This is a genomic window from Pantoea alhagi, assembly GCF_002101395.1.
Lineage (GTDB): Bacteria > Pseudomonadota > Gammaproteobacteria > Enterobacterales > Enterobacteriaceae > Mixta > Mixta alhagi.
In genome coordinates, this window is sequence record NZ_CP019706.1 from 1665791 (window position 1) to 1723180 (window position 57390).

Here is a 57390-nt window from a genome sequence, read left to right on the forward strand (position 1 = left end):
TTAGCGGTTTCTGGCGTAGAGGCTGACGATGTTATCGGCACGCTGGCCCTTCAGGCAGAGAAGCAGGGACGTGCGGTGTTAATCAGCACCGGCGATAAAGATATGGCGCAGCTGGTTACGCCGAATATCACTCTGATTAATACCATGAATAACGCCATCCTCGGACCGGATGAAGTAAAAGAAAAGTTCGGTGTTCCGCCTGAGCTGATTATTGATTTTCTGGCTCTGATGGGTGACGCATCCGATAACATTCCGGGCGTCCCGGGCGTGGGTGAAAAAACCGCACAGGCGCTGTTGCAGGGTCTGGGCAGCATTACGACGCTTTATGACAATCTGGATAAAATTGCTGATCTTAGCTTCCGTGGCGCGAAAACCATGGCGGCTAAGCTGGAGCAGAATAAAGAGGTTGCGCTGCTCTCCTATCAGTTAGCAACGATCAAAACGGATGTAGAGCTTGATATCGGCTGCGAGCAACTCACCGTTAACGAGCCGGACGTAGAAACGCTGCTTGGCTTGTTCCGCCATTATGAATTCCGCCGCTGGATTACCGATCTGCAAGAAGGGAAATGGTTGCAGGGGCGGAAAAGTAACAGCGGCGCACAGAAGGCGTTAGAGGAAACAGCAGCGCCACAGCCGGAAAGCGTCAGCGTGCTCTCTTCGGATGGCTACGTAACGATCCTTGATCAGGACACATTCGATAGCTGGCTGGATAAGCTAAAACAAAGTTCGCTGTTTGCCTTTGATCTGGAAACAGACTCGCTGGATACCTTAACCGCCAATATTATCGGTCTATCCTTTGCCGTAGCGCCAGGCGAAGCCGCCTATTTGCCTGTGGCCCATGATTATCTGGATGCGCCGGATCAGCTGGATCGGGATGCGGTGCTGGCACAGCTTAAGCCGCTGCTGGAAGATAAAAGCGCATTGAAAGTCGGTCAAAACCTGAAGTTCGATCGTAGCGTCTTAAAGAACTATGACATCGAGCTGGCCGGGATTAAATTCGATACCATGCTTGAGTCCTATATGCTGAATACCGTAGTCGGTAAGCATGATATGGATAGTCTGGCAGCGCGCTGGCTCAACCATAAAACGGTGACCTTTACCGAGATCGCCGGAAAAGGCAAAAATCAGCTCACCTTCAACCAGATCGCTCTGGAGCAGGCGGCACATTATGCGGCAGAAGATGCAGACGTTACGCTGCAGCTGCATTTAAAAATGTGGCCGGAACTGGAAAAAGAGGCGGGCCCAAGAAAAGTTTTTGAAGAGATCGAAATGCCGCTGCTGACAGTGATCTCGCGTATTGAGCGTAACGGCGTATTGATCGATCAGCATATCCTGGCTAAGCACTCACAGGAGCTGACCGCTCGCCTTAAAGAGCTGGAAGAGAAAGCACATGAACTGGCAGGCGAGCCGTTCAATCTCTCTTCCACTAAACAGCTGCAAACCATTCTGTTTGAAAAACAGGGTATCAAACCCACCAAAAAAACGCCGGGCGGCGCGCCATCGACCAGTGAAGAGGTCCTTGCAGAGCTGGCGCTGGATTATCCATTGCCTAAAGTGATTCTGGAGCATCGTGGGCTCTCTAAGCTGAAATCAACCTATACCGATAAACTGCCGCAGATGATTAATCCACGGTCAGGGCGGGTGCATACCTCTTATCAACAGGCGGTAACGGCAACAGGGCGTCTTTCTTCGACCGATCCAAACCTGCAAAACATTCCGGTGCGTAATGAAGAAGGGCGACGTATCCGTCAGGCCTTTATCGCACCAGAAGGTTGCCGCATCGTAGCGGCTGACTATTCGCAGATCGAGCTGCGTATCATGGCGCATTTGTCACAGGATAAAGGACTACTGACCGCTTTTGCGGAAGGTCAGGATATTCACCGGGCTACGGCGGCAGAAGTCTTTGGCGTCAGCGTTGATAAAGTGACCAACGAGCAACGTCGCAGCGCCAAGGCAATTAACTTCGGTTTGATCTATGGTATGAGCGCGTTTGGCTTATCCCGTCAGCTGAATATTAATGCGGGCGAGGCCAGGCTGTATATGGATCGCTATTTTGAACGCTATCCGGGCGTGCTGAAGTATATGGAAAATACGCGCCAGCAGGCTTCTGAACAGGGCTACGTATCGACGCTGGATGGACGTCGGCTGTGGCTGCCGGATATCAAATCCGCCAATGCGATTCGTCGTAAAGCGGCTGAGCGTGCAGCGATTAACGCGCCGATGCAGGGCACGGCGGCAGATATCATCAAGCGGGCCATGATTGACGTGGATGCCTGGTTGCAGGAGCCCGATGCGCCGCAGGTTACGATGATTATGCAGGTTCACGATGAACTGGTATTTGAAATCAGGGAGCAGGACGTGGAAAAGGCCAGCGCCAAAATTCGTCAGCTCATGGAAAACAGCATGAAACTGGATGTTCCGCTGCGCGTAGATATTGGTGTCGGTGATAACTGGGATCAGGCGCACTGATCCGTACCAGACCATGCTGGTGTTGCGGCGTAATTAGCGCGCCGCGCACCCGGCCCGAGTGCGCCATGCCGTTACTTAAATGCTAACGTTATGGCGCTTAAACACTTTTTTGGTAATTAAGCTACATTCATGCGCTGTTTATGTGACGCCTGTTAAGAAAAAACGGCGGTTTTATGAAAATTAACTACAAAAAATTCTTTGTCGACCAGAAAAAATCAGGTAAAGTTTACGGCGTAGGGTACAGAGGTAAGATGTTCTATCTTTCAGACCTTTTACTTCACGTAATCGGATTTGGCTGAATATTAGCCGCCCCAGTCATTTTGTGACTGGGGCGTTTTTTATTGGGCGTTCGGTAAAAATGGATGCGTAATCCGCTGCGCATCCCGAAGGGTTATTGCCCCTCTTCTGAAGACGGCGCTTCTTCCTGCGCGCTAAACCAGCTATCCAGCTTAAGCCGCAGTTTATCCACGCCAATTTTCTTCAGAGAAGAGAAAAGCTCTACCTGCACATCGCCCATAAAGGCCAGTGAGGCTTCGCGCACCACATTCAGCTGACTCTTACGAGCGCCGGATGCCAGCTTATCAGCTTTGGTTAACAGCACCAGTACCGGTATTTGGCTTTGCACTGCCCATTCAATCATTTGTTGATCGAGATCTTTAAGCGGATGACGGATGTCCATCAATACCACCAGACCTTTCAGGCACTCGCGTTTCTGCAAATATTCGCCCAGGGCGCGCTGCCATTTACGCTTCATCTCTTCCGGGACTTCAGCATATCCGTAACCAGGTAAATCGACCAGACGTATGCCGTCAGCGACCTGAAACAGGTTGATGAGCTGGGTACGGCCAGGCGTTTTACTGGTACGCGCCAGGCTTTTTTGGTTAGTCAGCGTATTAAGAGCGCTGGATTTACCCGCATTAGAACGGCCTGCAAATGCCACTTCAATACCCACATCAGCCGGAAGGTGACGAATATCGGGGGCGCTGGTAACAAAATGGGTGACGTGATAATTCCAGCCAGACAAAATAGTGACTCCTGAAGAGTTCATTGGGTTTAATGGCGTGATTATACCCTTAAAGCACGTAAAGCGCTTCCTGGTACGGTTGACTAATAAAATTGTAAGATATTTGCCATAATTATTGCCAGTTATTGGCGCTTTTAAACGCCATTCAAATAAACATTTTAAATAAATTCAAAAAGTTAATTGGATTACTGTAAAAAAGAGTCCAGGAAATCCCTCAGGTACCTTGTTAGTTTTACTTATTCGTCTAAAGTAATTCACAGAGTTTGGATGGCTCACTTCAGGATGAAGCGCTCACGGAGTAGTCAGGAAAACAGAGAGCAGGGAACAGGACAAGGTGCGTTAGAATGCGCCGTCAGGGAAAAGGAAACGCTCAGGACGAGAGCGTAATGCACATGGAAAAACCGGGATGTTGACTGCACCAGGGATGTAAAGGAAGGTTGTCCTTCTACGGAAGGTACGAAAAAAGGCGACAGGGTACCTGCCGCCTTTTTTCTTTGTGCGCTTTCTGCTAGATTCCGCCGCAATTCTATACTAAAGAAAAACCCCGGATAAACGATCATGAAACCTGCACGTAAGCCACAAAGTAGCGCTGCGCCAAAAGTAAAACGCAAATCGCACGAAGATAAAAATCAGGAAGCGCGCGATCGGAAGCGCGATAAAAAGCGCCGCGGCCATGCAGCAGGTAGCCGCGCGAACCCTGTTATGTCTCAGAGTGACAAAAACAGCGCGGCCAAAGAGAAAGATCCACGTATTGGCAGTAAAAAACCGGTGCCGTTATTAAAAGAAGGCGTTGCGGTCACGGCAGCGAAACCGATCAAGAAGGCGCCCGTTGAGCAGAAGCCCTTAATGGAGCCGGCAGATGAACTGGCGATGCTGGAAAATGATGAGCGCCTTGACGGGCTGCTGGATCGTCTGGAGAACGGCGAAGTCTTATCAGCAGAAGATCAGGCCTGGCTCGATCAGACGCTGGATCGTATTGATGTGCTGATGGAACAGCTCGGTATCGGTCTGGACGATGATGAAGAAGATGAGGCAGATGAAGATATGTATCGTCTGCTGAAAGGCGAGAAATAAGCTCGCTGACCTAAATTGACGGGAACGGGCGCTGGCTTTGCTCCCGTCAGTCAGGTATTCGACTATGTTTTGGCCTGGATCAATTATCGCCATTCTATTGGCATGTTATCTGTTTTGGCTGTTTGTTAAACTACGCCGCCTGACGCAGCTGAAATCACGGTTGCGCCGTGCTACCGCTAACCGGCAGCGCCAGGCCTCCTTGCCCTTGACGCGGCCCGTAAGGCGTCGTAAATGGAAGGAGTGAACATGCCAATGCCGTTAACCGAGTGGGATCAGGCCCTGATCGAGAAGTACAACTATGCCGGGCCGCGCTATACCTCTTATCCCACCGCGCTGGAGTTTAGCGAAGGCTGGAGCGAAGCGGCATTTCAGCAGGCGGCCCAGCGTTATCCCACGCGACCGCTTTCCCTTTATATCCATATTCCTTTCTGTCACCGCCTTTGTTATTTCTGCGGCTGCAACAAGCAGGTAACGCGCCATTCGCATAAAGGCGATCGTTATCTGGATGTCCTTGAACTGGAAATCCGCCAGCGTGCTGCGCTATTCAGCAACAGAACCGTTACCCAAATGCACTGGGGCGGCGGAACGCCAACCTGGTTAAGCAAGGCACAGCTGAGTCGCCTGATGGCGGTATTGCGGGAATGTTTTCATTTCAACAGCGAAGCAGAAATCTCCATTGAAGTTGACCCACGCGAGCTGGAATTAGATGTGCTCGATCATCTGCGGGCGCTGGGCTTTAACCGTCTGAGCATGGGGGTGCAGGATTTTAATAAAGCAGTGCAGGAGCGTGTCAATCGTGTTCAGGACGAAGGCTTTATTTTTGCGTTGATCGAACGCGCGCGCGAACTGGGTTTTACCTCCAGTAATATCGATCTGATTTACGGCTTGCCGATGCAAACGCCGGAAAGCTTCGATTATACGCTGCAAAAAGTGGCCACGTTACGGCCCGATCGCCTAAGCGTTTTCAACTATGCGCACTTGCCAACGCTGTTTGCCGCTCAGCGTAAAATTAAAGATGAAGAGCTGCCCACCCCGGCGCAAAAGCTGGTCATCCTGCAGCAAACTATCGCTACCCTGACCGCGCAGGGTTATCACTACATTGGCATGGATCATTTTGCCCGGCCGGACGATGAACTGGCTATCGCCCAGCGCGAGGGAAAACTTCATCGCAATTTCCAGGGTTATACCACCCAGGGCGAGACCGATTTGCTGGGAATGGGTGTCTCGGCGATCAGTATGCTGGGAGACTGTTATGCTCAAAATCAAAAAGAGCTGAAGGCATACTATGCCAGCGTGGAAAAGCAGGGCAACGCGTTATGGCGTGGCCTGACGCTAAGCCAGGATGACTGCCTGCGTCGTGACGTTATCAAGTCGCTTATCTGCAACTTTTCGCTTTCTTTTCGCGACATTGAAGCGGTTAATGGCATAACCTTTACCGACTATTTTGCTGCGGATCTGGCTTTGCTTGCGCCTCTGGCCGCCGATGGGCTGGTGGAGATTCAGAAGAGCGGGATACAGGTTACGCCGAAAGGGCGATTGCTGATTCGTAATATCTGCATGTGTTTTGATGTCTATATGCGGCAGAAGGCGCGACAGCAGCAGTTTTCCCGCGTGATCTAACGATGCAGCGCAGCAAAAAGGCCGGTATGCGCCGGCCTTTTTAATTAGCTGAAAAAACTAACCATTACGGCACACAGCACCGCCGCTAAAGCGGTTTGCGGTGGATGGCCGACAGCTGCATCGCCTGCAGCGCTCAATGAAACCAATAGCGATTCGAGCATGATAAGCCTCCCGATAACCGCTCAAAATGATACTGAACGGCATCGGGGTGTAAAGAGCAAAGCATAAAAAATTGTGCAAAAAATATGCTTTTCTTGCTTACTCCATTCCCAGTTCTTTCAGTTTACGCGTCAGGGTATTGCGTCCCCAACCGAGTAAGCGCGCCGCTTCCTGCTTGTGTCCTTGCGTATGGCGTAGTGCCGTGGTCAGCAAAGTACGCTCCATCTCCGGTTGCGCCTCAGACAGCAAATTTTGATGACCGGAACGCAACGCCCGATCGGCCCACTGCGCTAACAGCGTGGCCCAGCTATCGGGCAATGATTGTACTGCCGTATCGCTGGTGGTGCTTTCAAACAGTTCCGGCGGCAGATCCTGGATCAATACCTCCTGACCGGCAGCCATCACCGTCAGCCAGCGGCAGGTATTCTCCAGCTGTCGTACATTACCTGACCAGTGCAAACGCGTCAGTGCCGCTTCAGTCTCAGGATGCAGGATCTTGGCCTCCACACCCAGTTCACGCGCGGCAACCTGTAAAAAATAACGCGCCAGCCGGGGAATATCTTCACGTCGCTCACGCAGCGGCGGCAGATGTACGCGGATCACGTTCAGACGATGGAACAGGTCCTCCCTGAATTTCCCTTCCTGTACGCGCAGCTCCAGATTCTGGTGCGTGGCTGCAATAATACGCACGTCAACTTTTACCGGCGCATAGCCACCAACACGATAAAATTGCCCGTCCGCCAGCACACGCAGCAGACGTGTTTGCACATCCAGCGGCATATCGCCGATCTCATCCAGAAACAGCGTACCGCCGTCCGCCTGTTCAAAACGGCCCTGACGGATCTGATTTGCGCCGGTAAACGCGCCTTTTTCATGGCCAAACAGCTCAGACTCAATCAGGTCTTTAGGGATCGCCGCCATGTTCAGGGCGATAAAGGGAGCCTTAGCACGTGGGCTGTGGCGATGCAGGGCATGCGCTACCAGTTCCTTGCCGGTCCCCGACTCGCCATTAATCAACACGCTAATCGACGAGCGTGAAAGCCTGCCGATAATACGAAACACATCCTGCATCGCTGGCGCTTCGCCAATAATATCGGTTGTCGGGCCACTGACCGGTCGGTCTCGTGGCTGCTGCTGCTCCTGATAATGGCTAATTGCGCGTTCAACCAGGGCGACAGCCTCATCAATATCAAACGGCTTGGGCAAATAATCGAAAGCGCCCTGCTGATAGGCGCTCACCGCCGCATCCAGATCGGAATGGGCGGTCATAATGATGACCGGCAGCATCGGATGCCGCTGTTTAATTTGTTTTAGTAACGCCAGGCCATCCATTCCGGGCATACGAATATCTGACAATAAAACATCTGGGGTTTTGCTTGCGAGTGCTTCCAGCACGTCATTGCCACTCTCAAAAGTGGCACAGCTTAAACCAGCTCCTGTAAGTGCGCGTTCAAGTACCCAGCGGATGGAGCTATCGTCATCGACGATCCAAACTATCCCTCGTTGCATAGAAACCTCTACTTACGAATCGGCAGGTAAATCGAAAATTCGGTATGGCCTGGCCAACTGCTAAATTCTATTTTTCCGGAATGTTGATCGATCAGGCTGCGGGCAATGGAAAGCCCTAATCCGGTGCCGCCCTCTCTGCCGCTGACCATGGGGTAAAACAGCGTATCCTGCAGCCTCCCCGGGATGCCTGGTCCGTCATCTTCCACATCGATGCGTGCCACCAGCCGGTAACGGGTACCGTGCAAAGTAAGCTGGAAAGCGGTGCGGGTGCGTAAGGTAATGGTGCCGCCTTCCTCGCCCAGCGCCTGTAACGCATTACGGACTATATTCAGTAAAACCTGTTCTATCTGATCGGGATCGTGGGGCAGTTCTGGCAGGCTGGGATCGTAATCGCGTACCAAAGAGATGTTGTCCGGCAGCTCCATATTGACCAGGTTAACCACGCGCTCCGCCACCTGATGAATGCTTTGCGTGACGTGCATACCGGGCTGCTGCGGCCCTAACAGACGGTCTACCAGATTACGCAGCCGATCTGCCTGCTCAATAATGACTTTGGTATATTCCGTCAGCGACGGATCGGGCAATGCTTTAGCCAGTAGCTGTGCGGCACCACGCAGCCCGCCCAGCGGATTTTTAATCTCATGGGCCAGGCCCCGAACCAGATCGCGGGCGGCAACCTGCTGCGCATGCTGGATCTGTTCCTGGCTGAGGCGGCGTTGATTATCCATCGGCGCCATTTCCAGCAGGATAAGGCCATCCGGCAGTCGCTGCGCCGTTAATGACATGATATGGGCGCGCCCATCCACTACCAGCGTTACCTCGCTGTCGGTAAACCCCTGGCCAGCGGCAAGGCTTTCCTGCATAACAGCGATATTTAAAGAGAAATAGCCAATCAGTTCAGGCAACGGCGTGCCAAAAAGCTTACGGGAACTTTGTGCTAACAGCTGCTGTGCCGCTGGATTGGCATAATGAATAACCAGCTCGTTATCGATCAGCAGGATACTGTTAATCAGGGAATTGAGAATCTGCCCGGCATCGGGCAACAGGCCAGTTGCCATACAGCGTTCTCCTGCACCAAATCAGTGCATTATAGCTTCAGGTTCGATAACGCGATATTCCGACCGTTGATAAGGTGGAGAAAAAAGCCCATCCGAAGATGGGCTGAAAGTTTCCACGGCAACAAAAAACGCAAACCAATTAAACGCTGTAGTAAAGCTCGAACTCTACCGGATGCGGCGTCATACGCACGCGATCCATTTCAGCCTTACGCAGCTCGATGTAAGCATCGATAGCATCATCGGTAAACACGCCGCCACGGGTCAGGAACTCGCGGTCTTCGTTCAGCGCGTTCAGCGCTTCTTCCAGCGAACCGGCCACTTTTGGAATTTCAGCTTCTTCTTCCGGCGGCAGGTCATACAGGTTTTTATCCATGGCGTCGCCAGGATGGATCTTGTTGATGATACCGTCCAGGCCTGCCATCAGCAGCGCAGCGAACGCCAGGTACGGGTTAGCTGCCGGATCCGGGAAGCGAGCTTCGATACGGCGTGCTTTCGGGCTGGCGACCACCGGAATACGGATAGATGCTGAGCGGTTACGCGCTGAGTAGGCCAGCATAACCGGCGCTTCGTAACCCGGAACCAGACGCTTATAGGAGTTGGTGGTTGGGTTAGCCAGGGCATTAATGGCTTTCGCGTGTTTGATTACGCCGCCGATATAGAACAGCGCCATTTCAGACAGGCCGCCGTATTTATCGCCTGCGAACAGGTTTGTGCCGCCTTTTGACAGGGACATATGGCAGTGCATGCCAGAACCGTTATCGCCAAACATCGGCTTCGGCATAAAGGTCGCGGTTTTGCCGTAGGCGTGCGCCACGTTATGCACGACATATTTGTAGATCTGAATTTCGTCGGCTTTTTTCACCATGGTATTGAAGCGGGTTGCCACTTCGTTCTGACCTGCGGTGGCCACTTCATGGTGGTGTGCTTCAACAACCAGGCCCATCTGCTCCATGGTCAGACACATGGCAGAACGGATGTCCTGTGCGGAGTCAACCGGCGGTACCGGGAAATAGCCGCCTTTCAGACCCGGACGGTGACCTTTGTTGCCGCCTTCATATTCTTTGCCGGTGTTCCAGGCCGCTTCGATATCATCGATAGCAACGTGAGAACCGGATGTGCTGCTGCCAAAGCGGATATCGTCGAACAGGAAGAACTCAGGTTCAGGGCCAAACAGTACGGTATCGGCAATGCCGGAAGAGCGCAGGAAATCTTCAGCGCGCTTGGCGATTGAACGTGGGTCGCGATCGTAGCCCTGCATGGTGCCAGGCTCCAGAATGTCACAACGGATGATCAGCGTGGAGTCTTCGAAGAAAGGATCCAGTACTGCTGTGGACGCGTCCGGCATCAGCACCATGTCTGACTCGTTAATACCTTTCCAGCCGCCGATGGAGGAACCATCGAACATTTTGCCTTCTTCGAAGAAGTCTGCGTTAACCTGATGTGCCGGAATGGTCACATGTTGTTCTTTACCTTTGGTATCGGTAAAACGCAGGTCAACAAACTTCACTTCGTGTTCGTTCATCATCGAGAGAACGTGTTCAGCAGACATACTCAACTCTCCTGGTAATTGTCATTGTCGTCGTGGAAAGAGAACTTCACCCTGCCAGACGCGTAAAGATCAGCGTACAGTAGGCGATAAAGATCTCAGACAAGCTATCAACCGTTGTGGAAACTGTCGTTTTGGCTTGAACTGATTAAAGCGAATTTTGTGCCAACTTTATTATTTTGGCTAAAAAGCGCTATTATAAGCGCTCTCGTCAAACGAGGGATGCACCATGATGGATATCGCGCACCATTGTAGTGCAATTGAGTAGAGTTTGGGCACTGTTATGGTGCAGTTGATCAATCAGGTGCATTTTTTGCACTGAAAGTGGTGTTTAAGGCAAGCCTTGCAGCATTCTTTCTTTGATATTTGTGATCCTGTTCAGTCCTTCGATTAATCCGTGTACAATAGCGCGCTATTTCTAATGCCTGAGGCAAAGCTGTGATCGAAAATTTGCGTAACATCGCCATTATTGCGCACGTTGACCATGGGAAAACCACCCTGGTTGATAAACTGTTGCAACAGTCTGGTACTTTTGATGCCCGTACTGAAGCAACTGAGCGTGTAATGGACTCCAACGATTTGGAGAAAGAGCGTGGGATTACCATCCTCGCGAAAAATACCGCCATCAAATGGAACGACTATCGTATCAACATCGTTGATACCCCGGGACACGCCGACTTCGGTGGTGAAGTTGAGCGCGTGATGTCCATGGTTGATTCAGTGCTGCTGGTTGTCGACGCGATGGATGGCCCAATGCCGCAGACGCGTTTCGTGACCAAAAAAGCCTTTGCGCATGGCCTGAAGCCGATTGTGGTTATCAACAAAATCGACCGTCCGGGCGCACGTCCTGACTGGGTTGTTGATCAGGTGTTTGACCTGTTCGTAAACCTGGATGCCACCGACGAGCAGCTCGATTTCCCGATTATTTATGCTTCAGCGCTGCAGGGTATTGCTGGCGTTGAGCACAGCGATATGGCTGACGACATGACCCCGCTGTATGAGGCGATTGTTAAGCACGTTCCGGCTCCGAATGTTGACCTGGACGGCCCGCTGCAGATGCAGATCTCTCAGCTGGACTACAACAACTACCTGGGCGTTATCGGTATCGGTCGTATCAAGCGTGGTAAGGTGAAACCGAACCAGCAGGTAACGATTATCGACAGCACCGGCAAAACGCGTAACGCGAAAGTCGGCAAAGTGCTGGGTCACCTTGGTCTGGAGCGTATCGATACCGATCTGGCTGAAGCGGGCGACATTATCGCTATCACCGGTCTGGGCGAACTGAACATCTCTGATACGATCTGCGACACGCAGAACGTAGAAGCGCTGCCGCCGCTGAGCGTGGATGAGCCGACCGTAACCATGTTCTTTAACGTCAACACCTCTCCGTTCTGCGGTAAAGAAGGTAAATACGTTACTTCACGTCAGATCCTGGATCGTCTGAAGAAAGAGCTGGTACATAACGTTGCGCTGCGCGTTGAAGAGACCGAAGATGCGGATGCTTTCCGTGTTTCTGGTCGTGGCGAGCTGCACCTCTCCGTACTGATCGAAAACATGCGTCGTGAAGGCTTTGAGCTGGCGGTATCCCGTCCGAAAGTTATCTTCCGCGAAGTTGACGGTCGCAAGCAAGAACCGTTTGAAAACGTGACGCTGGATATCGAAGAACAGCATCAGGGCGCGGTCATGCAGGCGATGGGCGAACGTAAAGGTGACATGAAAAACATGGATCCGGATGGCAAAGGCCGCGTACGTCTTGACTACGTGATCCCAAGCCGTGGTCTGATCGGTTTCCGTAACGAATTCATGACCATGACCTCCGGTACTGGCCTGCTGTACTCTACCTTCAGCCATTACGACGACGTGCGTCCGGGCGAAGTGGGTCAGCGTCAGAACGGCGTTCTGATCTCTAACGGTCAGGGCAAAGCGGTTGCCTTTGCGCTGTTTGGTCTGCAGGATCGCGGCAAGCTGTTCCTGGGTCACGGTGCGGAAGTTTACGAAGGACAGATTATCGGCATTCACAGCCGTTCTAATGACCTGACTGTAAACTGTCTGACCGGTAAGAAACTGACCAACATGCGTGCATCCGGTACGGACGAAGCGACTACGCTGGTACCGCCGATCAAGATGACGCTGGAGCAGGCGATCGAGTTCATCGATGATGACGAACTGGTTGAAGTAACGCCGACTTCCGTACGTATTCGTAAACGTCACCTGACGGAAAACGATCGTAAACGCGCTTCACGCGGTAGCAAAGACGTTTAAGTTCTCGTCTGCTACGCAAAAGCCCTGCCTGTAAAGGCGGGGCTTTTTTATGCCTGACGATTACGGTTACCGTAATCCACCTTTATTCCCGATAAGCAAAACAGGCCACGGGCTGGCTAATTAAGAACGGCTTTTGCCTGCCCTCCAGCCTTATCAAGTACCTTACCCTTTTCGGCCGGTCAGGTGACCCTTTACCTGGCGCGGTTTCTTCACCTTGTGTGAGCATGATGCGCAATGCCGCATAGTCAAAGTGATGCTTTCCCGCTAAAGTTACTCCTCTACGACGGGAAGGAGATGGCTATGCTGTATATCTTTGATTTAGGTAATGTCATTGTAGATATCGACTTTAGCCGGGTATTAGGCGTCTGGAGCGACCTTGGTCGCGTTCCGCTGGCGTTGTTAAAAAGTCGTTTTCAGATGGGCGAAAATTTTGAGCAGCATGAGCGTGGCGAAATAAGCGATGAGCAGTTCGCTGCTAACCTTTGTGCTGAGCTGGATATCGCGCTCAGCTACGAACAATTTACGGCGGGCTGGCAGGCGGTGTTTGTGGGTCTGCGACCAGAAGTGATTACCCTGATGCAACAACTGCGCAGCCGTGGCGAACGCGTGGTCATCCTCTCTAATACCAACCGACTGCACTGCGATTACTGGCCTTCACAGTATCCGGAAGTGCAGCAGGCTGCTGATAAGCTCTATCTTTCGCAGGATCTGGGAATGCGCAAACCGGAAGCGCGTATTTTCCAGCGGGTGCTGCAAGAAGAGGGCTTTAGTCCCGACGAGGCCGTGTTCTTTGATGATAATCTTGAGAACATCGAGGCGGCGCGCCAGTTGGGGATAACCGCCGTGCATGTTACCGATGCGCAGGTCGTGCCGAACTGGTTTGCCCATCGTGGTTAGCTGATGGTGCAGTTTTTTTTACGTCCACGTATCCGCGCTACGGGTACCTGGCTCAAACTCCTCTGGCATCGTATCGAACACGATGGCATGACCACCGAAGCGGGCAACCTGGCCTTTGTTTCCTTGCTGGCCCTGGTGCCGCTGGTGGCGGTGGTCTTTTCGCTGTTTGCCGCTTTTCCGGTGTTCGCCGAGATCAGCGTACAGCTAAAGCACTTTATCTTTAATAATTTTGTCCCGGCCGCAGGCAATGTGGTGCAGGATTACCTCGATCAGTTTGTCGCCAACGTGAATAAAATGACGGTTGTAGGCGCGGTTGGGCTGATAGTCACTGCGCTGCTGCTGATGCACTCTATCGACAGCGCGCTGAATGCCATCTGGCGCAGCCAGAAAAAGCGCCCGTTGGTTTACTCTTTTGCGGTCTATTGGATGATCCTGACGCTGGGGCCGTTGTTGGCCGGGGCCAGTCTGGCAATTAGCACCTGGCTTTTGTCGTTAAAATGGATGGCCGTGAGCGGAGTAACCGGGCTTATCGATCAGACGCTGCGTCTTTTCCCTCTGCTGCTTTCATGGCTGGCCTTCTGGCTGTTATATAGTCTGGTACCAACCACGCGGGTGCCGCAGCGTGACGCATTAATCGGAGCGCTGGTTGCGGGCTTGCTGTTTGAATTAGGTAAAAAAGCGTTTGCGCTTTACGTCACCATGTTCCCTTCGTATCAGTTGATTTACGGCGTGTTGGCCGTGATCCCGATCCTGTTCCTGTGGGTTTACTGGACGTGGTGTATCGTATTATTAGGGGCGGAGATAACCGTCACGCTGGGCGAGTATCGTCAGCAGCAGCGACAAGAAAAAGGCAGCGAGGAAGCATGATTGCATTAATTCAGCGGGTGCTGAGCGCCAGCGTTACGGTAGCAGATGAAACGGTGGGCAAGATTGGTCCCGGTTTGCTGATATTGCTGGGTGTGGAAAAAGAAGATGATGAGCAAAAAGCGCAGCGCCTGTGTGAACGCGTGCTGGGCTATCGTATTTTTAGCGATGAAAATGGCAAAATGAACCTCAATGTCCAGCAGGCGGGCGGGAGCGTACTGGTGGTTTCGCAGTTTACGCTGGCTGCCGACACACAAAAGGGCATGCGGCCCAGCTTCTCCCGTGGCGCTGAGCCACAGGAGGCGGAGCGCCTCTACCACTATTTCAGCGACTGCTGCCGACAGAAAAATCTACCCGTAGAGAACGGGCGCTTTGCCGCAGATATGCAGGTCGCCTTAGTGAATGATGGACCGGTGACCTTTTGGCTACAGGTATGATGCCGGTAGCCATAGCCGTCCGGAACAACCACGCCTACGCCGAATGAGAGAATCCTTTTATGTATCATCTACGAGTGCCGGAAACTGCCGAAGAGCTGGAAATGTATTACCAGTTCCGCTGGGAAATGTTACGTAAGCCGCTGCGTCAGCCGCAGGGTTCCGAGCGGGACGCCTGGGACGCGATGGCCCATCATCAAATGGTAGTGGATGAACAGGGAAAACCTGTCGCTGCAGGGCGTCTTTATATCAATGCGGACAATGAAGCCTCTATTCGCTTTCTGGCAGTACATCCTACCGTACAGGGCAAGGGTTTAGGCACGCTGGTAGCGATGACGCTGGAATCCGTCGCCCGTCAGGAAGGCGTTAAGCGTGTGGTGTGTAGCGCGCGTGAGGATGCGGTCGAATTCTTTGCCAAGCTGGGCTACGTTAATCAGGGCGAAATTACCGCACCGCTCAGTACGCCGGTACGCCACTTTTTAATGATTAAACCGGTGATCACGCTGGATGATATCCTGCATCGTGCTGACTGGTGCGGGCAACTGCAGCAGGCCTGGTATGAGCACATTCCGCTCAGTGAAAAAATGGGCGTGCGCATTACGCAATATACCGGTCAAAAATTTATGACCACCATGCCGGAAACCGGCAATCAAAACCCACACCATACGCTTTTTGCGGGCAGTCTGTTTTCCCTGGCCACGCTCACCGGCTGGGGATTGATCTGGCTGCTGCTGCGCGAGCGTCATTTAGGCGGCACGATTATCCTGGCCGATGCCCATATCCGTTACAGCAAGCCTGTCAGCGGCAAGCCCAGCGCTTCTGCCGATCTCGGTTCACTCAGCGGCGACCTTGACCGTCTGGCGCGCGGACGTAAAGCGCGCGTGCAGCTGGAAGTGGAGCTGTTTGGTAACGAGGAGTGCGGGGCGGTCTTTAGCGGTGTCTATATTGTGCTGCCCGCCGATCCCGACGGGCCGCTGGAGCCTCACGGATGAGTGCTGACTTCGCCCTGAGTCATTGACTGTTGCAAGGTTTTGCCGTCTGTGGAGAGCGTTAATGTGCCGTTAGCGCTGCTTTTTAACGGCGTCTTTGCCGCCAGGCGCGCATTCAGCTGTAGCTGCAGCGTGGCCTGACCGGTGAGCGGCGGCGCTGGCCAACCCCAGTTTTGTAGCACATCCGCCGGTACGGCCCGGCCATTCAGCGTTAACGAAAGATGACGCGCCGGCGTTTGATCCAGCGTTGCCGCACCTTCCAGCATGCCTTTATCTACAAACGCGCTCATTTCCGTTACCGCGATCTGTTCAGCATCGGCATTTAACGCCAGCGAAGGATGACGAACGTCGGTTCGGTTGAATGTGGCTTCCGCCGCGTTCAGATTAAGGGAGCCTTGCCAGATGCCCCACTGACGATGCTGCGCCAGCAAGAGATCGGAACCGTTGGTATCCAGTGCGGTTATCTGAAAGGGATACTGAGGATTTACATCAATAATCAAATTACGATTGCCGCTTAGCTTTTTCACCAGCACGCTATCAAGCCAGGCGGGCAGCGATGCCATCCAGCGATCGCGCCAGTTTTCCGGCAGCGTATATTCCAGCCCGGCCAGCACCAACTCATCCAGCGTAAGCCGCTTGGTCTGACGTTGCCAACTGCCCTGTGCACGGATTAAGCCATTAACCCAGCGTGAACTAAACCGTGCGTCCGTAATGCCTTGTGGAGAAAAGTCGAGATTCAGAATTGGATCGTTTAACGTCAGCTGACCATTGATAAAGTTGTCGGCATTCAGCGCCAGCGAGCCGTCATCGCTTTGCCAGTCGCCATTGCTTAACGTGACGCTTTTTAACAACAAATCGAGATCGGTTACCGCCCAGTCCGGCCCCTGCAGATGGGTATTCGTCACATCCACGCGAGAAAAGTGTACCGCAGGCAAGCTACGTAGCGGCTGTAAGAATGCGCTAAGCGATTTGTCTGTTTGCAGGCGAATGTCATTCAGGCGCAGCGCAGATACATCCCATTTACCTTGTGCATCGCGTTGTGCGCTACCGGTTACCGAGCCACGTGCCAGGTCGCCGCCGAAATTATTAATCACCAGCACTTTGTCGTTTATTTTTCCCTGTACCAGTGCATGGGTCACCGTCACTCCCTGTAACGTTACGCTTTCTGCACTGGCCTGAAAGCTGGCCTTATTACCCAAAATATTACCCGCGCGCGGCTGCCAGGGGATCACGCCGCCGTTTAACGCTATTGCGTTGAACGTCTGCCGGGGGCTATGGAGTTGCATATTGCGCAGCTGAAGGCGCTCGGCCTGTAACGGCAAGGTCATATTCGCCGACATATTGGCGGCGTTCAGCGCGCCATCCTGCAACTCAATGCGCGTAAAGCGTGGGGCCTCGCTAAACAGAGAGAGGGACAAACCGAGATTAACGGTTTTTGCCACCATCACGGCGGGCTGGCCATCGTGACCAAAACTCACATTACGTAAGGTCAGCAGACCTGGAGCGGAAAAGTTATGCTCTATTTTACTGACGGAGAGATGCCAGGCGGTATCGTCGCTTATGCGTCTGCTGACCCATTCCGCACCCCAACGGGTTTGCAGCAAAAGATAGATCGTTACCAGCGCCAGCAGCAGTAGTAACAGCAGCGAAAGCGTTAACTTTCCGATAAATTTCATTTGCATCCTTCCGTATGAATTTCCGGTATCGCCTGTTATGCCTTAATTACTGACATAGCTCAACCGCCTGGTTGTAAAGCCGGAATAAATACGTGGCGGAGGGCGAGCCAAAGCCCGCCCCGCCAGGGTTACTTCTCGTGAGGGAAAAACAGGTTCAGCAAGATTGCGGTAATACCGCCGGCGGCGATACCGGAGGAGAGCAGGGTTTTTAACCACTCTGGCGCAAACTGCAGGATCAGCGGCTGCTGCGACACGCCAAGCCCTACTGCCAGCGAGAGCGCCATAATCATAATTGCCCGACGATTTAGCGGCTCGCGTGAGACAATACGTACGCCGGATGCGGCAATGGTGCCGAACATCACAATCGTCGCGCCACCCAGTACCGGCTCCGGAATATGTTGTACAAAGCCGCTTACCGCAGGAAACAGACCCAGCACGATCAGCATTAACGCCACCACAAAGCCGACGTAACGGCTGGCAACGCCGGTCAGCTGGATAACGCCGTTGTTCTGACCGAAGCAGGAGTTAGGAAAAGTGTTAAACAGCGCAGAGACAAAAGAGTTAAAACCATTTGCCAGCACGCCGCCTTTCAGACGTTTCATATAAAGCGGTCCGCTAACCGGCTGCTCTGAGACATCAGAGGTGGCGGTAATATCGCCGATGGTTTCCAGCGAGGTCACCATAAATACCAGCATCAGCGGAATCAGCAGGTTCCAGTCAAAGCCCAGGCCATAATAGAGCGGCATCGGCACAGCCACCAGCGCACTGTTGGCTGGGGTGGTGTTTTCCGGCAGCATGTCCAGCGCCCATGCCAGCAAATAGCCCACCGCCATTGCAATCACCAGTGAGGCGACGCGCAGGTAAGGGTTCCGCTGACGATTGAGGATAATGATCACCGCCAGAACCGCGCCTGCCAACAGCAGATTTTTCGGCGCGCCAAAGGTATGATCGTTCATCGCGGCAAAGCCGCCGCCAATAGAAGTTAAGCCCACCTGAATCAGCGACAGACCGATAATCATTACCACGATACCGGAAACCAGCGGCGTAATAATCCGGCGCGCCAGATGCAGTACACGGGAAATTATCATTTCAGTGCAGGAGGCGACCATCAGCGTGCCGAATAAAGCAGCCATCATCGTGGGGACATCGGCACCGCCATTTTTCAATGCCAGACCGCCCATTATCAGTGGGCTTACAAAATTAAAGCTGGTGCCCTGGATAGAGAGGAGCCCTGAGCCTACCGGCCCCCAGGTTTTAATCTGCAAAATCGACGCCACGCCAGAGGCAAACAGCGACATGCTGATAATGTGCTGCGTATCCTGAGCGGGCAGCCCAAGGGCCTGACAAATCAGCAGCGCAGGAGTAATTACCGCCACGAACATTGCCAGCAGATGCTGGCAGGCGGCAAAGAGGGTTTGCGCCAGCGGTGGGCGATCTTCCAGGCGATAAATGAGTTCGCTCTTCGGCGTCACGCCGGTGGCGGACGGGGCGATTTCATGAGGATTGGCGGACATGATTAGGGTTCCCTGAGAAACAAAGTGGCGATTGTAATTCACTGCATCTTAAAAGCAATCGTTTGCTCAGCTGCTGTGTTTATGGCACACCGGTTATTTAAACAGGATTTGTCCGGGATCAGAAAAGAGACGTCAGGCGTTAGTGTAGCGATCGGTTTCCGGCAGCCAGCGTTCAATTAACGCCTGCGCCTGTTGCGGATAATGCTGGTGGATATGGCGTGCAATACGCTGTACTTCAGGGATCAGGGCCTGATCACGCAGCAGGTCGGCCACTTTAAACTCCGCGTTGCCGGTTTGCCGTGTGCCCAACAGCTCTCCAGGTCCGCGAATTTCCAGATCGCACTGGGCAATAACGAAGCCGTCATTGCTGTCGCGCAGCACCTGCAGGCGCTTTTGCGCCGTTTTGCTCAGTGGGGATTTATAGAGCAGTACACAATGAGAGGCAACCGCACCACGGCCAACGCGGCCACGAAGCTGATGCAACTGAGCAAGGCCCAGACGTTCCGGGTTTTCAATAATCATCAGGCTGGCGTTGGGGACATCCACGCCGACTTCAATGACCGTGGTCGCGACCAGCAGTTGCATCTTGCCCTGTTTGAAAGCCTGCATCACATCCTGCTTTTCCTGTGGCTTCATGCGGCCATGAACCAGGCCTACCTGTAAATCAGGCAGCGCCAGCTTTAACTCTTCCCAGGTGGCTTCCGCCGCCTGCGCTTCCAGCAGGTCGGACTCTTCAATCAGGGTGCATACCCAGTAAGCCTGGCGGCCTTCTGTGTGACAGGCGCTTTTTACCCGTTCAATAATCTCAGCGCGTCGCGAATCAGGGATGGCCACCGTGGTGACCGGCGTGCGTCCCGGAGGAAGTTCATCGATAACCGAGGTATCCAGATCGGCATAGGCGGTCATTGCCAGCGTACGCGGGATCGGTGTTGCGGTCATAATTAACTGATGAGGATGGAACCCTTGCTCCTCGCCTTTTTCCCACAGCGCAAGCCGCTGGTGGACGCCGAAGCGATGCTGCTCATCGATAATCACCAGCGCCAGACCATTAAACTGCACCTGTTCCTGAAAAATAGCGTGCGTGCCCACCACCATAGAGACCTGGCCGCTGGCAATGGCTTCCTGCTGGGCCAGCCGCGCTTTGCCTTTTTGTTTGCCCGCCAGCCAGCCTACCTCGATGCCCAGCGGGGCAAACCACTGCCGGAAATTGTTAGCATGCTGTTCAGCCAGTAGCTCGGTCGGTGCCATCAGCGCAACTTGCTTACCATGCGCAATCACATCCAGCGCAGCCAGGGCCGCAACCAGCGTTTTGCCAGAGCCAACATCGCCCTGAACCAGCCGCATCATGGGATAATCTTGGGTAAGATCCTGCTCAATCTCTTTAACCACCCGTTGCTGGGCTGCGGTCGGTTTAAAAGGCAGCGCCGCCAACAGACGATCGCGCAATGTATGGCGCGGCGGCATTGCCAGTGCATGATAGCGTTGAGCGCCAGCGCGTACCGCCAACATGCTGAGATTATGCGCCAGCAGTTCTTCAAGGATTAAACGACGTTGAGCGGGATGGCGGCCGCTTTCCAGATCAACCAGCTGGATATCTGGCGGTGGTCGATGCAGCGTGCGTAACGCATCAGGCAGGCTAAGCAGACCGCCGCTTAATTCGGCTGGCAGCAGCTCAGCAATCGGGCAGGTATCCAGTAACTGAAGCGCCTGATCGGTCAGGCTACGCAGCGTGGCCTGGCGAATTCCTTCTGTCGTGGGATAAACCGGCGTCAGCGTTTCCTGTAGCTCGGTGACGCTGTGCTCGCCCTGAATACGATACTCCGGATGGATCATCTCGGCACCGCGCTGGCCGCGTTTAATCTCGCCATAAGCCGTCACGCGCGCGCCGGGTGAAAGTCCATTCTTCATACCCGCGTTGAAATTGAAAAAGCGCAATGTCACTACGCCAGAACCATCGCTAATCTGGCTAACCAGCATCCGGCGGCGTCCAAAGGTTACGTCGGTATGCAGCACTTCACCTTCAACCGTCGCCCAGATCCCCGGCAGCAGGTCATTAATGCGGTAGAGTTGTGTGCGATCTTCATAGCGCAGCGGCAGATGCAGCAGCAAATCCTGCACGGTATGCAGCCCGATTTTCGCCAGCTTTCCGGCCTGGCTGGCGCCTACGCCGGAAAGCGTGCTGAGCGGAACGGCATCCAGCAGGTGGCCTTTCATCGTTTCGCCGTTGACTGCATGGCGGCCCACCACCCGGCATCGGCAACCACCTCGCCGTTGTCGTCGATCTCGGGGCGGGGCAGCCCTTTTTGTTTCGCCACGCGCGCCAGTACCGGATAACCACCTTCAAACAACAGGCGCTGCTGTTCCGAATGCGGCAGCGTACTGCTATCGCGCTGGTACATGCCAGCGTTTTGCCGCTGGCGCTGTGCCTCATACAGAATCAGCGCGGAGGCGACTGAAACGTTCAGCGACTGCACCATGCCCACCATAGGAATAATAATATCCCGATCGGCCAGTGCCAGCGCTTCCTGCGTAATGCCGGTTTTTTCCTGACCCATTAAAATACAGGTTGGCCGCGTATAGTCGATTTCACGAAAATCAACCGCTTTAGCGGAAAGGTTGGTCGCCAGAATCTGCATATCCTGCTGCTTCAGATGGGTTACCGCATCTGCGATTGTACGGTGGGTTTTCACCTGTACCCAGCTGTTGCTGCCGGCAGCAGAGGAAACCACAGTACGCATCCGGTTAGCAGGCCAGATGGCGTGAACTTCATGCACGCCCACCGCGTCCGCCGTACGAATGATGGCGGACACGTTGTGGGGTTTATGTACCTGCTCCATGCATACGGTAAGATCATGCTGGCGCGCGGCCAGCATCTCGCGTATACGAGCAAAACGTTGAGCATTCATGCGTTAGTTTCGGTTACGGTGAACTTTGATCACATCCGGCATTACGCGGATTTTGCGCATAATATTTGCCAAATGAACGCGATCGCGTGCCGTCAAACGAATAAAGGCGCTGTAAACGCGGCCGTCACGCTCTTCTGTGTTCAGGCTTTGAATATTCGATTTGGCTGTGTTAATTGCCGCCGTCAGGTTCGCCAGCGCGCCCTGATGGTTAAACATATCAACTTTGATCTCAGCGACAAACTCTTGCTCAGTCACCTTATCCCATTCCACCGCCATAAACTTCTCGGGCTCTTTTTGATAGCCACGAATGTTACGACACGATTCATGGTGAACCACTAATCCCTTACCGGGACTGATATGTGCCACAATCGGGTCGCCAGGAATAGGACGACAGCATTTGGCAAAGGTTATCAGCACGCCATCAGCGCCTTTAATAGGCAGCTTGCTGCGCGATGTGGAGTTGGTAGAAGCGCCGCCTGCCGTATCCAGCAGATTTTTTGCCACCACAACGCTCATCGCATTGCCCAGGCCGATTTCCGCCAGCAGGTCGTCCAGCGACGCCAGCCTCATCCGCTCCAGCTCTTGCTCAATGCTTTCCGGCGCAATCTCAGCCAGTTTACGGCTACCGCCCAGCGCATGGTTAAGCAGGCGTCGTCCCAGACTCACTGAGTCTTCGCGCTTGAGATTTTTCAGCAGTTGACGGATCTTGGCGCGCGCTTTTGAACTGACAACAAAGTTAAGCCAGGCGGCATTGGGGCGCGCGCCGGGCGCAGTAATGATTTCCACCGTCTGGCCGCTGGCCAGCGGCTGCGAAAGAGGATAGGGCTGACGATCGACGCGGGCACCCACGCAGGCATGACCAATATCGGTATGTACCGCATAGGCGAAGTCCACCGGCGTGGCGCCAGCAGGCAGTTCGACAATGCGCCCTTCCGGGGTGAAAACGTAAATCTCATCCGGGAAAAGATCGGATTTAACGCTTTCGATAAATTCAAAGGAGCTGCCGGCGCTTTGCTGCAATTCCAGCAGGCTTTGCAACCAGCGCTGTGCGCGAATCTGGGCTGTCGTGCCGCTCTCGCCTTGCTCTTTGTAAGCCCAGTGCGCCGCAACCCCCATTTCCGCCATCTGATCCATATCTTCCGTACGGATTTGCACCTCAACCGGCACGCCATGCGGACCAATCATCGAGGTATGCAGCGACTGATAGCCGTTTGCCTTCGGGATGGCGATGTAATCTTTCACCCGTCCCGGACGCGGCTTATACAGGCTGTGCATCTGACCCAGCACGCGATAACAGGTATCCACATCGCAGACAATCACGCGAAACGCGTAAATATCCATAATGGAGTGAAAGCGCTGCTCTTTCAGATGCATTTTGCAGTATATGGAATAGAGATGCTTTTCACGGCCAAAAACGCGACAGGGAACACCGGCTTCCTGCAAACGTCCTTCAATCTCCGCAAGGATTTTTTGGATCATCTCCTTACGGTTACCGCGCGCGGCTTTCACCACTTCTTTTATCACACGATAACGATTGGGATAGAGCGCTTCAAAACCCAGCTCTTCCAGTTCGGTTTTCAGATGATGAATACCCAGGCGGTGCGCCAGCGGACTATAGATTTCCAGCGTTTCACGTGCGATGCGCCGCCGTTTATCGGGCCGCAGCGAGCCCAGCGTACGCATATTATGCGTACGGTCGGCCAGCTTGATCAGGATGACGCGAATGTCCTGCACCATCGCCATGATCATTTTGCGGAAGTTCTCCGCCTGCGCCTCTTTTTTATCACGGAACTTCAGCTTATCCAGCTTGGATACGCCTTCAACCAGTTCGGCGACGCTTTTGCCGAACAGCTGTTCCATGTCCTGATAGGTGGCGGGAGTGTCTTCAATCACGTCATGCAGTAGCGCGGCCATGAGCGTTTCATAGTCGAGCTTCATTTCCGCCAGGATACAGGCGACGGCGACGGGATGGGTGATATAAGGCTCACCGCTGGAGCGAGTCTGCCCCTCGTGAGCATCACGTGCGACAAGGTAAGCTTGCTTGAGGCGCTTGATCTGCTCCTCAGGCAAGTATTGTTCAATCAGCTGATTGAGGCTTTCAAAAAGATACAAGGGCGAGCCTTCCGGCTAATTAACGACGACCTTCAGCGATAGCGGTAACAGCCTGCAACTCGGCGGCTTCTTGCTCATGCTGTTCCTGGCGCTCACGAACATCAAGGATCTGATTGGTGATCAGGCCTTCTTCGATTTCACGCAGAGCGATAACGGTCGGTTTATCGTTCTCTTCCGGTACCAGCGGATCTTTACCGCTCACCTGCATCTGACGTGCGCGACGTGCGGCGACCAGAACCAGGTCAAAACGGTTACCAATTTTCTCTACTGCGTCCTGAACGGTTACGCGTGCCATAAGTGTGCTACTCCACAGGTGAAGAAATGACTGGGCATAATACTGAAAGTGACTTCAGTCTGCCAATAGTTTGCTGATTAATGCATCATGCCGGGCTTTTTGACGGCCCATACGCAGACGCTCAGCGCGAATAATGGTTTTGAGATCCGATAGCGCCAGATCAAAATCATCATTAACAATTAAATAGTCGTACTCGGCATAGTGGCTCATTTCTGCTACGGCCTGAGCCATACGGCGAGCAATAACCTCTTCGCTATCCTGACCGCGACCGCGTAAGCGGCGATCCAGCTCCTCTTTTGAAGGCGGCAAAACAAAAATACTGCGTGCCGAAGGCATTTTCTGCCGAATCTGCTGCGCGCCCTGCCAGTCAATATCCAGAAAGACATCAACGCCGGTTGCCAGCACTTGAGCAATGGCCTCACGCGAAGTGCCATAATAATTGCCAAACACTTCAGCATGCTCAAGAAAAGCATCCTGCTCAATCATCGTTTCAAACTCTTGTTTAGAAACGAAATAGTAGTGCTCGCCGTGCTGCTCGCCGGGACGCATTCCGCGCGTAGTATGCGAAATGGATACCTGTGTATCGTAGAGCGGCTGCGTTTTCAGCATAGCCTGAATCAGGCTGGATTTGCCTGCGCCGCTGGGGGCGGAAATTATATAAAGCGTGCCTTGAGCCATGATAGTTCTTGAAGTGTGTGAAAGAGCGGAGTCTGTTTCCTGCACAGTATACACGGCTTGCCGCCGCCATGCAGCGTTTGCGCCGTTCCGCTGTGGTTTTTCTTGTTTTATGGAAAGTATGCCGCGTAAGGCGGAGCGGTTTGCACGCTTTGCAGTAAAAATCCCTGCGTAGTTTTCCAGTTTCATTCTTTGCTTCTCGCTGCGTTGCCTTTAATCCGTTTTACTGAGGCAGTTGAAAGCAAGGAGGAACTATGTCAGGAAAGATGGCCTTATGGCTGCTGTGCCTGTTTGCCGGCGCAGCGCAGGCGCTGTGCCCTCGCTGGACGCCAGCAAGGGCATCGGAAGAGATCGCTTATCTTCAGCAGCAGCTACGCAACTGGGACAATGCTTACTATCGTGACGGCCAGACGCTGATTGATGACGCGCTTTATGACAGCCTGCAACAGCGGTTACGGCAATGGCAGCGCTGTTTTCAACCCGCAACGGTGCCGGATCGTTCGGTCTGGGCAGATAACGGTACGGTCGATCATCCTGTTGCCCATACAGGAGTAAAAAAATTACCGGATAAGCTGGCGGTAGCCTACTGGATGCAGGGCAAAGGGCCATTATGGATACAGCCGAAAGTTGATGGCGTCGCCGTAACGTTAGTGTATCGTCAGGGAAAACTGGCCTCGTTGATTAGCCGTGGCGATGGCCTAAAAGGGCAGAACTGGCTGAATAAAGCCGCTTATATTCCCGCGCTTCCTCAAGTCATTCCCGATAAAAGGCCTGTACTGGTATTGCAGGGTGAACTCTTCTTAACCGTGACCGATCATCAACAGGCCACAGACGGCGGGAAAAACGCGCGTGCTCAGGTCGCGGGTGCGCTAATGCGCCAACAGCCTTCGTCCTTGCTTTCACGGCTGGGTATCTTTATTTGGGCGTGGCCAGATGGGCCACAAACTATGGCGCAGCGGCAAACGGCACTTAAGCAGTTAGGCTTTGGCTTAGCCAGCGCCTGGACACAGCCGGTAAACAGTGAAGAAGAGGTGGCTTTGTGGCGTGCGCGTTGGTTTCGCGCGCCGCTTCCTTTTGTGACTGATGGCGTGGTGATTCATCAGGATCGCCGTTCAGCCGGTAAGCAATGGTTGCCCGGAAACAGTGAAGAAGTGGCTGCCTGGAAATATAACCCGCCGGTTATCAGCAGCGAAGTGCAGTCCATTGATTTTCCAATAGGGCGCACCGGGAAAATCTCGGTAGTGCTAAACGTTGCGCCCGTGCAGTTGGATGATAAAACCGTGCGTCGAGTGAGCCTGGGTTCTTTGGCGCGGTGGCAGGCATTAAATATTGTTCCCGGCGATCAGGTAGCAATTAGTCTGGCAGGGCAGGGAATCCCGCATCTTGAAAAAGTGATTTGGCGAGTTATGCAACGCCATCGGCCTGAACCTCCAGCTTCGCAGAATTATCACAGCCTGAGCTGCTTTTATAACAGTGCGGAATGTCGGAAACAGCTGCTTTCCCGTCTGAGCTGGTTAAGCCAACGGGAAGGGCTCGATTTACCGGGAATCCAGCGCAGTACCTGGCAGCGCCTGCTGCAGCATCCAGATTTCGTACATCTTTTTTCCTGGCTCAACATGAGTAGCGAGCAGCTTTCAGACGTGCCGGGTATAACGCCGCAACGGGCCAGGCAAATCGTACATTACTTTAACCAGGTGCAGCATCAGCCTTTTCGCCGTTGGGTAAAGGCGCTTGGTGTTCCTTTACCCACTGCCGCGCTCAACGCGTTACCGGATAATAACTGGCCTCAGCTGCTGTCGCGCAGCCTGCAAAGCTGGCAACAGTTGCCTGGCATCGGCAAAACACTGGCACAGCGCATTGATCTCTGGCTAAAGGATAAACAGGTAAAAGAAATGATCGATGTTATTCAGCAGTGGCAAGCGGCACGAAAAGGAAAGGAAGAGGCGTCGTTACCGGATTCTGAATCGCTGGCGTTGCCGGTAAGTCAGCCTGCTAATGTTCCGGATGTGGGTAATTGAAAATGGGCAGCCCCAGACGAAAGCGCAACGCCAATAGACGGGAAAGAAAGCCGAACAGCAAGGTAATAAGGATTACCGTTTCATGAGATAGCGGCGTTTTTAGCAGCAAGATATAAAGCCAGCCTGCAGCAAAAGCGATCCCGGCATACAGTTCTTTCTGAAACACCAGCGGAATACGGTTGCAAAACATATCACGCAGTACGCCGCCGAACACACCGGTAATGACTGCGCTAATAGCAGCAATAATGGAAGCGTGTCCCATATCAAGCGCAACCTGAGCGCCAATAATGGAAAAAACCACTAACCCTAATGCGTCCAGCACCAGAAATACCTTGCGAAGATGGGTCATCAGAGGAGCAACAACCGTGGTGACTACGGCTGCGGCAGCAACAATCATGATGTATTCAGGATGCTTTACCCAACCGAGCGGGTAATGACCTAACAGCATGTCACGCACTGAACCACCGCCAATGGCGGTTACCGACGCAATAATAATAACGCCGAAGAGATCCATTTTTCGTCGTCCGGCAGCAAGCGCGCCGGTCATGGCTTCGGCAGTAATGCCAATGATATAGAGTACGGTCAGTAACATAGCCAGCTCCAGGGAAACAGTGGCAAGCCTACAGCGCTTCTCTGAGTGTAGACGAGTGAAAATTTCTAAGGCATTCGCTTTCGGATTATCTTTGTTTATGCGAAGCGGGGAGAAAGGACGCCAAAAAATAAAAAAAGCGCGCTGTAGCAGCGCGCTTAGTAAAAATACCTGTTTACAGGCATTTATCCACCCATTAACAGCTTTTATTATTATATTAATTTTTCATTCTTTTTAAACGTCCTGGCCGCGCCCGTTTTACGCAGCACAATCTGTTTGAGTTCGAGTATCAGCGGATCCTGACTCCTCAAGAGCATTAAAACCCAAACCAGTCCGCCAGCGGCAATTTGAATGGTAAGCGTAAGCGCAACCGGCAGCATCTCTTCTAATGCGTAGCCAAGCGCGTAGCTAATCCAAAGCGTTGGCAGCGCCATACGCAGCGGCAGCCACTGGCTGGTTAAATAAGCTTTAGCGCTGGCACCCAGAATTGGGCGTATTAATACAAAATAGTTTGTCAGCGCGGTGAAAATTTGTAACGCGGTAAAACCGATAGTGGCACCTGTCAGCCCGCCCCACTGCGCGCCTAACCAGATAACCGGTACAGAAATCGCTAACCGAAGCGCATTAAGCTTTGAACTGATATCAACTGCACCTTTTGCCATTACCAGAGCGCCTACAGGATTGTTAATGGCTCGCATGATGCCTGCGATACACAATATCTGCAGGACCGGTGCAATAAACAACCAGCGCTCGCCAAACAAGCTCAACACTAAATTATGAGCGATGCCAGCCATACCCAATAGCGCAACGAAATTCAGCAGGCTCATGATGGATAACATCTTATAGAAGTTATGTCGTAAACGTGGCTGGTCATCCTGCATCTGCGCAAAGGCGGGAAATAACACGCGCGACAGAATAGGGTTGATCTTTGCAGGCGGCATAACGGCAAAGTTATAAGCCAGGTTATATCCTCCGGTTGCAACCGCACCCAGCAGGCGTGACAGCAGCATAGTAGGCATATTCATACCAAGCTGGTTAATCAGACTATCTGCTGTCAAATAGCCGCCGTAACGTAAATTACTGCGCACGCTCTTCAACTCAAAAACAAATTGAGGGCGGTATATTTTTCCACCGTAGTAGCAAAACAGCAGCATGCGTATGGAAATCATCGTCAGGTATCCCCAGATAGCGCAAAGCGCCGAGGGCGACCATACAGCAGAAAGTAACGTCACAGCAAACCCTGATATTGCTGCTATAACCTCGGTACGCCCTATAAGCGTAAACGCCAGCTCTTTTTGCAATAAAGCCCGAAACTGCTGTCCCTGCGGAATGATAAGAAAGGCAACAGATAGCGTCTCAATAAGCTCATTCAGTTCTGGTTGCTGAAGTAATACGCTAATAGCATGGCTACTCAAATAGATAATGGCGAAAACGGCCAGGCCAATAAAAATATTTAGCCAGTATAAAGTTGATAGCTCCGTTTCAGACATGCTTTTCCGCTGTATAACTGAGTTGGATAAACCAAAGTCGGAAAGCGTATCTACCAGCGTTAAAATAACCAAAGCAATAGTTAATAAACCAAATTGTTTCGGATCAATCATTCTGGCAAGCAGAGCTAGCTGCAAAATGCCAAGTCCAATCGTCATTACTGAAGAAATGGCTGACCATTTTGCACCATTAATTGCTTTTTGTTTCAAAGACATCTTATATCCGTGGTGCTAAAGAAAACGGTGTTGGCAAAACACCTTAAAATTATTTTTTATTTTATAGAAATAAAAATGCTTTTTATTATAATGCTATAGCAAGGTAATCATCCCTGAAACCAGGCAGTCCATGCTGAGTCCGCCAGCTTTTTATCACATCTACCATGCTTTGTGGTGTGCTGATATTAAAATCCTGAGGATAAAGAATAAGATCGGTACCCGCGGGATGTCCTGCTAACAGAACAAATTCCGTCACTGCTTGCAATAATCCTTCGGTAGTTTCGAAATCAGCTAATAATATTTTACGTGCAATATTAACAAATTCTTGCTCAGTAAAGTCTTGCAGAGATATGCGTTCCATAGGAAATTCCTGGAATGTCTGATTATTAGAAATTGCTGTGTGCAGGAAGATTTATAACTTTTTTCCTGTTAAGAATCACCATGAGAAATATCTGAAACTAGAAATCCAATAGTAAATGGATGTTAGAAATGAATGTATTAAAAAAAACAAATCAGAAAAGGAATGATTACGCTTAAGTAGTTTTTAATGAATTAAGGAATAATTCACGGGTGCTAATATTAATTCACTGATTATATGGTTTTTTTTAGTTGTTGCTTCAGATTTATCGCATTCTTCATAGATAAGTTGGGCTAATAATAGCTCTTTTTTTTACACATAAATGTGTAAATTTTCTGCACGGTTATTCCATGCTAAGTTTTTATCAGATCCGGAGGTAGCTAAAAAGAGTGGTTAAAAAGCAGCCCGAATGCTGTCTGTGCCATCTGATAAAGATGGTATAACAGAGTCATGACATGACTCTTTACCGACCTGACCCTGAATAAAATCAGCAAGATAAGAGTATCTGGTATCGCGACTGATTAAATTTATGAAAAGCGGCGTCAGGTCTGCTTTCTTGATAACGCAGAAAAGCGCCAACAGGATGACGCTTTCTGGCGCTTCGATATCAGGAACAGGCCGTTACGCGCTGATAAAGCCGCTGCAGGTTCTGCTCCAGTAGTGCTAATTCCTGTTGGAATTTTTCATCGGAGGTTAAAGGTTGACGAAAATGGGTCAGCAGCACCTGCGCACCTTCCTGATTAGGGACAATACGCATCGGCATATAGATCTCCTTACCAAAACCATTATCAATCCAGTAATCCATTACCCCATAGGTGTTGTGCCCGGAAAAGCGGACCTTTAACGCTCCATCAGTGCCTTTGGCTTTCCAGTAACTGCCTTCTGCCTGTAACGGCGCTTCGCCTAACTGGGAAACCCACTTTGGGAAATATTCTGGTTTCCAGATAGTTTCATAGAGATCCAGCCAATGGCGTGTGATGGTCAGACTCAGCGTGTGTGATGGCAGCATGTTACCTCCAGAATTGGGCCTGAAACGATTTAAGCATTGCGTAAAGCGTAAGGGAATGAGGCAAAGGCGTAAAATCTTGTGCAGAAATCATTCACGCCCCGTTTGCTGGTTATTCGCCAGCAAACGCACATTGAAGCGAGTAACGCGGTAACCAATAAAAATAAAAAAGCCCGCAATTAACGGGCTTGATTGGTTTTCTGCTATTGAGTGCGACAGTTGGATCTCAATGTTGAGTAATGCTATATATGCTTTGATTTACAAGTGTTTTATCTAATCATCATTTCGATTAGCTACACCCTTAAGTACACCGTAAGCAGATGCTATGTTGTATATGCTGCTTAATTGCTCAACGCAGTGTGGCCACTGACTCCAGATCTCGCACTCATTGAATAGTACTGTTCTGTGCCGGGTTAGTAAGGCAGTCAAGCATGAACGCCCTAACTGTTGTCTAAGACTGGTTTTCAGCGCTATTACGCTGGGTTCTTTTGGGAGGGTAGTAAGACACTAGACTGGCCCCATAGATCACCAGACACTTCGCCTCTCTTAAAATAAGAGGTAGTCTTGGAACTATGATTAACACCAGTCAGAATAATAAGATGGTTGAAGTGTTATCAGGACCTGAGCGGCGTCGGCGTCGTACACCGCAGGAAAAAATTGCCATTATTCAGCAGACTATGGAACCCGGCATGACCGTGTCTCATGTCGCTCGCCTGCATGGTATCAATGCTAACCAGATCTTCAAATGGCGCAGGCAGTGTGAAGATGGTTCTCTGACCGCCGTGGCATCAGGTGAAGAGGTTGTACCCGCGTGTGAACTTGCTGCGGCCAATAAGCAAATCCGTGAACTCCAGCGCCTTCTGGGCAAAAAGACGATGGAAGCCGAGATCCTTAAAGAGGCCGTGGAGTTCGGTCGGGCAAAAAAATGGATTGCGCATGCGCCCTTGTTGCCCGGGGACGACGACTGACCGACGTCTGCGGGAGTATTGGTGTGTCGCGTGCGCAACTGAGCATCAGAATTCACCGGCCACCTGACTGGCAGGATCGCAGACGGCAGCCCCGCTCTGACGACACCGCCGTGTTATCCCGGATAAACACGGCGGTGTCTGACCTGCCGACGTATGGCTATCGCCGCGTGTGGGCGCTGCTGCGACGGGAGTCAGAGCGGGATGGCCTGCCTGTTGGTCAATGCGAAGCGGGTGTATCGCATTATGAGAGCACACCATCTGCTTCTTGAGCGTAAACCTGCTGATCCTCGCCAGAAGTGCGCCCACAAGGGGCGCGTGGCGGTAGCTGAAAGTAACCGGCGCTGGTGCTCAGATGGCGAAAAGCTGCGGGTGACCTTCGCACAGGACTGCTGTGACAGGGAGATCATTGACTGGGCAGCAAGCACCGGAGGCTATGACATAGAAACGGTGCAGGATGTGATGCTGGGCGCGGTGGAAAAACGCTTCGGAAGGCAGTTGCCCACAGAGTCGCTGGAATGGCTGACGGATAACGGTTCAGCCTACAGAGCGCATGAAACACGGGCGTTCGCCCGGATGCTGGGACCTGAGCCGTGCACAACAGCAGTTCGTAGCCCGGAAAGCAACGGCATAGCAGAAAGCTTCGTGAAAACGATAAAGCGGGACTACATCAGCTTCATGCCGAAACCGGACAGCGAGGCAGCGGTGACGAACCTGGCTGTGGCGTTCAGTCATTACAACGAACATCATCCGCACAGCGCGCTGGGATACCGTTCACCACGGGAATATATACGCAGGAAGTTATCGCAACCGTAAGAGAGAAAAGACGTCTGGATATATAGGGCCAAATCCATATGGGATTGAATAGCTATCTAAAGGTGCTGAAAAAGGCGCACGACCATTTCTACTTTTCATCACGCTGCCTTACACGCAATTGCCTTACTGAAAGGAGTTGAGGCAGGCGGTAAGGCGTTGCCGCTTTTCTCTCCGTCGAGATAGCCTCCTGAATATTTTCCTACTTCCGCTTTGCTGATGCAAGGTTGGGTCGCGCGGATGATTTTATTGCAGTCTCTACGCGAGGGGAGCGGATCTAATCCGATTTGTTCTTTACTATATCCCCTTTATTATTCATACGATATGTTCCACTATCCAGAACAAAATAACTCCCTGTATTTTCACTGTTCCTCACCATAAGGAGAGAGTTTTTTTCTGTACAATTCATCGGTGGTTTCATATCTTTGAAACAAAGATTGTCATATCCATCTGTTTCTTTATAACCATCGCCAAAATCCCAAAATACAACTACGAAAGATCCATCTGGGCTAGGCTTTGGAATACCATATTTTTCTTTCAATATGTTTTTATTTTCAAGCCACCAGATTATTTTCCCCTTATCTGTCGGTGGGAAGCTTCTAACTAAAACATCGCTATAGTTATTTTCCTGATGAACCGCGACAATCTCTACAGGACGTAAACACAGCCAAATCCAGTAACCCAGTAAAACACAAACAGCCAGGGAAAATAGAATCAAAATTTTTTTATTTATTACTTTCATTGCGCCCCCCTGTGATTTCTACGGTTGCTTCCATATTGGTCATAAATGGCTTGAAACCAAACTGATTGTACCGCTGGAGAACAAACCAGATGCGGAAGAAATGAAACTGGCTGAATTTTGTTTTCAGAATATCATCGCTGTCGAGGCCAAAGTGGTCCTGTACTTTGTAATGCACCACTGCCCGGTAATGGTCATTATCAACCTGTAGCGATTTTATAGTGATACTAATCAGACTCGTCTTTTACTATCTTCCCGTTTTTCCTCATGCGATATATTTCATCATGAGTAGTAAAAGAAAGTCCCATGTTTTTACTGTCACTAACAGAGAAAACTCTGTTTTTTTCTATACAATTTTTAGGTGGTTTCATATCTTCAAAGCAACGCCTGTCATATTTTCCTTCTTCTTTGTAGCCCTCACCAAAATCCCAAAATACTATGGAGAAAAAACCGTCATTTGCAGGTTTTGGAATATTATATTTTACTTTCAATATATCCTTGTTTTTTAGCCACCAGCTTATTTTCCCCCGATCAGTAAAAGGGAAATTTCTTACAAGAACAGAGCTAAACTCTCCATCCTCATGAACCGCCACAACCTCTACCGAACGTAACGACAACCGCAGGGAGATGCCCAGCAAGGCACAGCCAATCAGTAACAGAGCATAAAGCGTTTTTTTACTTTTTGCTTTCATCGCGGCTCCCGGAAATATCTATGGTGGCTTCCATATTGGTCATAAAAGGTTTAAAACCAAACTGATTGTATCGCTGGAGTACAAACCAGATACGGAAGAAATGGAACTGGCTGAATTTTGTTTTCAGCATATCGTCGCTGTCGAGGCCAAAGTGATCCTGCACCTTGTAATGCACCACTGCCCGGTATTCGTCTTTTTCAATCTGTAGTGACCTTATGGTTATATGCGTTACCCAGGTATCATGAACGGTAATGCCCATACCGTTATAATTATCCTGTAACCTGTCAAATTTGGGTAATTTGCCACCCAAAATAACTTTTCTTAGCCGGTCCTTCTCTCCCGCTGGAAAGTATTTATTTGCCCAATCGATATAAGAACTAAGAGCCTCTTTCAATAACAGACGTGTACTATTATCTGGTGAGTTATCCCTGATAATATGATCCTTTAAAGCCCTGTCCAGAGACACATCACGGAAGGGGGTTCCGTTGCCTTTCTGCATGTGAGTGATCATCTTTTCGATCAGGTGACTGTAAGGCCCGTAAAGGGAAAATTTGCGGGATAACGAGCGGAATTCATCAAACAGCATTGCGGCGCATTGCTGGCGGGTAATCTTTTCACTGTGGCTACGCAGATTACAGCAGAACATGGACTGAGGACGATCCATTGAAGAGCGCCGGGTCAGAGTGTAAGGATCAACCCGGTCAGAAATGTAATTCAGTCGGTAATAAGATTTTAACTGTGCTTCGGTCAGATCCCCGCAGCGCATATCACTGGCGTCGTAGTCGTCCATCCTGTTTTGGGTTTTGAAGATGGTGCAGGGAAACTGTAGTGCGGTCATCGTGATACATTCCTTGTGTTATCGTCCGTTGATGTCTTCACAAGGAATAATACGCGGTGAAAGGTCAGAGTGTAAACGTTGTACAGCCCCTGTCCGTAATTTTTTACAGATTCCGGGCAGGGGCATAGCGGACGCTCTACGCTCATTGCACCGTTTTTACGGAAAAAAAATAACAATTTAATAATAAAGAACTAATTATGTACCACGATACCAGTTCATCAATTTAATATACGCGTTGACTACAACAGCATGAAAATAAAAAAAGCCCGCAATTAACGGGCTTGATTGGTTTTCTGCTACTGGGTGCGACAGTATGCAATGCTACTCAATATTCTGAATCTGCTCGCGCATTTGCTCAATAAGCACTTTCAGTTCAATCGCTGAAGCGGTTACATCGGCATTAATAGATTTTGACGCCAGCGTGTTCGATTCGCGGTTAAATTCCTGCATCATGAAGTCAAGACGGCGGCCAACGGCCTCTTTCTTTTTCAGGATGTTATAGGTTTCTTTAACATGCGCTTCAAGGCGATCCAGCTCCTCGGCCACATCGATACGCTGAGCCATCATCACCAGTTCCTGCTCAACGCGATTGTTGTCCAGCTGTAGCTCGGCCTCTTCCAGTTTGGTTACCAGGCGATCGCGCTGCCATTTCAGCACCTCCGGCATCCAGGCGCGTACTTTCTTCACTTCAGCACTCACGCCCTCAAGGCGCTGCTCAATCATTGCTTTCAGCGCGGCGCCTTCGCTTTCACGCGCGGCGATAAAATCATCAATCGCCAGCTCCAGCGTGGCAATCAATTCTGCGTTAATCGCGTCTAAATCCTGATCTTCGGCGGACATCACGCCAGGCCAGCGCAAAATATCGACCGGATTAATCGCGCCATCGGCGTTTTGCTGTTTCACCCACTGCGCAGCTTCCAGTAACTGTTTGGCCAGCGGCTGATTCAGGATTAAGGCGCTTTGCGCGCTCGGGTCGGCATCGAAGCGTAAATTGCATTCAATCTTCCCGCGCGTCAGGCGATTACGCAGACGCTCACGAATAACCGGCTCCAGGCTGCGGAACTGCTCCGGCAGGCGAATATAAGTTTCAAGATAGCGCTGGTTCACGGAACGCAGCTCCCAGGCTGCGCTGCCCCATTCGCCTTTGGTTTCACGCCGGGCGTAGGCGGTCATGCTGCGGATCATTTTGCGTACCCGTATTCAGGAAAGATGGGGGAATTATAGCGATGCGTGCCTTCCCTTAACAGGTATAAGCGCCGGTTAACGGAAATAGCCGTTGATCATCATGAGTTATAAAAAGATTAATGCCGCTTCGCGCGCTGAAAAAGCATGTTCGGTAGGCAGGCAAGGCTGAAAACCGTATAATGCGCAGCCAATATTAGCAAGCCGGAGAAAAACCATGCGTCCAGCAGGCCGTCTCACACAGCAGGTGCGTCCCGTTACCCTGACTCGTCACTACACCAAACATGCAGAAGGTTCTGTACTGGTTGAATTCGGCGATACCAAAGTGCTTTGTAACGCGACCGTAGAAGAGGGCGTGCCGCGCTTCCTTAAAGGGCAGGGACAGGGCTGGATTACTGCCGAATACGGCATGCTGCCGCGCTCAACCCACAGCCGCAATGCGCGTGAAGCCGCAAAAGGTAAACAGGGTGGACGTACGCTTGAGATCCAGCGTTTGATTGCGCGCTCGCTGCGCGCCGCAGTGGATCTCAAAGCGCTGGGTGAATATACCATTACTCTTGATTGCGATGTGCTGCAGGCTGACGGCGGTACCCGTACAGCTTCCATTACCGGTGCCTGTGTGGCGTTAGCAGATGCGCTGAATGCGCTGGTTGCTGCCGGCAAGCTGGCGAAAAACCCGATGAAAGGCATGGTAGCGGCCATTTCCGTTGGCATTGTTAACGGCGAAGCGCTGTGCGATCTGGAATATGTCGAAGACTCTGCGGCTGAAACCGATATGAATGTGGTGATGATGGAAGATGGCCGCATGATTGAAGTTCAGGGCACAGCCGAAGGCGAACCCTTCAGCCACGAAGAATTGCTGACGCTGCTGGCGTTAGCGCGAGACGGCATCGATACCTTGATTCAGGCGCAGAAGGCGGCGCTAAGCAACTAATTATTTCAGGCGACCAGAGAGTCGCCTTTTTTATCGTTAAATTTCGAGGAGAGTAAAGATGAAAGCCTGGCAGCGTGAGTTTATTGAGTTTGCATTAAACAAGCAGGTATTAAAATTTGGCGAATTTACCCTGAAATCGGGACGTAAAAGCCCCTATTTCTTTAATGCCGGCCTGTTTAATACCGGACGCGACCTGGCACTGTTGGGCCGTTTTTACGCGCAGGCGCTGGTTGATTCCGGCGTTGACTTCGATTTGTTGTTTGGTCCGGCTTACAAAGGCATCCCCATCGCCACGACTACTGCCGTTGCGCTCGCGGATCATCACCAGCGCGACGTGCCTTACTGCTTTAACCGTAAGGAAGCCAAAGATCACGGCGAGGGCGGAACGTTAGTCGGCAGTCCGTTACAAGGACGCGTAATGCTGGTCGATGACGTCATCACCGCTGGCACTGCCATCCGTGAATCAATGGAAATTATCGCGGCTAACGGTGCCAGCCTGGCCGGCGTGTTGATTTCACTGGATCGTCAGGAGCGGGGACGCGGTGAAATATCAGCGATTCAGGAAGTAGAGCGCGACTATCAATGCCACGTTACCGCCATTATCACGCTGAGTGATTTGATCGAATACCTCGAAGAAAAGCCTGAAATGGCTGACCATCTGGCTGCAGTACGTAGCTATCGTCAAACCTACGGTATCTAAGCGTAGATGCTGTTGTATCGCCGGGCTTGTGCTGACCCGGCGACATTTATGCACTCGCGCTATACCAGCTGCGCCGCTAACAGTGGCCAGCGTACGTCAAACTCCTGTGTAGGCAAATAGCGGAACTCTGAGCGCACAAAGCGCGACAGCATACCTTCACAAAAAGCCAGCAGCTGGCTGGCAAGCAGCGTTTCGTCGGTGGCGAAGCCTTGCCCTTCACGCATTTTGCGCTCGCGCATCACCTGCCTCAACTGGGCTTCGATACGCTCGAAAAGCTGGTTAATGCGGCCCTGCAAACGATCCTGTTCGAACATCAGCGCATGACCGGTAAGAATACGCGTCAGGCCAGGGTTAAGCTCGCCAAAACCTAAGATTAGCTGCACGATCATACGCAAACGCGTCATGGTCTCTTTTTCATCTTTCAGAATCGCGTTGATGCGGGTGATCAGGCTATCTTCAATAAACTCGATCAGGCTATCAAACATGCGCGTTTTACTGGGAAAATGACGGTAAAGCGCAGCTTCGGAGACGCCTACCGTAGCGGCCAGCTTAGCGGTAGTAATACGCTGACTCCCGTCGCTGGATTCCAGCATTTGCGCCAGAGCCTGCAGGATTTCATCGCGACGATTCCTTTTCGCGCTTTTTTTTTCTGCCATGACGTTATAAACCCCTGAGATTTATCATAAACGGGCAAAGGCCCACGCAACATCCGTGAGAAGGCATCTCACGGTGCTGAAAAATAAACAAGTCGGGTTGCGGAGGGTGTTGCTGTGCGTTTAATTCCGGCCAGAGTGACCGAAACCGCCTTCACCACGCGCGCTGGCGTCAAAATCTTCAACCAGATTAAATTCTGCCTGCACGACCGGCACGAAAACCAGCTGAGCAATGCGCTCGCCAGGCTGGACAGTAAAGCTCTCCTGGCTGCGGTTCCATACGGAAACCATTAGCTGCCCCTGATAATCAGAGTCAATCAGCCCAACCAGGTTGCCCAGTACAATGCCATGCTTATGACCCAGGCCTGAGCGCGGCAAAATAACGGCGGCCAGAGAGGGATCGGCAATATGAATCGCCAGGCCGGTTGGCAGCAGCGTTGTGGCGCCGGGCGCCAACTCCTGCGGGGCATCAAGACAGGCGCGCAAATCCAGGCCTGCGGAGCCGGAAGTGGCATAGGTCGGCAGGGGGAATTCGTTACCTACGCGCGCATCAATAATCTTAACGTCGATTTTTTTCATCATAACGGCTGACAATCTCGTCTAATAATTGCTGGCCAAGGAGAGTTTTATCTGCGAGAGGCAAAACTTTTTCTCCCTCCTGCCAGAAAAGGTGAAGAGCATTAGTATCGCTGTTGAAACCTTGCCCGGATTTGGATACATCATTGGCGCAGATCAGGTCCAGATTTTTCCGCACACGTTTTTGTTGAGCGTATTCTTCCACATTACGGGTTTCAGCAGCAAACCCTACAACATAGGGGCGCCCTTCCTGCATAGCGCCAACGCCTGCGACAATATCGGGGTTTTTTACCATTTTCAGCGTAATTTCATCACCCTGCTTTTTGATTTTTTCTGGCGCTACCTCTGCTGCGCGGTAGTCTGCCACGGCTGCGCTGCCAATGAAAATATCTTGCTGCCTAATATGCAACATTACCGCCTTTTCCATCTCTAGCGCGCTGGTAACGTCAATACGCGTTACGCCTGCGGGCGTCGCCATCGCGACCGGACCAGCGACCAGGGTAACGTTGGCACCACGCGCGGCCGCAGCGGCCGCAATAGCGAAGCCCATCTTACCCGAGCTGTGATTAGAGATATAACGCACCGGGTCGAGCGCTTCGCGCGTTGGGCCAGCGGTAATCATAATATTAAGGTGTTGCAGATCGTTGACGGGCATTGACCAGGCAACAGCGTGGTCAACAATTGCCAGCGGGTCGAGCATGCGGCCCGGCCCCACATCGCCGCACGCCTGGCTGCCGCTGTCCGGCCCCCAGATCAACACACCGCGTCCCGTGAGGCGCTGCAAGTTTTCCTGGGTAGGCAGGGCGCGGTACATTTGCTGATTCATGGCGGGCACCACGGCAATGGGCGCTGCGGTGGCCAGGCAGAGCGTGGTGACCAGATCGTTAGCCATGCCTGCCGCTACGCGTGCAATTAAATCCGCTGTGGCGGGTGCCAGAATAACCAGATCGGCCCATTTCCCCAGCTCAATATGCCCCATTGCGGCCTCTGCCGCCGGGTCGAGCAGATCGTCATAAACCGGATAACCGGAAACCGCCTGAAGCGTCAGCGGCGTGATAAAGGCTTTAGCGGCCTCAGTCATGACTACGCGAACTTCCGCGCCGCGATCGCGCAAGCGCCGCACCAGTTCAGGCGTTTTATACGCCGCAATGCCGCCACTGACGCCCAATACAATATGTTTACCGGTTAATCCCATCATATTCGCTTCTGCCCTTATTGACCTTTTGACGGACCAGGTCTGTCACAATGGCGCGATTTTAACACATTCTGTTGACCATGCCGTTTAGCATCCAGCCACCTTTGCGAGACGTCCCGAAAAGTTAAATCCTGCCGCTGGTTGCATTGCGTTGACCGGCGCAGAGTAGTGGCCGGACAGTAACAACAGCCAGCAGGAGAGGCGCGTGTTAAAACCCCGGGAAAAGTTAGAGCAGATGGGCGCATCAGCGTTAAGCGATGCGGAGTTGCTGGCTATTTTTTTACGTACCGGCACATGCGGCAAGCCGGTCATGGCCCTGGCGCATGAACTGCTGGCGACGTTTGGCTCTCTGTATTTGCTAATGAGCGCTGAAAAAAGCGCATTCGATACGATTAAAGGCGTGGGAAATGCCAAACTGGCGCAGCTGCATGCCGTAGCAGAGCTGGGTCGACGTTTTTTCCATGCGCAGCTGGCACGGGAAAACGTGCTGGAGAATCCTCAACTGACGCAGCAGTATCTGCAAAGCGTGCTGGCGCATCAGGAGCGCGAAATTTTTATGGCTATCTTTCTCGATAATCAGCATCGGGTGCTGCAGGCTCAGCAGATGTTTATCGGCACCATCGCCAGCGTAGAGGTACATCCGCGCGAAATTGTACGTGTGGCGCTAAAGCTTAATGCCGCAGCGCTGATTCTGGCGCACAATCACCCGTCTGGCCGCGCCAAGCCAAGCGCCGCCGATCGGGATATTACCCAGCGTATTAAGCAAGCCTGCCTGCTGATGAATATTCGTGTGCTCGACCATTTAGTGATTGGCAGGGGAGAATACGTTTCTTTCGCCGAGCGCGGCTGGCTTTGAGAGCAAAAAATGCCTGTTTTCTGTGCTATTTCGGCGATCCAGAGGGATCTTTATCTGTTCGGGACTTGAGCGCTGGCAATACAAGGCGTATACTACGCCACCTTTGAGAATCTCGGGTTTGGCGTTTAGGCCTGCTCAGCGGGTTCACATGGAACTCGCCTGGATGGGCTACAAGCCTGACGAGGCGGCCAAGACCTAATTTTTAAAGCTCGAGCTGATTTGATTTTTGGAGAATTGACATGTCACGAGTCTGCCAAGTAACTGGCAAGCGTCCGGTGACCGGTAACAACCGTTCCCACGCAATGAACGCGACGAAACGCCGTTTCCTGCCGAACCTGCACTCTCACCGTTTCTGGGTTGAGAGCGAGAAACGTTTCGTTACTCTGCGTGTATCTGCTAAAGGTATGCGTGTAATTGATAAGAAGGGCATCGATACGGTTCTGGCCGATCTGCGTGCCCGTGGTGAGAAGTACTAAGGAACTGAATCATGGCTAAAGGTATTCGTGAGAAGATCAAGCTGGTTTCCTCTGCTGGTACAGGTCACTTCTATACCACCACGAAGAACAAACGTACTAAGCCGGAAAAACTGGAACTGAAAAAGTTCGATCCGGTTGTACGCCAGCACGTGATGTACAAAGAAGCTAAAATTAAATAATTGCGGCTTCCATGAAAAACCCGGCTTCGGCCGGGTTTTTTGTTTTTATGAAACCGTAAAACGTGAGGAGCTGTCATGCCTGAATTACCTGAGGTAGAAACCAGCCGTCGCGGCATTGAACCGCACCTGGTAGGCGAAACCATTCTGCACGCGGTGGTGCGTAATCCGCGTTTACGCTGGCCTGTATCGCAGGAGATTCATGCACTGAGCGATCAGCCGGTGCTGAGCGTACAGCGTCGCGCAAAATATCTGCTGCTGGAGCTGCCTGAAGGCTGGATTATTATTCACCTTGGCATGTCAGGCAGCCTGCGCGTATTGCCAGAGGCGATTCCTGCGGCAAAGCACGATCATGTCGATTTGGTCATGAGCAACGGTAAAGTGCTGCGCTATACCGATCCCCGCCGCTTTGGCGCCTGGCTGTGGAGTAAGGATTTGCAGGCGAGCAATGTGCTGGCGCATTTGGGTCCGGAGCCGTTAAGCGAGCATTTTAATACCGACTATCTGTTGGAAAAGTCACGCGGGAAACGTACCGCCATTAAACCCTGGCTGATGGATAATAAGCTGGTGGTGGGCGTAGGTAATATTTATGCCAGCGAGTCGCTGTTTGCCGCCGGGATCTTGCCCGATCGACCGGCCATGTCGTTGAGTCATGAAGAGATCGCGCTGCTGGTTAAGGTGATTAAAGCAGTATTGCTGCGCTCAATTGAGCAGGGCGGCACCACGCTACGTGATTTCCTGCAGAGCGATGGCAAGCCAGGTTACTTTGCTCAGGAACTACAGGTTTATGGCCGCGCCGGTGAGCCCTGCCGCGTATGTGGTACACCGATCGAAAGCGCTAAACATGGGCAGCGCAGCACCTTTTTCTGCCGTAGCTGCCAGAAATAACGCTGGCGACTTAGCTGGCCAGTTTTGTCAGCAGCGCCTGCCAGACTGACTCTGGCAGAAAAGCTTTTACTTCGCCGCCGTGCCGGGCCACTTCTTTTACCAGCGAAGAAGAAATGAAAGAGTACTCTTCCGCAGGCATCAGAAAAACGCTTTCCAGGGTCGGGAGAAGGTGGCGATTCATATGCGCCAGCTGCATTTCATATTCAAAATCAGATACCGCCCGCAGGCCGCGCACCAGAACATTGGCCTGGCGATCGCGGGCGAAATTCGCCATCAGATCGCTAAATCCGGTGACTTCCACATTGGGTAAATGAGCCGTGGCCTGCTGCGCCAGCGCAACGCGCTCTTCCAGGCTGAACAGCGGTTTCTTGCCTGGGCTGGCGGCGATAGCCAGAATAATATGATCAAACATCAGCGCTGCGCGGCTCAGAATATCCAGATGACCCAGAGTAAAAGGATCAAAGGTGCCGGGATAGATAGCCCTGGTACTCATTTTTTGTCTCCGCTAGTCGACGGACCCAGCGCCCACAGCGCCGCGTACTTATTAAAGGTGTATTGCGCATTCACTACCGCCAGCAGCCAGCCCTGGCTTCCGTCAAGGAAACCGGCGCGCAGCAGCAGCGTTTTGCAGAATGCGCCCAGCGTATGGCTGAACACAGAGAAAATGCCGCAGCGTTTACCCTGCTGATGACGCTGCAACGCCCAGGCTTCCGCATAGGCGAGTTGTTTACGCTGAAAGGCGCAAAAATCGCGACAGGTGAGATGTTGTAGATGTCCCGCCAGCGGCACAACCTGCGCCTGCTCCGTCTCCAGGGATTCATGTACCTGATGATCGTTATAACTATAGGTGCGTGGGTAGAGACGCACCACGCGATCGGGATACCAGCCGCTGTGACGCATAAAGCGTCCTAAAAACAGGTTCAGCCGCCCAAGGCTGTAAACCTTATCCGGCTGCGGCGCTGCCTGCAGCACCTGTTCTATCTCAGCGCGCAATTCCGGCGTGACACGCTCATCCGCATCGATCATCAAAATCATTTCACCACTGGCGTATGCCTGCGCGCGCTGGCGCTGCTGGCCATAACCGGGCCACTCCAGGGAGCGAAAGACCTTCGCGCCATACTGTTCCGCCACGGCAGGCGTGGCGTCCTGACTGCCGGAATCCAGCAGGATAATTTCATCGGCCCAGCTCACTGAAGCCAGGCAATCCGGCAGCAGCTCCGCTTCGTTTTTCACGATCATGACCACTGACAGGCGTTGGCGTACAGTCATTTAATGATTCCGTGGCGGCAGATAAGGTTCAAGCAACTGCAGCAGGCGTTGCAGCGCCCCCTGGTTCTGATGCAGTACATCAACGGCGTGACGACCATGATAGCGTCGATAATCATCATCAATCAGCAAATTACCTACTTCATGCACCAGCGTGGCGGTATCGGTTACCGTAATCAGACCATCCGCCTGCTTCAGCTTGCTGCAGATATCTTTGAAATTAAATGTGTGCGGACCCATCAGCACCGGAATAGCATGCGCCGCAGGCTCCAGAGGATTATGGCCGCCGCGCTCTACCAGGCTGCCACCAACAAAGGCCAGATCGGCAATACCGTACAGTAACATCAGCTCGCCCATGGTATCGCCGATAACCACCTGAGTGCCGCTGGAAGGAATTTCGCCGCTGCTGCGCAAGGTATAGCTGAAGCCGCTTTTCTGCGTCATTTCCCGCGCGGTATCGAAGCGTTCCGGATGACGCGGTACCAGAATCAAGAGCAGATCGGGAAAATGCCCCAGCAGGCGACGATGCGCATCCAGTACGATCGCCTCTTCCCCTTCATGAGTGCTGGTGGCGATCCACACAGGGCGACGGGGCGCCCACTGGCGACGTAGCGTAACTGCGCGCGCCGCCAGTTCGGGCGTAACGGAAATATCAAATTTCAGACTGCCGGTAATCGCCAACTGAGACCGCTTCAGCCCCAGCCCGACAAAGCGCGCGCCGTCCTCTTCATTCTGCGCTGCGATAAGCGTAATGCGCTGTAACAGCTGACGCATAAATTTCCCCAGCTTCTTGTAGCCCTTCGCTGAACGGGCAGACAGACGCGCATTCGCGATAACCAGCGGCACCTGACGTTCATGCAGCGCTTTAATAAAGTTGGGCCACAGTTCGGTCTCCATAATGATGACCAGTCTGGGATCGACAGTATTGAGAAAACGGTTGATTGCGTCGGGCAAATCGTAAGGCAGATAGACGTGATGAACATCTTTCCCAAAGGCGGACTGGGCGCGTTCCGATCCGGTGGGCGTCATGGTGGTGACGGTGATGGGCAGCGTTGGGTAACGATGACGCAGCGCCCGCACCAGCGGTACGGCAGCCAGCGTTTCCCCCACTGAAACCGAATGCAGCAGGATGCCGCCAGGGCTCACTTTGCCTTCACAAAAGCCGTAGCGTTCCGCCCAGCGTTTGCGATAGGCAGGTGCTTTGCGGCCGCGCAGCCACAGGCGCAGCCAGATCAGAGGCTGTATGAGGTAAAGCAGGGCGGTGTAAATCGTTGTCATACCGATCTTTACGACACTGATGCGTCAGACTTAAGCAAAATATGCGGAATGCGGCATGTTAGCAGATAACTTGCCTGCACTCATCTTTCTTCCGCCGCGCCCGTAAGCAGCTGTAGATAAAGCGCGTGCAGTTCTGCACCCAGTCGCTGTGGTGTATAAGGCGCTATTCTGGCGCGTGCGGCATCGCCCATGGCTGAATCCTGCGTTTTTGCAGGAATAGCCTGTACGGCTTCATGTAACGCCCTGATATCCAGCGCATCGCAAACAAAACCCTGCTGCTCCTGAATAATAAACTCCGCGCCGCCACAGCCGGTGCTGGTGATAACCGGCAGGCCGCAGGCCATCGCTTCCAGAATAACGTTCGGAAAGGGATCGTACAGTGTCGGCAGGATCAAACCATCAGCGGCGTGATAAAACGGCTGTACATCCTGCTGCACTCCGACAAAACGTAAACGGTCCAGGCAGTTCAGCTGATTCGCCAGCTGTTGATAACGAGACTGGTGTTTGTCCTGACCCACCACGATCAAATAGCGATCGCTATTAGCGATCGCCTGAATCGCTGCCTTCAGGCCTTTTCGCTCAAAACCGGAGCCGACATAGATCAGCGCGACGGCCTGCTGCGGTATCGCCAGCTGCTGTCGGGTGGCGTAACGCGTGGCTTCGGTCGCCGGCTGAAAACGCTGCGAGTCAATGGCGTTATAGATAACGGTAATACGCTCTTCAGGCAGGTTAAAACAGCGGATAATATCCCGCTTCACCATCTCAGAGTTGCAGATAACCTTCTTCAGCGCGGCAGAGTGGAACATCTCTTCTTCTGCCTTTAACACGTATCGATGATAAGGGCTAAGCGAGGCGCTCAGCTGCTGCAGCGGCGAAACAATGCGCGCGCGCTGTTCCAGCCAGACGCGGTGCACGCCGTCGCCGGCGCGAAAAATATCACAGCCCGCGATGCGCTCATGGCTCTGAACAATATCGAATTTCTCACGCTGCCAGCAGTCGCGCGCCGCCGTGGCAAAGCCCCGCTCGCGAGAGATGCGCCCCAGCCTGGGCGGATTACAAATATGCAGGTGCCAGTCAGGCTTGGGCGTGCCTTGCCAGCTGCGGGTAATAATATTCAGATCGAGCAGCTCGCTGTTTAATGCCTCCAGCGCCCGGGCGATAAAACGTTCCGCGCCGCCGTCGGGTCGGTATTTTTGGCGCACAATCGCCAGCCGTATTTTACGCATCCAGATAGCTCCTTGCCGCAGCAACCACATCTTCAACCGGGATGGCGCTTAAATAGCGTTGTTCGGTTTTTGTATCAATCGAGTCCGGCGTTGGCAGCGAACCGTAATCACCCGCCCAGATAATCCGGTTATTAGCGCCCCATGGCCGCCACTGTTGCAGTTTGGTTGGGCCAAACAGGGCGACGCAGGGAGTTTGCAGCGCCGCCGCCATATGCATTGGGGCGGAGTCGACGCCGATAAACAGCCGGGCGTGATCGATAAGCGCCGCCAGCTGGGTCAGGCTGAGCTGTCCGGCAACGGTGGTCACCTGCGGATTCTGGCACAGGGAAAGTATGTGCGCGATCATCGCCATTTCTTTCTGGTCGGGCGCCGCGGTTAATACAATCTGCAGGCCGGGTTGATTCAACTGGTTGATTAACGCCGCGACCTTTTCATCATCCCAGCACTTGAATGTCCAGCGTGAGGTTGGCTGAATAACAATATAAGGGCCGTTAACGCCTTGCTCATGCAGATGTTTTTGCGCCGCCTGCCAGTCTTCATCGGCATAATACATCGAGACGGGCGCGCTATCGGTTGGTACATCCAGCGGTGACAGCGCCAGCAGGTTTTGCTCTACCGTATGGAGCTGACTAAAACTTTGCGTGGAAACCAGATGATTATGGCAGTAGTGCCAAAAACGATTATCACGTTTGTTGAAAGCAAAACCAATGCGCACCGGAGCGTCTGAAAGGCGTGCAATTAACGCGCTGCGCCACTGATCGGCCAGATTAATCACCACATCGTAATGGCTGTCCCGAATCGCGTTTACCAGCTTCAGTTCCTGTTTAGCCTGATGCCAGATGCCCTGTTTTTTCCACTTACGATCTATCAAATGCAGCTTACGGATTGCCGGATGCGCCTGTAGCATCGGGCGCGTTTCCTGATAAAGCAGCACATCGATTGCGGCGTTGGGATAACGCTGATGCAGCGCATTAATGACTGGTGTCGTCAGGAGCATATCGCCATGGTGACGCAGTTTAATCACCAGAATATTACGGGGAGTAAAAGATGCAGGAATCTGACTTACCATACAAAACCTGTCTTAGAAAGAAGTGAGCCGATCTTAGGGCAAAGCGGTCGGGAGAGAAAGCGCAGCCTGCGACATTTCCCCGACCTTGCCCGCTTAATGTTTACGCCAGCGATAAATACGGCTCAGCCAGAGCAGGAGCTGATACCACTGTTTCAGGCCGCGCGCATTACGCAGCATTCTTCGGTGGGTTTGGGTTGAAAATATATCTGCAATAATCGCCTGACGCGCCTCGGCTTCGGGCTCCCGGCGTACTGAATGACAGACGCTAAGCGCTTCATGAGTTATCTGATAGTGAAACTGCGGATAGATTTTTACCTTGCCGTGATAGCGCTGATTGATCTCTTCCAGCATACGCGCAATCTTCAGGTAGTGGCGCTGATACTCTACATTACGCTGTCCGGTGCGCTTGCGATTGCTGATCGACCGATCGTGGACATAGTAGCGATAGAGCGCAATATCGGTATAACGCACCCGGCGAGCGTTGAGCATAAATTCTGTGGTCCAGGGGATATCCTGATGGTGTAGCCCCGGCTCAAACATCAGCTCACGGGATTTAATCAGTGATAAGCGATAAATCCCCATCCAGACAACATGCAGATAGCGTCGTGTGGCCAGCGCTTTACTCAGCCAGGCTGCACCATCCATGACGCCAGTCGAGGTCAGCCTGTCGAGCGGGATCAGCGTTTTGACTCGCTGGCTGCCAGCATAAAAGCACTCTGCGTTGCATTGAGCGGCATCCAAATTGTCCTGTTCGGCCATCTCAACCAGCGTCTGATACATTGCAGGCGACAGAGTGTCATCGGCATCGGGAAAGGTCACATATTTACCGCGTGCTAACGCCAGTCCTGCGTTGCGCGCGCGTGAAACGCCGCCGTTTTCCTGATTAATCACGCTGATATGTTTATAACGCGCCGCATACTCCGCAGCCCGTTCGGCGCTGCCGTCCGTGGAACCGTCATTTACGATAATGACTTCGAGATTAGTAAAGGTTTGTGCCAGCAGAGACGCCATAAAAGTGTCGAACATGCCGCCGGCGTTATACATCGGAATAATAACGCTCAGTAAAGGCGAAGCGGTTTCAGATTGTTGAGTCATGTTTAATGAGGCTTGGTTTGGCACAGCCGCTCCGGCTGGCGGTCAGAGATAAATGCATGAATATCATCAAGTTTTCGTTGATCTAGCGCATAAAGCTGCTCTGCCGGGTGATGGAATTGATAAGGCGCTGCAAAAATGAAGGATGAGGGGGCAATATGGTCAGGCCCAATCAGCAGAACGTCTCCTAAAGGGCGTTGCTCCTCAATACCACAAGGACCATATAGCAACACCACGGGAATATCGAGGGCGTCCGCGATATAGACATTGCCGGAATCAGAAGCAATATAAAAATCAAGCTGACTGATGGCATATGGCACCATCTCTAAAGATAGCTGCCCAATCAGGTTGATAAACGGGCGGTTTTTACCTGTGACCCTGTAAAGCTCTTCAAGGTGGCCGATTTCATTTGGTGCGCCAAAGATATAATACGAACAAGGCAAATCCTGCAAATGATCAAATAGTTTCTTCCAGATAACAGGCGGAATAGTCTTCGCCTGATTACCCGCTGAGATACTTATGCCAATTTTTATAATGTCCTGACGAAACAGCTCCTCTGGCAATAGGCTGTTTTTAAAAAGCGGACGTGTGGCGTGTTTTTTATAGCTTTCTTTAGTGAGTGTGCGGTTCGCCAGCTTCAGATAACTCTCTATTGTTAAAGAAATTTTACTGTGCTCTACAATACCGTTCGCCGTCCAGTAAAACAGGGTCTGGTACCATTTGCGCCGGTAATTGGATAAAAATTGTTTGTTACCGGCGTTACAGCAGGCCGCATAGAATAAGTTAAGATTATTAGGGTGCAGCAGATAGACGTTGTCGTACCGATTCATTAACTGCAAAGCCAGACGGATTTTGGCGAGCATGCCGCTTTTATGGTCTTCGACATACCAAATTTTCAGCAGCGTATCATCGTGCTGCGCCAGCGGCGCAACGGTACGGCTGAGCAGCGCATCGCTCTGACGCAGATGCGCCAGCAACGGGGTGATATTAATGAAGTCGCCAATTTTAGCCGTCTGGATCACCAGATTACGCCCTTGCTTTTTCTGGAAAAGCTTTCGGACCCATTTGAGCGGCAGCAGTAAAATAAAAATGAAAATATAATTCACACCGTTTCCTCAGCGCTACTGGCAACGGGGCAAAGCATACCTATCCCCTGCTAAAAATATTATTCCATTGTTGCGCATCATGGTTAATGTTCAATCAACGCAAGATAACGCAAACAGATAGCCTCAATGTAATAGGCTGAAAGATCGAGCTGTTGTAATACCGGCGGCTGATGATAAATGTCCCTGATCTTTTCCGCCAGTGATTCGCTGGTCATTTCCGCCAGCCCGCGTGCCAGCTCCCCCTGCAGAATCGTTTCCGGTCCGCCAGGGCATCGGGTGCTAACCACAGGCGTCTGGCACAGCAGCGCTTCAACCAGCACATTGCCGAATCCTTCGCTATCAGAGCTGACAATCAGCATACGGGCATGTTTTATCCATGCATAGGGATTATGCGTAAATCCTTTGAAAATCACCCGATCGGAAATACCCAGTTGCTCCGCCAGTTGTTTTAACTCAGTAAGGCGTACGGTATCGCCCTGTCCAATCAGCACCAGAGGCGCCTGTAAGCCGCTATAGGCGTAAGCCTGTAACAGGCGATCGTGACGTTTTGTTGGATGGAAACGTCCTACATGCAGTAAATAATCCTGCCCTGCCAGCTCACACGTTTCCTGCGCCTGTTGCAGAATATAATCGACATCGAAAGGGTTATATATAACTGCCTCTTTCGCCGGTTTTATGGCGTAGTGCTGCTTCAAATCATCAAGAACAAACTGCGAAACGCCGATAACGTTACGATTTTCATAGACCCGGCGCGTTTTTTGAATTTTAAGCCAGCGGGAAAAGCCTTTACGTCGCGCCAGGTAAGAGGCGGAGAACACGCCATGCAGACAATACCAGGTTCTGGCGGGATCGAGATGGCGACAACGGCTGACGATGCGATCGGTTTTGTGTAAATGAGAAATCACTAAATCGAAGGCGCCGCTTTGCTGTTCCGCCTTGACGATTGCCCGATCCAGCAGGCGGGCCCGGCGTGGTAGCTCGGTAATTTTACGCCATGGCTTACCACAGCGATCCTGGATTACCTGATAGTCCAGCCCGGCCGGTAAGGGATAATCACATACTCTGCGTAAAGAAAAGAGCGACACCTGATGCCCCAGCGACAGTAAGCCCTTGGCCAGAGTCAGCACAACTTTCTCTGCGCCGCCCCCCGGTAAGCCATCGATGATCATCAAAATACGCCTGGACAATTTTATACATCCTTATGTGTGCAGCAACGTCACTGGCAAAAGTGTAAGAGCTATTTTGTTGTTAGTTAAGTTTCTAATCACACCAACTGGATAATAACTTGATTAAAGTTCAACGGAACGCAGCTGGCGGTTAATCAAGCGAAGCTTAGCCTGCGATGGGCGGCAAATGAAGAGGAATTATCGTAATGAAATAATTTTGCTCTGCTTGAAGGGGCTGCGTAACATGGCGGCTCAACCCGTGGAGCGTTGGAAGTAAGATGAACAAACCGGCTTTTCTCATCACAATTGATACTGAAGGCGACAATCTTTGGCGCAATCGGCAGACCATTACCACCCGTAATACGCTTTTTTTGCCGCGCTTTCAGGCGCTCTGTGAAAAATATGGCTTTAAGCCGACCTGGCTGACCAACTATGAGATGGCAAGCGATCCGGCTTATGTTGAGTTCGCTGCTGATGTGATTCAGCGCGGTCAGGGTGAGGTGGGTATGCATCTGCATGCGTGGAACAGTCCGCCGGAGACGCCGTTAACCGATGATGACTGGCGCTGGCAGCCCTACCTGATTGAATATCCAGACGCTTTGTTGCGTGACAAGGTCAGGTTTATGACCGATCTGTTGGAAGAAAAATTTCAAACCAAAATGCTCAGCCACCGCGCCGGACGTTGGGCATTTGATGAGCGTTATGCTGCAGTACTGCGTGAGCTGGGCTACCAGGTTGACTGTTCGGTTACGCCGCGCGTTAGCTGGCGTAATTCACCAGGGGCGCCGCAGGGGCAAGGCGGCACCGACTACAGTCACTTTCCACAGCACGCCTATTTTCTGGATCCGCAGGATATTTCACGCAGCGGTCATTCCACGCTGCTGGAAGTGCCGATGAGCATCCAGTACAAACATTCAGCGTTTATGAATCAGCTGAAGCAGGGTTACGATCGCTTACGCGGCAAAAAACGTGGCCCATCGGTTAACTGGCTGCGCCCTTCCGGCGGAAATCTGGCTGCCATGAAGCGAGTGGCAGAATTAAGCCTGGCGCAGGGCAATGATTACGTCGAGTTTATGCTGCACTCTTCAGAATTCATGCCAGACGGCAGCCCGACGTTTAAAACTGAAGCGGATATTGAACGACTGTATGAAGATTTAGAGGCGCTGTTTAGCTGGCTACAACAGCGTACGCAGGGCATGACACTGGCAGAATATTATGTACTAAAACAGGAAAAGATTGTTTAAACAGGCGTGAGAAGCGATGGCCTTGTAAAACCAGACCATCGCATATTTCTATTTGCTACGCTGCCCGTATGGGGTAAGGATAATAGCATACGGAAGCCAGAACATAACCCAATAAATATCGGGATTCCCAATAATAAACATTCCCTGAGTTAGGTAGAACATTAAGGAAAAACAGAAAATACTGGCTTCGAGTTCCTGATGGTTCTTAAAGTGCTGCCAGGCACGATAAAGACCATAAGCAATCATCACGAAAAAGATGAATAAACCAGTAAAACCGCCTTTTAACAAAGTAGAAAAGTACAGGCTATGCGTAGTATGGATATTTTGACCAACACTATTAACAAACGCCAGATTTTTATCAAAGCCCCAGCCGAACCAGGGTTTTTGCAGCGCAACTTCTACAGTATGAGACCAAATTCCGAAGCGGATAAAGCTTTGTTGATATGAAGCGATAAAGCGTGAAATCAACTCATCGCTATAATGCGTAAAGTAGGCGAGAAAGGCGACAAGAATAAGGATAGTTGCGGCCATCATCAAATGACGCATATGACCTTTATGAAACCGAAACATCAACGGGAGGCTTGCAACTACCAATGACAGAACCGGCCCTCTGCTTTGTGTCAACAGCATAGCAATAAATAACACAGCTATTGGGATATAAAAAATATGGCGGCCGGTTTCGCGAATTAAAAGTAAGCCAAAGAAAATGCCCAAGCCAAAATATCCTGCTAAATCAATGACGTTATCTGGTGCTGCAAAAAAACCATTGTCTAATCGCATGGTTAAAAAATGCCTTTTGTCGACTTCCCATAATGTTAGTATGCAAAGAAGAGTAATACTGAAAAACAAAATGCTATAACTAACCTTCTTATTTAACTGCAAGAATAAAACAGAAAAGGCGATAATATAGAAACTGTGCTTAAGGGTGGAAATTATATTTCCTGGGTTATCAGACCATAAATTACTTAAGCTAAAATAGCAAAGGAATAAACCCATTGCGGCAATGCCTTTCAGCAAAGCATGGTCATTAACTAACTGTTGACGGAAAGGCTTATTTATTAAAAAAGATAGTAATAATAATCCAAATGACACATGAAACAGATTTGTAACGCGAAATTCCTCGCCAAGCAGAGGCAGGAAAAAAAGAAAAAGCATGAAAATAAATTGGCTAGCTTTTGTTATGTTATTAACTACTGACGAAGTCATCAGGAGACACCTTATGGAAAATATTATCGGGGATAGCGCTTGTGGCAGAAAGATTATAAACAGGAATGCCTTTTTTAGACAAAATGCTACTGGCATGTTGAAATGCAGGTAATATTATGCTGGTAAATTTTTCCTCGAGAAAAGACGGTAGCATCGTTTGTTTTGTTTCATAAAATCTTGGGTTATTAAAGTTATTCATGTCTAACCCAGCAAAAATTATCTTTTTCGGCTGCATAAACCCAGCGATTTGTAATGACCAAAACGCAACGGTGCCTGCATCGAAAATACCTGTTCGTATATCCTGCGAAAAAGCGATATGTCGATGCCGTGCATCAAGATGTACAGCATCCATCTCTTTATACTGGTCGGGTATTTCCTCCGGGAAAATTCGGGGTTGCATAATTTTAAAACAGGCGTCTTCTATTAAAGCAAGCCGACATTTTATTTGTGCTAAAGAAATGGCATCGATAATTTTCAGAATGCCATGCATCGTCGTGAAAAAAATAAGTTCAGATTGACTGACAACTTCTTTAACCATGTCCATATGGCGGTCCAGAAAGGTCATATCAACAATAACATAATAGTGGAAATCGATTTCCTGATGCTTAAACCATGCTCCGTTTAGGCCCATCGCCGGTAGTTGCTGAAGTACTGAAAAATCCGTATGGTTAACCGAAGGGCCTGTCGCAACGATCAATAACTTTTCAGGTCTTTCATCGCGCAGCAATGAAAGATTATACAGCGGCACTGGCTGCCCTCGATAACGTAAACTATCGATATGGCCTTGCTCGGCACGACTAATTTTAATATAGGGCCAAAGGTTTTCATTGTGCCGATAACGACGCGGATGCGTGTATCGATATATTTGTTTAAAAAAAGTCCCCATTAAATAAGCGTCCTAAGCCTGCTTTCGACCTGTGCCGCACTAATATCTTTCATTTCAATCGAATTTTCAGGCTTGCATGCCTGTTGATTCAGTCCATAGCCGCCAATCAGGCCGGGATCGGTCGGGCCGTAGAGTGTAATGTTAGGACGATCGAGGGCGGCAGTGAGATGGCTCAGGCCGGTATCCACTGAAACCACCGCTTTTGCGCCTGCCAGCGTTTGCGCCACCTGCTCCAGCGTTAGCTTCGGCAGCACGTCGACATGATCAAAACCGGCAGCCAGACGCTGCGCCCGCTGATGCTCATGCTCTGCTCCCCAGGGAAGTTTAATCCGCAAACCGGTTGGCTCAATTAACGTAATCAGCTCACGCCAGTGGCTTTCAGGCCAGTGTTTGTTATCACGCGTAGTGGCATGCAGAAAGACCAGATAGCGTCCCGCATCAGCGGGTGGGTGAGCAAGGAAATGAGAAGCAATGGCATAATCGCCCTGCGTTTGCGGTTTCTCATAGCCAAGACTTTTGGCAAACAGCTCACGAGTGCGTTCTACGGCATGCTGTCGCTTATCAATTTCGTGGCGTTTGTCATACCACCAGCTGGCGAAAGGCTCACGTGCGCTGCGGCTGTCCTGACCATGCTTAATGCCTTTTGCCAGGCGGGTTACCAGCGCTGCGCTTTTAATCAAACCCTGAGCATCAATCACCACATCATATTCACACGCCTGCAGTGCTCGTTTGAACGCGACACGCTCTTCGCGCTGTTGGCTGCCGAACCAGTGTTTACGCCAGCGGCGAATCGCCACCGGCAATACGCGATCCACCGCCGGATGCCAGCCTGGAATTTGTGCAAAGTTTTCTTCAACCACCCAGTCAAAGCGAATATCAGGGATTTCTCGCATGGCATCGGTCAGCGCCGGTAACGTATGAAGGACATCCCCCATTGAAGAGGTTTTAACAATCAACACCTTCATGCACGCTCCTGCTGACTTAATAATGTCATAAGTTCTTCCATAACGCGCGCAGGCTGGATATCGATCAGGCTTTGATGGTAGCCCTGATCCGCCTCGCCTTTACGTACCTTATGATAGCCGGTAATCAGGCGAATAACGCGAGCCTGCTGTGAGAGCGGCGGAGTAAAATCGGGGCTGCTGGGCCCGTATAGCGCCACCAGCGGACGATTTAGCGCGGCGGCGATATGCATCAGCCCTGAATCATTGGTGACTACTGCATGGCAGTGTGCCAGCAGAATGACCGCCTGCTCCAGCCTGGTTTCACCGGCCAGGTTATGGCAATAGTGACGTCCGGCTTCATCCAGCGTTTGACAAATCTGTTCGCCGGTTTCCCGATCCTTTGCAGAGCCAAACAGCACAATCTGATAGCCAGCGGCAATGAGCTGCTGCGCCAGCGTGGCATAGTGATAGTGCGGCCAGCGTTTGGCCGGGCCAAACTCCGCGCCTGGGCAGAAACCAATGATTGGCCTTTCAGCGTTCAGAGAAAACTGCGCTGCGGTTTCGATTTTTTCCTGCTCTTCCACCTGCAGGCGAGGCCACAGCAACGGCTGAGGCAGGTCGCGGGCGCTTTTAATGCGCGAGGCGTCATAGGCCAGCGCCACGTAGCGCTCCACCATCAGCGGGAAAGCGGGTTTATCCAGCACGCGCAGATCGTTTAACAGGCCGTAGCGCATTTCGCCACGCCAGCCTACGCGCTGCGGGATACCTGCAAAAAAAGGCACCAGCGCCGATTTAAACGAGCCGGGTAACACATAGGCGCGCTGATATTTTTTATGGCGCAGCGCTTTGCCAAGACGATAGCGCTCGCCCAGCGCCAACGCGCCATGACCCAGCGGCATCGCCAGCGCCTCATTGACTTCCGGCATGCGCGACAACAATGGACGACACCAGGCTGGCGCCATCACGTCAATCTCGGCATCAGGATGCTCGGCCTTCAGCGTACGATAGAGACTTTGCGACATCATCATATCGCCGACCCATGAGGGGCCGATTACCAGTATTTTCATGCCGGGTGCGCCTTCCTTATGCGTCGCGGTTTAGCCAGGCCATATAATCAGCCACGCCTTCGGCCACGGTTTTAAACGGTTTGTCATAGCCCGCCGCCCGCAGATTAGTCAGATCCGCTTTGGTATAAGCCTGATAGCGGCCTTTGAGTTTTTCCGGGAAAGGAATGTACTCGATCGCCCCTTTTTGATGGTAAGCCAGCGCGGCATCCGCTACGGCCTGAAAAGATTCGGCACGGCCGGTTCCGCAGTTAAAAATGCCGGAAACGCCTTTTTTCCAGAACCACAGATTTACCGCAGCCACATCGCTGACGTGAATAAAGTCGCGCCTGAAGTTATCGCTGCCTTCAAACAATTTAGGATTCTCGCCGTTATTCAGCTGCGTATTGAGATGGAAGGCAACGCTTGCCATGCTGCCTTTATGGCCTTCACGCGGCCCGTAAACGTTGAAATAGCGGAAGCCGCACACCTGAGAATCCGCTTCCGGCAGAATTTGGCGCACATAGTGATCGAACAGCATTTTCGAATAGCCGTAAACGTTTAACGGCTGCTCATACTGGCGCTCTTCAATAAAGTTGTCGTTGCGCCCGCCGTAGGTGGCCGCCGAGGAAGCGTACAGGAAAGGGATCTGGCGCTCCAGACAGAAGTGCAACAGCTCTTTCGAGTACTGATAGTTGTTATCCATCATGTACTTGCCGTCCCACTCGGTGGTGGAGGAACAGGCGCCTTCATGGAAAACCGCTTCAATATCACCCAGGTCATCACCGGCCATTGCGCTGGCAATGAAATCCTCTTTATCCATGTAATCAGTGATATCAAGATCGACCAGATTCACGAATTTGGTGCCGTCTTTCAGGTTATCCACCACCAGAATATCGGTAATACCTTCATCATTGAGCGCTTTAACAATATTGCTGCCGATCATACCGGCGCCGCCAGTCACAATAATCATGTGCTTAACCTTAAACAGTGAGGCGGAACGGGAGGTTCCACACCTAAATAATGCTCATCATAACATTTCATTGGCAGACAGGCAGCCAGAGGAGTCCGTAACGAAATGTAACCCCGGCGTCAGGCGTGATATATGCTGCAAAATTCACATTCTGTTGCGTCGATTATCGTTTGACGAGTCAGCGTTCAGTATGATGTGCCGACTATAAGCCGGTCACGGAGAATAAAAATGCCTGCGGATTTTTATCGTCAAATTGAGCAACAGCTGGCAGTAACGCAACAGGAAGGTTTGTTTAAGCAGGAGCGGATTATTACGTCGGCGCAGCAGGCTGAAATTCGCCTTGCGGCGGGTCAGGAGGTCATTAACTTTTGTGCCAATAACTATCTTGGACTGGCTAACCACCCGGCATTAATCCTGGCGGCCCAGGAAGGGATGGAGAGCCACGGTTTTG

General features: G+C 51.7%; 54 protein-coding genes and 2 pseudogenes (2 of these 56 only partly in view). 19 read left to right on the forward strand and 37 right to left on the reverse strand.

Translation table 11 applies throughout. From position 1 onward, the window contains the following. Both polA and spfP read left to right on the forward strand, forming a co-directional pair. Window positions 1-2469: the 3' portion of a DNA polymerase I gene (polA, locus tag B1H58_RS07795; protein WP_085069227.1), read on the forward strand. The gene continues 318 nt to the left of window position 1, outside the view; 2469 of the gene's 2787 nt are visible here — the last part of the coding sequence; its start codon lies off the left edge, out of view; its stop codon occupies window positions 2467-2469. 251 nt (window positions 2470-2720) lie between these two features. Beyond that, entirely contained in the window at window positions 2721-2768 is a 48-nt protein-coding gene (gene spfP, locus B1H58_RS21365) for a small protein SpfP (protein WP_071892919.1), read from the forward strand. 92 nt (window positions 2769-2860) lie between these two features. Here spfP and yihA read toward each other — a convergent pair whose 3' ends face one another. Then, entirely contained in the window at window positions 2861-3517 is a 657-nt protein-coding gene (gene yihA / locus B1H58_RS07805) for a ribosome biogenesis GTP-binding protein YihA/YsxC (protein ID WP_085069229.1), read from the reverse strand. A 531-nt stretch (window positions 3518-4048) separates the two neighbouring features. Between yihA and yihI the strand changes: the two genes are divergently transcribed. Both yihI and hemN read left to right on the forward strand, forming a co-directional pair. After that, window positions 4049-4567 (forward strand): Der GTPase-activating protein YihI, encoded by a 519-nt coding sequence (gene yihI / locus B1H58_RS07810; RefSeq protein WP_085069231.1) that lies wholly within the window; start codon window positions 4049-4051, stop codon window positions 4565-4567. 246 nt (window positions 4568-4813) lie between these two features. Next, entirely contained in the window at window positions 4814-6187 is a 1374-nt protein-coding gene (hemN, locus tag B1H58_RS07820; RefSeq protein WP_085069235.1) for an oxygen-independent coproporphyrinogen III oxidase, read from the forward strand. A gap of 44 nt (window positions 6188-6231) precedes the next feature. On the opposite strand, the gene B1H58_RS20585 is transcribed toward hemN, so the two are convergent. From B1H58_RS20585 to glnA, 4 genes are all read right to left on the reverse strand, one after another. Then, window positions 6232-6348, reverse strand: a complete 117-nt coding sequence (locus tag B1H58_RS20585) for a YshB family small membrane protein (RefSeq protein WP_157130157.1) — start codon at window positions 6346-6348, stop codon at window positions 6232-6234. 97 nt (window positions 6349-6445) lie between these two features. Then, window positions 6446-7855, reverse strand: a complete 1410-nt coding sequence (gene glnG / locus B1H58_RS07825) for a nitrogen regulation protein NR(I) (RefSeq protein WP_085069237.1) — start codon at window positions 7853-7855, stop codon at window positions 6446-6448. 8 nt (window positions 7856-7863) lie between these two features. Further along, the gene (gene glnL, locus B1H58_RS07830) at window positions 7864-8913 is read right to left on the reverse strand and encodes a nitrogen regulation protein NR(II) (RefSeq protein ID WP_085069239.1); all 1050 of its coding nucleotides are present in this window, start codon (window positions 8911-8913) and stop codon (window positions 7864-7866) included. A 139-nt stretch (window positions 8914-9052) separates the two neighbouring features. Beyond that, a complete protein-coding gene (glnA, locus tag B1H58_RS07835) occupies window positions 9053-10462 on the reverse strand; it encodes a glutamate--ammonia ligase (RefSeq protein ID WP_085069241.1) in 1410 nt (469 codons plus the stop codon). Between the two features lie 435 nt (window positions 10463-10897). Here glnA and typA point away from each other — a divergent pair, with 435 nt between their 5' ends. The 5 genes from typA to fabY all read left to right on the forward strand — a co-directional run bounded on the left by typA (window position 10898) and on the right by fabY (window position 15908). Next, a complete protein-coding gene (gene typA, locus B1H58_RS07840; protein ID WP_085069243.1) occupies window positions 10898-12721 on the forward strand; it encodes a ribosome-dependent GTPase TypA in 1824 nt (607 codons plus the stop codon). A 300-nt stretch (window positions 12722-13021) separates the two neighbouring features. Continuing rightward, a complete protein-coding gene (gene yihX, locus B1H58_RS07845) occupies window positions 13022-13618 on the forward strand; it encodes a glucose-1-phosphatase (protein ID WP_085069245.1) in 597 nt (198 codons plus the stop codon). A 3-nt stretch (window positions 13619-13621) separates the two neighbouring features. Then, on the forward strand, window positions 13622-14485 hold the full coding sequence (locus B1H58_RS07850) for a virulence factor BrkB family protein (protein WP_085069247.1): 864 nt from the start codon (window positions 13622-13624) through the stop codon (window positions 14483-14485). After that, entirely contained in the window at window positions 14482-14919 is a 438-nt protein-coding gene (gene dtd, locus B1H58_RS07855) for a D-aminoacyl-tRNA deacylase (RefSeq protein ID WP_085069249.1), read from the forward strand. The genes B1H58_RS07850 and dtd overlap by 4 nt, the downstream gene beginning before the upstream one ends. A 59-nt stretch (window positions 14920-14978) precedes the next feature. After that, window positions 14979-15908: a fatty acid biosynthesis protein FabY gene (fabY, locus tag B1H58_RS07860; protein ID WP_085069251.1), complete on the forward strand. Its 930-nt coding sequence runs from the start codon at window positions 14979-14981 to the stop codon at window positions 15906-15908. Here fabY and B1H58_RS07865 read toward each other — a convergent pair. From B1H58_RS07865 to gmk, 7 genes are all read right to left on the reverse strand, one after another. Then, complete coding sequence (locus B1H58_RS07865; RefSeq protein ID WP_085069253.1) at window positions 15899-17581, reverse strand: AsmA family protein; 1683 nt, start codon at window positions 17579-17581, stop codon at window positions 15899-15901. The genes fabY and B1H58_RS07865 overlap by 10 nt on opposite strands. 128 nt (window positions 17582-17709) lie before the next feature. Further along, complete coding sequence (locus B1H58_RS07870; protein WP_085069255.1) at window positions 17710-19095, reverse strand: nucleobase:cation symporter-2 family protein; 1386 nt, start codon at window positions 19093-19095, stop codon at window positions 17710-17712. A 132-nt stretch (window positions 19096-19227) separates the two neighbouring features. Further along, the gene (gene recG, locus B1H58_RS07875; protein WP_085069256.1) at window positions 19228-21309 is read right to left on the reverse strand and encodes an ATP-dependent DNA helicase RecG; all 2082 of its coding nucleotides are present in this window, start codon (window positions 21307-21309) and stop codon (window positions 19228-19230) included. Further along, window positions 21306-22001: a tRNA (guanosine(18)-2'-O)-methyltransferase TrmH gene (trmH, locus tag B1H58_RS07880; protein WP_085069258.1), complete on the reverse strand. Its 696-nt coding sequence runs from the start codon at window positions 21999-22001 to the stop codon at window positions 21306-21308. The genes recG and trmH overlap by 4 nt, the downstream gene beginning before the upstream one ends. 3 nt (window positions 22002-22004) lie before the next feature. Beyond that, a complete protein-coding gene (spoT, locus tag B1H58_RS07885) occupies window positions 22005-24113 on the reverse strand; it encodes a bifunctional GTP diphosphokinase/guanosine-3',5'-bis pyrophosphate 3'-pyrophosphohydrolase (protein ID WP_085069260.1) in 2109 nt (702 codons plus the stop codon). 19 nt (window positions 24114-24132) lie between these two features. Then, window positions 24133-24408: a DNA-directed RNA polymerase subunit omega gene (gene rpoZ / locus B1H58_RS07890; protein ID WP_085069262.1), complete on the reverse strand. Its 276-nt coding sequence runs from the start codon at window positions 24406-24408 to the stop codon at window positions 24133-24135. A 54-nt stretch (window positions 24409-24462) separates the two neighbouring features. Further along, complete coding sequence (gene gmk / locus B1H58_RS07895) at window positions 24463-25086, reverse strand: guanylate kinase (RefSeq protein ID WP_085072257.1); 624 nt, start codon at window positions 25084-25086, stop codon at window positions 24463-24465. Window positions 25087-25337: 251 nt separating this feature from the next. On the opposite strand from gmk, the gene ligB reads away from it, so the two are divergent. Continuing rightward, window positions 25338-27101 carry an NAD-dependent DNA ligase LigB gene (gene ligB / locus B1H58_RS07900; protein WP_085069263.1) on the forward strand — a complete coding sequence of 588 codons (1764 nt, stop codon included), beginning with the start codon at window positions 25338-25340 and terminating at the stop codon, window positions 27099-27101. Here the strand turns inward: ligB and B1H58_RS07905 are convergent. The 4 genes from B1H58_RS07905 to B1H58_RS07920 all read right to left on the reverse strand — a co-directional run bounded on the left by B1H58_RS07905 (window position 27076) and on the right by B1H58_RS07920 (window position 30760). Further along, window positions 27076-27693 (reverse strand): trimeric intracellular cation channel family protein, encoded by a 618-nt coding sequence (locus B1H58_RS07905; protein WP_085069264.1) that lies wholly within the window; start codon window positions 27691-27693, stop codon window positions 27076-27078. The genes ligB and B1H58_RS07905 overlap by 26 nt on opposite strands. Window positions 27694-27902: 209 nt before the next feature. Continuing rightward, window positions 27903-29393: an MOP flippase family protein gene (locus B1H58_RS07910; protein WP_085069266.1), complete on the reverse strand. Its 1491-nt coding sequence runs from the start codon at window positions 29391-29393 to the stop codon at window positions 27903-27905. 85 nt (window positions 29394-29478) lie between these two features. Beyond that, the gene (locus tag B1H58_RS07915; protein ID WP_085069268.1) at window positions 29479-29754 is read right to left on the reverse strand and encodes a bacteriocin immunity protein; all 276 of its coding nucleotides are present in this window, start codon (window positions 29752-29754) and stop codon (window positions 29479-29481) included. A 604-nt stretch (window positions 29755-30358) separates the two neighbouring features. Beyond that, window positions 30359-30760 (reverse strand): polyketide cyclase, encoded by a 402-nt coding sequence (locus tag B1H58_RS07920; protein ID WP_085069270.1) that lies wholly within the window; start codon window positions 30758-30760, stop codon window positions 30359-30361. Between the two features lie 596 nt (window positions 30761-31356). On the opposite strand from B1H58_RS07920, the pseudogene B1H58_RS07925 reads away from it, so the two are divergent. After that, window positions 31357-32538: pseudogene (locus B1H58_RS07925) on the forward strand (IS3 family transposase). A gap of 274 nt (window positions 32539-32812) precedes the next feature. On the opposite strand, the gene B1H58_RS07930 reads toward B1H58_RS07925, so the two are convergent. The 5 genes and pseudogenes from B1H58_RS07930 to B1H58_RS07950 all read right to left on the reverse strand — a co-directional run bounded on the left by B1H58_RS07930 (window position 32813) and on the right by B1H58_RS07950 (window position 35989). After that, entirely contained in the window at window positions 32813-33277 is a 465-nt protein-coding gene (locus B1H58_RS07930) for a DUF943 family protein (protein ID WP_085069272.1), read from the reverse strand. Beyond that, window positions 33261-33500, reverse strand: a pseudogene (locus B1H58_RS07935) (DUF3289 family protein); the annotation flags it as partial. The pseudogene B1H58_RS07935 and the gene B1H58_RS07930, both read right to left, overlap by 17 nt. Window position 33501: 1 nt before the next feature. Further along, a complete protein-coding gene (locus B1H58_RS07940) occupies window positions 33502-33966 on the reverse strand; it encodes a DUF943 family protein (protein WP_085069276.1) in 465 nt (154 codons plus the stop codon). After that, complete coding sequence (locus tag B1H58_RS07945; protein ID WP_085069278.1) at window positions 33950-34804, reverse strand: YPO3983 family protein; 855 nt, start codon at window positions 34802-34804, stop codon at window positions 33950-33952. Before B1H58_RS07945 ends, B1H58_RS07940 begins: the two co-directional genes overlap by 17 nt. Window positions 34805-35125: 321 nt before the next feature. Continuing rightward, complete coding sequence (locus tag B1H58_RS07950) at window positions 35126-35989, reverse strand: YicC/YloC family endoribonuclease (protein ID WP_085069280.1); 864 nt, start codon at window positions 35987-35989, stop codon at window positions 35126-35128. Between the two features lie 214 nt (window positions 35990-36203). On the opposite strand from B1H58_RS07950, the gene rph reads away from it, so the two are divergent. Both rph and pyrE read left to right on the forward strand, forming a co-directional pair. Further along, window positions 36204-36920, forward strand: coding sequence for a ribonuclease PH (rph, locus tag B1H58_RS07955; protein WP_085069282.1), 717 nt, complete (start codon window positions 36204-36206; stop codon window positions 36918-36920). 58 nt (window positions 36921-36978) lie between these two features. Continuing rightward, window positions 36979-37620, forward strand: coding sequence for an orotate phosphoribosyltransferase (pyrE, locus tag B1H58_RS07960; protein ID WP_085069284.1), 642 nt, complete (start codon window positions 36979-36981; stop codon window positions 37618-37620). Window positions 37621-37679: 59 nt separating this feature from the next. On the opposite strand, the gene slmA is transcribed toward pyrE, so the two are convergent. From slmA to coaBC, 3 genes are all read right to left on the reverse strand, one after another. Next, window positions 37680-38276 carry a nucleoid occlusion factor SlmA gene (slmA, locus tag B1H58_RS07965; protein WP_085069285.1) on the reverse strand — a complete coding sequence of 199 codons (597 nt, stop codon included), beginning with the start codon at window positions 38274-38276 and terminating at the stop codon, window positions 37680-37682. Between the two features lie 120 nt (window positions 38277-38396). Next, complete coding sequence (gene dut, locus B1H58_RS07970) at window positions 38397-38855, reverse strand: dUTP diphosphatase (RefSeq protein ID WP_085069286.1); 459 nt, start codon at window positions 38853-38855, stop codon at window positions 38397-38399. Then, entirely contained in the window at window positions 38833-40047 is a 1215-nt protein-coding gene (gene coaBC, locus B1H58_RS07975) for a bifunctional phosphopantothenoylcysteine decarboxylase/phosphopantothenate--cysteine ligase CoaBC (protein ID WP_085069287.1), read from the reverse strand. Before coaBC ends, dut begins: the two co-directional genes overlap by 23 nt. 202 nt (window positions 40048-40249) lie before the next feature. Here coaBC and radC point away from each other — a divergent pair, with 202 nt between their 5' ends. The 4 genes from radC (at window position 40250) to mutM (ending at window position 42440) form a co-directional block, all read left to right on the forward strand. Next, window positions 40250-40900 carry a RadC family protein gene (radC, locus tag B1H58_RS07980; protein ID WP_257788821.1) on the forward strand — a complete coding sequence of 217 codons (651 nt, stop codon included), beginning with the start codon at window positions 40250-40252 and terminating at the stop codon, window positions 40898-40900. Window positions 40901-41139: 239 nt separating this feature from the next. Continuing rightward, on the forward strand, window positions 41140-41376 hold the full coding sequence (gene rpmB / locus B1H58_RS07985; RefSeq protein WP_038629143.1) for a 50S ribosomal protein L28: 237 nt from the start codon (window positions 41140-41142) through the stop codon (window positions 41374-41376). A gap of 11 nt (window positions 41377-41387) precedes the next feature. Next, a complete protein-coding gene (gene rpmG, locus B1H58_RS07990; RefSeq protein ID WP_013094893.1) occupies window positions 41388-41555 on the forward strand; it encodes a 50S ribosomal protein L33 in 168 nt (55 codons plus the stop codon). A gap of 75 nt (window positions 41556-41630) precedes the next feature. Then, window positions 41631-42440 (forward strand): bifunctional DNA-formamidopyrimidine glycosylase/DNA-(apurinic or apyrimidinic site) lyase, encoded by an 810-nt coding sequence (gene mutM / locus B1H58_RS07995; RefSeq protein WP_085069288.1) that lies wholly within the window; start codon window positions 41631-41633, stop codon window positions 42438-42440. A gap of 10 nt (window positions 42441-42450) precedes the next feature. Here the strand turns inward: mutM and coaD are convergent, their stop codons facing one another. The 8 genes from coaD to B1H58_RS08035 form a co-directional block, all read right to left on the reverse strand. Beyond that, window positions 42451-42933 (reverse strand): pantetheine-phosphate adenylyltransferase, encoded by a 483-nt coding sequence (gene coaD, locus B1H58_RS08000; protein ID WP_085069290.1) that lies wholly within the window; start codon window positions 42931-42933, stop codon window positions 42451-42453. Beyond that, window positions 42930-43709, reverse strand: coding sequence for a glycosyltransferase family 2 protein (locus tag B1H58_RS08005; protein WP_085069292.1), 780 nt, complete (start codon window positions 43707-43709; stop codon window positions 42930-42932). The genes coaD and B1H58_RS08005 overlap by 4 nt, the downstream gene beginning before the upstream one ends. Continuing rightward, window positions 43710-44984, reverse strand: a complete 1275-nt coding sequence (gene waaA / locus B1H58_RS08010) for a lipid IV(A) 3-deoxy-D-manno-octulosonic acid transferase (protein WP_085069294.1) — start codon at window positions 44982-44984, stop codon at window positions 43710-43712. It lies immediately after the preceding gene. An 80-nt stretch (window positions 44985-45064) separates the two neighbouring features. Beyond that, a complete protein-coding gene (locus tag B1H58_RS08015; RefSeq protein ID WP_085069296.1) occupies window positions 45065-46210 on the reverse strand; it encodes a glycosyltransferase family 4 protein in 1146 nt (381 codons plus the stop codon). Beyond that, window positions 46203-47279, reverse strand: coding sequence for a putative lipopolysaccharide heptosyltransferase III (gene rfaQ / locus B1H58_RS08020; protein ID WP_085069298.1), 1077 nt, complete (start codon window positions 47277-47279; stop codon window positions 46203-46205). The genes B1H58_RS08015 and rfaQ overlap by 8 nt, the downstream gene beginning before the upstream one ends. A gap of 93 nt (window positions 47280-47372) precedes the next feature. After that, window positions 47373-48374, reverse strand: a complete 1002-nt coding sequence (locus B1H58_RS08025) for a glycosyltransferase (protein WP_085069300.1) — start codon at window positions 48372-48374, stop codon at window positions 47373-47375. A gap of 2 nt (window positions 48375-48376) precedes the next feature. After that, window positions 48377-49477, reverse strand: a complete 1101-nt coding sequence (locus B1H58_RS08030) for a glycosyltransferase family 9 protein (RefSeq protein ID WP_085069302.1) — start codon at window positions 49475-49477, stop codon at window positions 48377-48379. Window positions 49478-49560: 83 nt separating this feature from the next. Then, the gene (locus B1H58_RS08035) at window positions 49561-50646 is read right to left on the reverse strand and encodes a glycosyltransferase (protein WP_085069304.1); all 1086 of its coding nucleotides are present in this window, start codon (window positions 50644-50646) and stop codon (window positions 49561-49563) included. A gap of 275 nt (window positions 50647-50921) precedes the next feature. On the opposite strand from B1H58_RS08035, the gene B1H58_RS08040 reads away from it, so the two are divergent. Next, a complete protein-coding gene (locus tag B1H58_RS08040) occupies window positions 50922-51887 on the forward strand; it encodes a polysaccharide deacetylase family protein (RefSeq protein ID WP_085069306.1) in 966 nt (321 codons plus the stop codon). Window positions 51888-51935: 48 nt separating this feature from the next. Here B1H58_RS08040 and B1H58_RS08045 read toward each other — a convergent pair whose 3' ends face one another. The 5 genes from B1H58_RS08045 to rfaD are packed head-to-tail and all read right to left on the reverse strand — an operon-like array spanning window position 51936 to window position 56939. Then, window positions 51936-53093 carry an O-antigen ligase family protein gene (locus B1H58_RS08045; RefSeq protein ID WP_167373283.1) on the reverse strand — a complete coding sequence of 386 codons (1158 nt, stop codon included), beginning with the start codon at window positions 53091-53093 and terminating at the stop codon, window positions 51936-51938. Then, window positions 53074-53979: a sugar glycosyltransferase gene (locus B1H58_RS08050; protein ID WP_085069310.1), complete on the reverse strand. Its 906-nt coding sequence runs from the start codon at window positions 53977-53979 to the stop codon at window positions 53074-53076. The genes B1H58_RS08045 and B1H58_RS08050 overlap by 20 nt, the downstream gene beginning before the upstream one ends. Then, window positions 53979-54944 (reverse strand): lipopolysaccharide heptosyltransferase RfaC, encoded by a 966-nt coding sequence (gene rfaC / locus B1H58_RS08055; protein ID WP_085069312.1) that lies wholly within the window; start codon window positions 54942-54944, stop codon window positions 53979-53981. The genes B1H58_RS08050 and rfaC overlap by 1 nt, the downstream gene beginning before the upstream one ends. After that, entirely contained in the window at window positions 54941-55990 is a 1050-nt protein-coding gene (gene rfaF / locus B1H58_RS08060) for an ADP-heptose--LPS heptosyltransferase RfaF (protein ID WP_085069314.1), read from the reverse strand. Before rfaF ends, rfaC begins: the two co-directional genes overlap by 4 nt. A gap of 16 nt (window positions 55991-56006) precedes the next feature. After that, a complete protein-coding gene (gene rfaD / locus B1H58_RS08065; RefSeq protein ID WP_085069316.1) occupies window positions 56007-56939 on the reverse strand; it encodes an ADP-glyceromanno-heptose 6-epimerase in 933 nt (310 codons plus the stop codon). 228 nt (window positions 56940-57167) lie between these two features. Between rfaD and kbl the strand changes: the two genes are divergently transcribed. Then, on the forward strand, window positions 57168-57390 hold the start of the coding sequence (gene kbl, locus B1H58_RS08070; RefSeq protein ID WP_085069317.1) for a glycine C-acetyltransferase. Its footprint extends 974 nt past the window's final position; the window shows 223 of its 1197 coding nt (coding positions 1-223); the start codon lies at window positions 57168-57170; its stop codon lies beyond the right edge, outside the window.

Coding starts and splice junctions, on each gene's coding strand:
- glnG (WP_085069237.1), bottom strand. CDS start 7,855: ATGCAACGAGGGATAGTTTGGATCGTCGATGACGATAGCTCCATCCGC.
- trmH (WP_085069258.1), bottom strand. CDS start 22,001: ATGAATGCTCAACGTTTTGCTCGTATACGCGAGATGCTGGCCGCGCGC.
- B1H58_RS08015 (WP_085069296.1), bottom strand. CDS start 46,210: ATGCGTAAAATACGGCTGGCGATTGTGCGCCAAAAATACCGACCCGAC.
- dtd (WP_085069249.1), top strand. CDS start 14,482: ATGATTGCATTAATTCAGCGGGTGCTGAGCGCCAGCGTTACGGTAGCA.
- B1H58_RS07930 (WP_085069272.1), bottom strand. CDS start 33,277: ATGAAAGTAATAAATAAAAAAATTTTGATTCTATTTTCCCTGGCTGTT.
- rfaD (WP_085069316.1), bottom strand. CDS start 56,939: ATGATTATTGTGACTGGCGGCGCCGGTATGATCGGCAGCAATATTGTT.
- rpoZ (WP_085069262.1), bottom strand. CDS start 24,408: ATGGCACGCGTAACCGTTCAGGACGCAGTAGAGAAAATTGGTAACCGT.
- B1H58_RS08005 (WP_085069292.1), bottom strand. CDS start 43,709: ATGACTGTACGCCAACGCCTGTCAGTGGTCATGATCGTGAAAAACGAA.
- rpmG (WP_013094893.1), top strand. CDS start 41,388: ATGGCTAAAGGTATTCGTGAGAAGATCAAGCTGGTTTCCTCTGCTGGT.
- B1H58_RS07920 (WP_085069270.1), bottom strand. CDS start 30,760: ATGCTGCCATCACACACGCTGAGTCTGACCATCACACGCCATTGGCTG.
- B1H58_RS07910 (WP_085069266.1), bottom strand. CDS start 29,393: ATGTCTTTGAAACAAAAAGCAATTAATGGTGCAAAATGGTCAGCCATT.
- B1H58_RS07940 (WP_085069276.1), bottom strand. CDS start 33,966: ATGAAAGCAAAAAGTAAAAAAACGCTTTATGCTCTGTTACTGATTGGC.
- B1H58_RS08050 (WP_085069310.1), bottom strand. CDS start 53,979: ATGGGGACTTTTTTTAAACAAATATATCGATACACGCATCCGCGTCGT.
- yihX (WP_085069245.1), top strand. CDS start 13,022: ATGCTGTATATCTTTGATTTAGGTAATGTCATTGTAGATATCGACTTT.
- mutM (WP_085069288.1), top strand. CDS start 41,631: ATGCCTGAATTACCTGAGGTAGAAACCAGCCGTCGCGGCATTGAACCG.
- B1H58_RS07850 (WP_085069247.1), top strand. CDS start 13,622: ATGGTGCAGTTTTTTTTACGTCCACGTATCCGCGCTACGGGTACCTGG.
- recG (WP_085069256.1), bottom strand. CDS start 21,309: ATGAAAGGCCACCTGCTGGATGCCGTTCCGCTCAGCACGCTTTCCGGC.
- waaA (WP_085069294.1), bottom strand. CDS start 44,984: ATGACAACGATTTACACCGCCCTGCTTTACCTCATACAGCCTCTGATC.
- B1H58_RS08035 (WP_085069304.1), bottom strand. CDS start 50,646: ATGATCATCGATGGCTTACCGGGGGGCGGCGCAGAGAAAGTTGTGCTG.
- gmk (WP_085072257.1), bottom strand. CDS start 25,086: ATGGCTCAAGGCACGCTTTATATAATTTCCGCCCCCAGCGGCGCAGGC.
- B1H58_RS07870 (WP_085069255.1), bottom strand. CDS start 19,095: ATGTCCGCCAATCCTCATGAAATCGCCCCGTCCGCCACCGGCGTGACG.
- rph (WP_085069282.1), top strand. CDS start 36,204: ATGCGTCCAGCAGGCCGTCTCACACAGCAGGTGCGTCCCGTTACCCTG.
- slmA (WP_085069285.1), bottom strand. CDS start 38,276: ATGGCAGAAAAAAAAAGCGCGAAAAGGAATCGTCGCGATGAAATCCTG.
- yihA (WP_085069229.1), bottom strand. CDS start 3,517: ATGAACTCTTCAGGAGTCACTATTTTGTCTGGCTGGAATTATCACGTC.
- rfaC (WP_085069312.1), bottom strand. CDS start 54,944: ATGAAGGTGTTGATTGTTAAAACCTCTTCAATGGGGGATGTCCTTCAT.
- fabY (WP_085069251.1), top strand. CDS start 14,979: ATGTATCATCTACGAGTGCCGGAAACTGCCGAAGAGCTGGAAATGTAT.
- rfaQ (WP_085069298.1), bottom strand. CDS start 47,279: ATGGTAAGTCAGATTCCTGCATCTTTTACTCCCCGTAATATTCTGGTG.
- B1H58_RS08045 (WP_167373283.1), bottom strand. CDS start 53,093: ATGACTTCGTCAGTAGTTAATAACATAACAAAAGCTAGCCAATTTATT.
- B1H58_RS07915 (WP_085069268.1), bottom strand. CDS start 29,754: ATGGAACGCATATCTCTGCAAGACTTTACTGAGCAAGAATTTGTTAAT.
- glnA (WP_085069241.1), bottom strand. CDS start 10,462: ATGTCTGCTGAACACGTTCTCTCGATGATGAACGAACACGAAGTGAAG.
- rfaF (WP_085069314.1), bottom strand. CDS start 55,990: ATGAAAATACTGGTAATCGGCCCCTCATGGGTCGGCGATATGATGATG.
- B1H58_RS08025 (WP_085069300.1), bottom strand. CDS start 48,374: ATGACTCAACAATCTGAAACCGCTTCGCCTTTACTGAGCGTTATTATT.
- dut (WP_085069286.1), bottom strand. CDS start 38,855: ATGATGAAAAAAATCGACGTTAAGATTATTGATGCGCGCGTAGGTAAC.
- B1H58_RS08040 (WP_085069306.1), top strand. CDS start 50,922: ATGAACAAACCGGCTTTTCTCATCACAATTGATACTGAAGGCGACAAT.
- rpmB (WP_038629143.1), top strand. CDS start 41,140: ATGTCACGAGTCTGCCAAGTAACTGGCAAGCGTCCGGTGACCGGTAAC.
- B1H58_RS07945 (WP_085069278.1), bottom strand. CDS start 34,804: ATGACCGCACTACAGTTTCCCTGCACCATCTTCAAAACCCAAAACAGG.
- ligB (WP_085069263.1), top strand. CDS start 25,338: ATGTCAGGAAAGATGGCCTTATGGCTGCTGTGCCTGTTTGCCGGCGCA.
- B1H58_RS07950 (WP_085069280.1), bottom strand. CDS start 35,989: ATGATCCGCAGCATGACCGCCTACGCCCGGCGTGAAACCAAAGGCGAA.
- B1H58_RS20585 (WP_157130157.1), bottom strand. CDS start 6,348: ATGCTCGAATCGCTATTGGTTTCATTGAGCGCTGCAGGCGATGCAGCT.
- hemN (WP_085069235.1), top strand. CDS start 4,814: ATGCCAATGCCGTTAACCGAGTGGGATCAGGCCCTGATCGAGAAGTAC.
- pyrE (WP_085069284.1), top strand. CDS start 36,979: ATGAAAGCCTGGCAGCGTGAGTTTATTGAGTTTGCATTAAACAAGCAG.
- coaBC (WP_085069287.1), bottom strand. CDS start 40,047: ATGATGGGATTAACCGGTAAACATATTGTATTGGGCGTCAGTGGCGGC.
- glnL (WP_085069239.1), bottom strand. CDS start 8,913: ATGGCAACTGGCCTGTTGCCCGATGCCGGGCAGATTCTCAATTCCCTG.
- B1H58_RS07905 (WP_085069264.1), bottom strand. CDS start 27,693: ATGTTACTGACCGTACTCTATATCATTGGCATTACTGCCGAAGCCATG.
- B1H58_RS07865 (WP_085069253.1), bottom strand. CDS start 17,581: ATGAAATTTATCGGAAAGTTAACGCTTTCGCTGCTGTTACTACTGCTG.
- coaD (WP_085069290.1), bottom strand. CDS start 42,933: ATGAGTACCAGGGCTATCTATCCCGGCACCTTTGATCCTTTTACTCTG.